This window comes from Kitasatospora sp. NPDC030952, from assembly GCF_055571335.1.
In genome coordinates this window covers 309425-353742 of sequence record NZ_JBVIFM010000006.1, presented here as the reverse complement: position 1 = coordinate 353742, position 44318 = coordinate 309425, and the positions used below count along the sequence as shown (strand labels likewise).

38 protein-coding genes (1 of these 38 cut by a window edge) are annotated in these 44318 nt (G+C 74.1%); 22 read left to right on the top strand and 16 right to left on the bottom strand.

Features of this window, described 5'->3' with window-relative positions:
• Nucleotides 1-379: 379 nt before the first annotated feature.
• From ACZ47G_RS15140 to ACZ47G_RS15100, 9 genes are all read right to left on the bottom strand, one after another.
• Entirely contained in the window at nucleotides 380-919 is a 540-nt protein-coding gene (locus ACZ47G_RS15140) for a cysteine hydrolase family protein (RefSeq protein ID WP_465742633.1), read from the bottom strand.
• A gap of 117 nt (nucleotides 920-1036) precedes the next feature.
• Nucleotides 1037-2065 carry a ketoacyl-ACP synthase III family protein gene (locus tag ACZ47G_RS15135; RefSeq protein ID WP_465742631.1) on the bottom strand — a complete coding sequence of 343 codons (1029 nt, stop codon included), beginning with the start codon at nucleotides 2063-2065 and terminating at the stop codon, nucleotides 1037-1039.
• A gap of 31 nt (nucleotides 2066-2096) precedes the next feature.
• The gene (locus ACZ47G_RS15130) at nucleotides 2097-3722 is read right to left on the bottom strand and encodes an FAD-dependent monooxygenase (protein ID WP_465742629.1); all 1626 of its coding nucleotides are present in this window, start codon (nucleotides 3720-3722) and stop codon (nucleotides 2097-2099) included.
• Between the two features lie 199 nt (nucleotides 3723-3921).
• Entirely contained in the window at nucleotides 3922-4926 is a 1005-nt protein-coding gene (locus ACZ47G_RS15125) for a 3-oxoacyl-ACP synthase III family protein (RefSeq protein WP_465742627.1), read from the bottom strand.
• Nucleotides 4927-5143: 217 nt separating this feature from the next.
• On the bottom strand, nucleotides 5144-5611 hold the full coding sequence (locus ACZ47G_RS15120; RefSeq protein WP_380461929.1) for a MarR family winged helix-turn-helix transcriptional regulator: 468 nt from the start codon (nucleotides 5609-5611) through the stop codon (nucleotides 5144-5146).
• A gap of 74 nt (nucleotides 5612-5685) precedes the next feature.
• The gene (locus ACZ47G_RS15115) at nucleotides 5686-6165 is read right to left on the bottom strand and encodes a MarR family winged helix-turn-helix transcriptional regulator (protein ID WP_465742624.1); all 480 of its coding nucleotides are present in this window, start codon (nucleotides 6163-6165) and stop codon (nucleotides 5686-5688) included.
• 102 nt (nucleotides 6166-6267) lie between these two features.
• Complete coding sequence (locus ACZ47G_RS15110) at nucleotides 6268-7242, bottom strand: aldo/keto reductase (protein WP_465742622.1); 975 nt, start codon at nucleotides 7240-7242, stop codon at nucleotides 6268-6270.
• Between the two features lie 157 nt (nucleotides 7243-7399).
• On the bottom strand, nucleotides 7400-8350 hold the full coding sequence (locus tag ACZ47G_RS15105; protein ID WP_465742620.1) for an aldo/keto reductase: 951 nt from the start codon (nucleotides 8348-8350) through the stop codon (nucleotides 7400-7402).
• A 183-nt stretch (nucleotides 8351-8533) separates the two neighbouring features.
• On the bottom strand, nucleotides 8534-10099 hold the full coding sequence (locus tag ACZ47G_RS15100; protein WP_465742618.1) for an MFS transporter: 1566 nt from the start codon (nucleotides 10097-10099) through the stop codon (nucleotides 8534-8536).
• Between the two features lie 313 nt (nucleotides 10100-10412).
• Here ACZ47G_RS15100 and ACZ47G_RS15095 point away from each other — a divergent pair, with 313 nt between their 5' ends.
• From ACZ47G_RS15095 to ACZ47G_RS15075, 5 genes are all read left to right on the top strand, one after another.
• Complete coding sequence (locus ACZ47G_RS15095; RefSeq protein WP_465742616.1) at nucleotides 10413-11243, top strand: AfsA-related hotdog domain-containing protein; 831 nt, start codon at nucleotides 10413-10415, stop codon at nucleotides 11241-11243.
• A 47-nt stretch (nucleotides 11244-11290) separates the two neighbouring features.
• A complete protein-coding gene (locus ACZ47G_RS15090) occupies nucleotides 11291-11980 on the top strand; it encodes an HAD family hydrolase (protein WP_465742614.1) in 690 nt (229 codons plus the stop codon).
• A 240-nt stretch (nucleotides 11981-12220) separates the two neighbouring features.
• Complete coding sequence (locus tag ACZ47G_RS15085; RefSeq protein WP_465742612.1) at nucleotides 12221-13204, top strand: quinone oxidoreductase family protein; 984 nt, start codon at nucleotides 12221-12223, stop codon at nucleotides 13202-13204.
• A 254-nt stretch (nucleotides 13205-13458) separates the two neighbouring features.
• Nucleotides 13459-14805: a diacylglycerol/lipid kinase family protein gene (locus ACZ47G_RS15080; protein ID WP_465742610.1), complete on the top strand. Its 1347-nt coding sequence runs from the start codon at nucleotides 13459-13461 to the stop codon at nucleotides 14803-14805.
• Complete coding sequence (locus ACZ47G_RS15075) at nucleotides 14802-15347, top strand: phosphatase PAP2 family protein (RefSeq protein WP_465742608.1); 546 nt, start codon at nucleotides 14802-14804, stop codon at nucleotides 15345-15347. Before ACZ47G_RS15080 ends, ACZ47G_RS15075 begins: the two co-directional genes overlap by 4 nt.
• A gap of 171 nt (nucleotides 15348-15518) precedes the next feature.
• Here ACZ47G_RS15075 and ACZ47G_RS15070 read toward each other — a convergent pair whose 3' ends face one another.
• Nucleotides 15519-16388: a sigma factor gene (locus tag ACZ47G_RS15070; RefSeq protein WP_465742606.1), complete on the bottom strand. Its 870-nt coding sequence runs from the start codon at nucleotides 16386-16388 to the stop codon at nucleotides 15519-15521.
• Nucleotides 16389-16667: 279 nt separating this feature from the next.
• Here ACZ47G_RS15070 and ACZ47G_RS15065 point away from each other — a divergent pair, with 279 nt between their 5' ends.
• The 5 genes from ACZ47G_RS15065 to ACZ47G_RS15045 all read left to right on the top strand — a co-directional run bounded on the left by ACZ47G_RS15065 (nucleotide 16668) and on the right by ACZ47G_RS15045 (nucleotide 21486).
• A complete protein-coding gene (locus tag ACZ47G_RS15065; protein WP_465742604.1) occupies nucleotides 16668-17330 on the top strand; it encodes a hypothetical protein in 663 nt (220 codons plus the stop codon).
• A 313-nt stretch (nucleotides 17331-17643) separates the two neighbouring features.
• Nucleotides 17644-17940 carry a hypothetical protein gene (locus ACZ47G_RS15060; RefSeq protein WP_465742602.1) on the top strand — a complete coding sequence of 99 codons (297 nt, stop codon included), beginning with the start codon at nucleotides 17644-17646 and terminating at the stop codon, nucleotides 17938-17940.
• A 90-nt stretch (nucleotides 17941-18030) separates the two neighbouring features.
• Nucleotides 18031-19347, top strand: a complete 1317-nt coding sequence (locus tag ACZ47G_RS15055) for a sensor histidine kinase (RefSeq protein ID WP_465742600.1) — start codon at nucleotides 18031-18033, stop codon at nucleotides 19345-19347.
• Entirely contained in the window at nucleotides 19311-19967 is a 657-nt protein-coding gene (locus ACZ47G_RS15050) for a response regulator (protein WP_380461950.1), read from the top strand. The genes ACZ47G_RS15055 and ACZ47G_RS15050 overlap by 37 nt, the downstream gene beginning before the upstream one ends.
• 217 nt (nucleotides 19968-20184) lie before the next feature.
• Entirely contained in the window at nucleotides 20185-21486 is a 1302-nt protein-coding gene (locus ACZ47G_RS15045) for a YhgE/Pip domain-containing protein (RefSeq protein ID WP_465742597.1), read from the top strand.
• Nucleotides 21487-21511: 25 nt separating this feature from the next.
• Here ACZ47G_RS15045 and fdhD read toward each other — a convergent pair whose 3' ends face one another.
• From fdhD to ACZ47G_RS15030, 3 genes are all read right to left on the bottom strand, one after another.
• Nucleotides 21512-22369 carry a formate dehydrogenase accessory sulfurtransferase FdhD gene (gene fdhD, locus ACZ47G_RS15040; protein ID WP_465742595.1) on the bottom strand — a complete coding sequence of 286 codons (858 nt, stop codon included), beginning with the start codon at nucleotides 22367-22369 and terminating at the stop codon, nucleotides 21512-21514.
• 160 nt (nucleotides 22370-22529) lie between these two features.
• Entirely contained in the window at nucleotides 22530-22997 is a 468-nt protein-coding gene (locus tag ACZ47G_RS15035) for a GreA/GreB family elongation factor (RefSeq protein WP_465742593.1), read from the bottom strand.
• 95 nt (nucleotides 22998-23092) lie between these two features.
• The gene (locus ACZ47G_RS15030; protein WP_465742591.1) at nucleotides 23093-25246 is read right to left on the bottom strand and encodes a UvrD-helicase domain-containing protein; all 2154 of its coding nucleotides are present in this window, start codon (nucleotides 25244-25246) and stop codon (nucleotides 23093-23095) included.
• 213 nt (nucleotides 25247-25459) lie between these two features.
• On the opposite strand from ACZ47G_RS15030, the gene ACZ47G_RS15025 reads away from it, so the two are divergent.
• Both ACZ47G_RS15025 and ACZ47G_RS15020 read left to right on the top strand, forming a co-directional pair.
• Nucleotides 25460-26902: a glyceraldehyde-3-phosphate dehydrogenase gene (locus ACZ47G_RS15025; protein ID WP_380461960.1), complete on the top strand. Its 1443-nt coding sequence runs from the start codon at nucleotides 25460-25462 to the stop codon at nucleotides 26900-26902.
• A gap of 723 nt (nucleotides 26903-27625) precedes the next feature.
• Nucleotides 27626-28153 carry a hypothetical protein gene (locus ACZ47G_RS15020; RefSeq protein WP_465742589.1) on the top strand — a complete coding sequence of 176 codons (528 nt, stop codon included), beginning with the start codon at nucleotides 27626-27628 and terminating at the stop codon, nucleotides 28151-28153.
• Nucleotides 28154-28170: 17 nt separating this feature from the next.
• On the opposite strand, the gene ACZ47G_RS15015 is transcribed toward ACZ47G_RS15020, so the two are convergent.
• A complete protein-coding gene (locus ACZ47G_RS15015; protein WP_465742587.1) occupies nucleotides 28171-28509 on the bottom strand; it encodes a hypothetical protein in 339 nt (112 codons plus the stop codon).
• Between the two features lie 219 nt (nucleotides 28510-28728).
• On the opposite strand from ACZ47G_RS15015, the gene ACZ47G_RS15010 reads away from it, so the two are divergent.
• From ACZ47G_RS15010 to ACZ47G_RS15000, 3 genes are read left to right on the top strand one after another with little or no spacing between them, the layout of a single operon-like run.
• Nucleotides 28729-29766: a hypothetical protein gene (locus ACZ47G_RS15010; RefSeq protein WP_465742585.1), complete on the top strand. Its 1038-nt coding sequence runs from the start codon at nucleotides 28729-28731 to the stop codon at nucleotides 29764-29766.
• A gap of 46 nt (nucleotides 29767-29812) precedes the next feature.
• Nucleotides 29813-31684: an HSP90 family protein gene (locus ACZ47G_RS15005; RefSeq protein WP_465742583.1), complete on the top strand. Its 1872-nt coding sequence runs from the start codon at nucleotides 29813-29815 to the stop codon at nucleotides 31682-31684.
• Nucleotides 31684-34608 (top strand): hypothetical protein, encoded by a 2925-nt coding sequence (locus tag ACZ47G_RS15000; protein ID WP_465742581.1) that lies wholly within the window; start codon nucleotides 31684-31686, stop codon nucleotides 34606-34608. The genes ACZ47G_RS15005 and ACZ47G_RS15000 overlap by 1 nt, the downstream gene beginning before the upstream one ends.
• Before the next feature lie 54 nt (nucleotides 34609-34662).
• Here the strand turns inward: ACZ47G_RS15000 and ACZ47G_RS14995 are convergent, their stop codons facing one another.
• Nucleotides 34663-35976: a carbohydrate-binding protein gene (locus tag ACZ47G_RS14995; protein WP_465742579.1), complete on the bottom strand. Its 1314-nt coding sequence runs from the start codon at nucleotides 35974-35976 to the stop codon at nucleotides 34663-34665.
• A 186-nt stretch (nucleotides 35977-36162) separates the two neighbouring features.
• Nucleotides 36163-37068 (bottom strand): LysR family transcriptional regulator, encoded by a 906-nt coding sequence (locus tag ACZ47G_RS14990; protein ID WP_465742577.1) that lies wholly within the window; start codon nucleotides 37066-37068, stop codon nucleotides 36163-36165.
• A 93-nt stretch (nucleotides 37069-37161) separates the two neighbouring features.
• Between ACZ47G_RS14990 and ACZ47G_RS14985 the strand changes: the two genes are divergently transcribed.
• The 7 genes from ACZ47G_RS14985 to ACZ47G_RS14955 form a co-directional block, all read left to right on the top strand.
• Nucleotides 37162-38142 carry a DMT family transporter gene (locus ACZ47G_RS14985; protein ID WP_465742575.1) on the top strand — a complete coding sequence of 327 codons (981 nt, stop codon included), beginning with the start codon at nucleotides 37162-37164 and terminating at the stop codon, nucleotides 38140-38142.
• Nucleotides 38143-38152: 10 nt separating this feature from the next.
• A complete protein-coding gene (locus tag ACZ47G_RS14980; protein ID WP_465742573.1) occupies nucleotides 38153-39061 on the top strand; it encodes a GNAT family N-acetyltransferase in 909 nt (302 codons plus the stop codon).
• A 28-nt stretch (nucleotides 39062-39089) separates the two neighbouring features.
• Nucleotides 39090-39878, top strand: a complete 789-nt coding sequence (locus ACZ47G_RS14975) for an aminotransferase class IV (protein ID WP_465742571.1) — start codon at nucleotides 39090-39092, stop codon at nucleotides 39876-39878.
• Nucleotides 39879-40261: 383 nt separating this feature from the next.
• Nucleotides 40262-40735: a hypothetical protein gene (locus ACZ47G_RS14970; RefSeq protein WP_465742569.1), complete on the top strand. Its 474-nt coding sequence runs from the start codon at nucleotides 40262-40264 to the stop codon at nucleotides 40733-40735.
• Nucleotides 40732-42309, top strand: a complete 1578-nt coding sequence (locus ACZ47G_RS14965) for a multicopper oxidase family protein (protein ID WP_465742567.1) — start codon at nucleotides 40732-40734, stop codon at nucleotides 42307-42309. Before ACZ47G_RS14970 ends, ACZ47G_RS14965 begins: the two co-directional genes overlap by 4 nt.
• Nucleotides 42310-42455: 146 nt before the next feature.
• On the top strand, nucleotides 42456-43814 hold the full coding sequence (locus ACZ47G_RS14960; RefSeq protein WP_465742565.1) for a DUF2252 domain-containing protein: 1359 nt from the start codon (nucleotides 42456-42458) through the stop codon (nucleotides 43812-43814).
• A 153-nt stretch (nucleotides 43815-43967) separates the two neighbouring features.
• A protein-coding gene (locus ACZ47G_RS14955; protein WP_465742563.1) for a GNAT family N-acetyltransferase crosses the window boundary here: on the top strand, nucleotides 43968-44318 show its 5' portion. 192 nt of this gene lie beyond the right edge of the window; the window shows 351 of its 543 coding nt (coding positions 1-351); its start codon is at nucleotides 43968-43970; the stop codon falls past the right edge of the window.

Here is a 44318-nt window from a genome sequence, read left to right as displayed (position 1 = left end):
CGCGCCCGCCACCCCGCGCCCGCCACCCCGCCCCCGCCGGCGCGGGGCCCTCCAGGCGCCGAAGTCCAGTAGGCGTTCGACACGACTGGCGCCCCCGCCCGGGAACCTCGGGTGGGGGCGGTTCTGTTGGCCGAGGTGAGGAGGCCACAGTGGCGGCCTCCTGGGATGCGGGGCTCCTCCCGGCAGGCGGCCGGGCACCGGCGCCCCGCAGCCGCGAGGTCGAATCCCGCGCCGCCGACGCTCACCGCCCGACCGCCCTGGCCACCCCGCGCTCGCCATCCGGCCGCCGGCCCGGCAGCGGTTCGGGAAGCCCAACGCCCCCGCCTGGGGGTTCCGGGCGGGGGCGGTGCGGGGGCGGTTCGGTGCGGCCGCGGTGGTGTCAGGCGGCGGGGGTGAGGAGGGGGGTGGTGTGGGTGAGGGTGACGCCGAGGCGGTGGAAGGCGTCGAGGGCGGCGGTGTGGCCCTGGGGGGAGAGGGCGGCGACGGCGTCCTCGACGACGGTGGTGGGGTAGCCGAGGGAGACGGCGGTGCGGACCGTTTCGCCGACGCCGTACTCGGTGGCGATGCCGGCGATGACGAGGTCGGTGGCGCCGAGGCGGTTGAGGCGGTCGGCGAGGTCGGTGCCGGCGAAGGCGTCGATGCCGTACTTGGTGATGACCTCGTTGCCGGGGCGGGCGGCGACCTCGGGGGCGAAGCGGTTGAACGCGGAGTCGGGGCCGCCGTCGCTGCCGTCCATGCGGGCGTAGCGGACCAGGACGACGGGCAGGCCGGCGGCCTCGAAGGCGGTCTTCAGCCGGGCGGCGGAGCGGACCACGGCGGCGCCGGGCAGCGGGGCGACCGGGCGGCTGACGATCCACTGCTGGAGGTCCACCAGCACCAGGACGGTGCCGGGGGTGAGGGCGGCGGGGGTGTGGGACATCGGGTTCCTCGGGTGGGTCGGTCGGTGGCTGGTCGCTCGGTGAACGGCCGGTCGGCGAACGGTCGCTCGGTGGCTGGTCGCTCGGTGAACGTTCGCCGGGTGGGCGGTGTTCGCCGGTCAGTCGGCGGCGACGAGCAGGGCGGTCCAGGTGAAGCCGGCGCCGGCGCTCAGCAGGACGGCGATGCGGCCGGGTTCGAGCAGGCCGCGGGCGTGCAGGTGGGCGAGGCCGGCGGTGGCGTCGCCGGCGCCCAGGTGGCCGGTGCGGGCGCCGAGGTCGAGGACTTCGACGCCGCTCAGCCCGAGTCGTTCGACGGCCGGGAGGTAGGCGGTCTCCAGGACGGTGCGGCCGAGCCGGGGCAGCAGCAGGTGGCTGAGCCGGGGGTCGTCGGGGGTGAGGCCGGCGTCGGCGAGGGCGCCGTGGACGGCCCGGGCCACGCCGTCGCCGGCGGTGGCGGCGAAGTGCGGTCCGCGGCCGTCGCCGAGGAAGGCCTTCTTGGTGCGCCGGATGTCGACGGTCTCGCCGTTGGCGCGGGGTGCGGCGGAGAAGGCGTCGTGGCCGCGGTGCATGAGTTCGAGGTCGGGGGCGGCGGCGGTGTGCGCGGCGAGCAGCCGGTACGGGCCGTGCGCGCGGTCCAGGACGAGCGCGGTGGCGCCGTCCCCGTAGGAGACGCCGTAGTCGCCCTGCCAGCGGTCGAAGCCGGGGGCGGCGAAGCGGTCGCCGGTGGTGACCAGGGCGCGTTCGAGCCGGGGGTCGGCGCTCAGCCGGACGGCGGCCAGTTCGATGGCGGCGGCCCCGCCGTTGCACATCTGCTGGACGCCGACCGGCACCGCCCGTACGGCGCCCGCGTGTTGGGCGACGTAGTGGGCGGGGGACCAGAAGTCGTGCCCCTGGTGGTAGATCCAGGCGTGGGCGACCAGGCCGATGCTCTCGGCCGGGCAGCCGGCCTCGCCGATCGCCTTGGCGGCGGCGCGGACGGCCATCTCGGGGCCCGACAGCGTCTCGCTGACGGGCAGTTCGAGGTAGCCGTCCTTGGCGGCGTTGTCGGCGGTGACCCGGCCCTCGGCGACCGCCGCGTCCGTCGGGTCCGTGGTCGGGGGGAGCCAGTCGACCACGGCGGCTATCCGGGGCGGTGGGTCGAAGCGCATCGGGCGGTCCTTAGCGGGGAGCGGGGAGGGGTCAGCGGGCGGGGTGGTGGAGGGCCTCGTCCAGCAGGGCGGGGATCCGGTGCGTCTCGTGCAGCGGGATCCGGGTGTGGACGTGCTGGTCGGGGCGGACCAGGACGACGGACCCGCGGGTGGTCCGCGGCCGGGCGGGAGCCGGCGCGCCGGGGGAGGGCGGCAGGTCGTCGTGGAGGGTGCCGGCGGTGTCGAGGATCCGGACGTCCAGCAGGCCGGGGTGGCGCTTCTCGGCCTCCTCCAGGGCCCGGGCGACCCGCGGCGGCAGGGCGGTGCCGGGCAGTTCGACGAGCAGGGTGTGCCGCAGGTCGGAGAGGGCCTCGCGCAGCGGCAGCCGCTGCCCGAGCCGGCGGTCCCAGACCGCCCGGTCGGGGGTGAGCGCCCCGGGGACGAAGCGGTGGCCCCAGAGCTTCCAGCTGCGCAGCCTGGTCTCCCGGGGCTCGCCGTAGACGGTGCGCAGGCCGGCCAGCCAGGGGATGTAGTCGAGGTCGAAGAGGCCCAGCCGGGAGGCGATCCCGGCGGCCCGGTCGCGGGCGGTGACCTGGGCGGGCTTGCGCAGCAGCCAGGCGCGGGTCTGCAGGTCGGCCTGGCGGACGACGGCGCGGGCGACCTCGGCCCGCTCGGTGTGGTAGCTGTCGAGCAGCGGCGCGCCGGCCTCGCCGCGCCAGACCAGGGCGAGCTTCCAGGCGAGGTTCTGGGCGTCGGTGACGCCGGTGTTGAGGCCCTGGCCGCCGGCCGGGCTGTGGATGTGGGCGGCGTCGCCGACCAGGAACACCCGGCCCTCGCGGTAGCGCTCGACGTGCCGGGCGTGCACCGCGAAGGTGCTGGTCCAGGCCGGGTCGCGGAGGGTGAGGCCGCCGGGGCCGCGCTCGTCGACGGCCTGCTGCATCAGCTCCAGGGTGGCGTCCTCGGGGGTGAGGCCGGGCGGGAGCGAGGTGAAGACCCGGGAGCGGCCACCGGGCAGTCCGATGATCACCAGTACGCCGCGCGAGGAGCAGAAGTAGTGGGCGGCGTCGTGCTTGAGCGGGCCGTCCACGTAGGCGTCGACCAGCATGAAGGTGTTGGGGTAGGTGAGGCCGTCGAAGCTGAGGCCGAGCAGCTCCCGGACGGTGCTGCCGGCGCCGTCGCAGCCGAGCACGTACGCGTACTCGTCGCTGCGCTCGGTGCCGTCGGCGTCGCGCAGCACGGCGACCACGTGGTCCGGGTGCTGTTCCAGGGCGATGAGCGCGGTGCCGCGCTCGACCCGGCCGCCGAGCCGGGTGATGGCCTCGCCGAGGAGGTCCTCGATCTCGGGCTGGGGGAGGATCACCGGCTGGGCGCGACCGGTCAGGTCGAGCGTGGCGATCGGGCGGCCCTCGGAGTAGTAGTGGAAGGCGTCGACGGGCAGGCTGCGGGCGGCCGTCGCGGCCGGGTCGGCGAGCCGGCGCAGCACCTCCAGGGTGCGCGGCCACACCAGCAGGGCCTTGCTGAGCGGGGAGGGCGCGGGGGCGCGGTCGACGAGCTCGATGTCGACGCCGCGGCGCAGCAGTTCGGCCGCGGAGGTGAGCCCGACCGGGCCGGCGCCGACGATCAGTACGGGCCGTCTGCCGGTGGGGCGGGGGGCGGTGGGGTCGGCGCTGCTGGTCACGTCTCTTCTCTCGTGCTCGTACGGGGCGTGGGCGTGGGCCGGGCCGGGCCGGGCCGCACGCCGGCGGGCGGGCGGCGCCGCGGCTCGGGCGTGGATGGCTGAAACTCGCGGTAGCTCAGTGGTGGCTCAGTGGTGGCTCGATCGCGAGACGGCTCGATCGCGATGCGGCTCGGGCGCGGTGGCTGGAACGGGCCGTGGCTCAGGCGCGGTGCCAGCGCAGCAGGCTGCTGCCGATCGACATGCCGCCGCCGAAGCCGGAGAGCAGCACCAGTTCGCCGTCGCGCAGTTCGCCGGAGCGGTTGGCGGCGTCGAGGGTGATCGGGATGGACGCGGCGCCGGTGTTGCCGTACTCGGCGACGGTCAGGTGGGTGCGGGCGCGCTCCAGGCCGAGCGAGGGCAGGATGTCGGCCAGCATCCGGCCGTTGGCCTGGTGCGGCACGAAGTGGTCGACCTCGGCGCCGGTGCGGTCGGCCTGGCGGAGCAGTTCCTTGATGGAGAGCGGCAGTTGGTCGGTGACGAAGTCGCGGACGGCCCGGCCGTCCATCGCGAACCAGTGGGCGCCCTCGGCGAGGCTCTCGGCGGAGGCGGGGCGGCGGCTGCCGCCGGCCGGCACCCGGATGGTGCGGTGGAGGCGGCCGTGGGTCTCCAGCCGGGAGGTGTGGATGCCGTAGCCGTCCGGGACGGGGCCGAGCACCACGGCGCCGGCGCCGTCGCCGAACAGGACGGCGGTGCGGCGGTCGGCGGGGTCGATGATCCGGGAGTAGACGTCGGCGCCGATCACCAGGGCGTGGCCGCCGTCGGCGATCAGACGGTGGGCGGTGTGCAGGGCGAAGGCGAAGCCGCTGCAGACCGAGTTGAGGTCGAAGGCGGCGGCCTGCTCGGCGCCGATGAGGTCCTGCACGATGGCGGCGGTGGCGGGCTGCGGGTGGTCGGGCGTGGAGGTGGCCACCACGATGTGGTCGAGCTGGCCGGGGCGGATCCCGGCGTTGCCCAGGGCGGCCCGGGCGGCGTGGGCGGCGAGGTCGGAGGTGGCCTCGCCGGGGGCGACGTAGCGCCGTTCGGTGATGCCGGTCTTGCGGTGGATCCACTCGGCGGTCACGCCGGCCCGGGAGCCGATCAGGGTGTTGTCGACGGCGTTCGCGGGCAGGTAGGACCCGGTGCCGAGGATGCCGGTGGACGACGCGTGCTCCTGCGCTGTCTGCATGATCGATACAGTATCAGAGGCCTGACTTAGGTCAATGCCTTAGCTAGTATCGCGATGTTAATGAATAGGTGATTTCTATACTGTGTCCGAAGCATGAGACGAGGGGTCGGGCGAGCCGGGCCCGGACATGGGAAAGGCCGCCCCCTCGACGCCCCGGGTGGTGATCGGGCGTCCAGGGGGCGGCCTTCCGCCCGGTGCTGTGTCGGTGCCGTACGGCTCAGTCGGTCTTGCGCAGTGCCGCCGCCGAGCGCTCCAGCAGCTGACGCAGCTGCGCCTGCTCGTTGTCGTCGAAGGCGTCGGTGAGCCGCTTCTCCACCCCGCGGGCCAGCGTGTCGGCCTTCTTCGACAGCGCGCGGCCGGAGCGGGTGAGCTTGGCCACCAGCACCTTCTGGTGCACGCTCGATGTCTCACGGGTGATGAGGCCCTTGTTCTCCAGGTTGGTCAGGATCGTCGTCATGGTCTGCGGCGTGACCATGCACTCCCGGGCCAGCTGGGCCCCGGACATCCCGGAGGACTGCTGGAGCACGAGCAGGGTGACGTACTGCGGGACCGTCAGGTCGACGGTGCGCAGCGCGCGGGTCTTCTCGCCGATCAGCGCCTGCTCGGCCCGCTTGATGGCATGGCCCAGACGGTCGTGGAAGTCGAGTGGCGCCGAGTTCGGCTGGTTGGAACTGTTTTCGGTCACAGTGATCGCATCCCTGGCTGCCCCCCGCTGCGGATTATTCGGACTTTAAGGTACATCAGTGGGCTGATCAGTCGCTACGTACGAAACTGATTCGCGCCGACCGGGTCGGCGTCCGGGGCGGTCACCGCCGCCACGGCGCGCCGCAGCAGCGAGCGGAACACCACCACTTCCTCCGCCAGGAACGAGCTGACCAGCCGCTGTTCGGCGGTGTGTTCGGCCGCCTCTCCCCGGACGGCCAGCGTCCGCCCCTCCTCGGTCAGTCGCGCGGTGAACACGTGCGAGTGGACCGAGGAGACCTGCCGGCGGACCAGTCCGCGCGCCTCCAGGGAGGCGAGCCGGGTGGCCATGGTCTGAGGGGTGACCAGGCAGTGCCGGGCCAGCTGCGCCCCGGAGGCGTCCGGGTGTTCGGCGAGGACCCGCAGGGTGAGGTACTGCGGCACGGTGAGGCCGACCGTGCGCAGCGCCCGGCCGCGCGCGGCCATCATGGTCTGCTCGCACTGCTTGAGGAGGTGCCCCAGCCTTCGGGAGGGCACGTCCTGGTCGGTGGGAGCCACGGGGCCTCCTCGGTGGTGGGAACCTGAACTGCTACTCAGGACTTTAATACTTCGTAGAGCCCTGAGTTACAACTCCGAAAACGAACTCGTCTGCGGGGAAGGTCAGTAGCGGGTTCCGACCGGGGCCGGGAGGGAGTCCAATTCAGCCAGATCGGCGCTGTTCAGCTGCACCTCGGCGGCCGCCGCGTTCTGCTCGATGTGGATCCGGCGGGTGCTGCCCGGGATCGGCACCACGTGCTCGCCCTGGGCCAGTGTCCAGGCCAGCGCGACCTGGGCGGGGGTGGCCCCGTGCCGCGCGGCGATCGCCCGGATGCCGTCCGCGATCCGCAGGTTCTGCTGCCGCGCCTCCTCCTGGAAGCGCGGCAGCCGGGCCCGGAAGTCGTCCTGGTCAGGGGCGTTCTCACCGTCGAAGCGGCCGGCCAGGAAGCCTCGGCCGAGCGGGGAGAACGGCACGAAGGCGGCGCCGTGGGCGGCGCACCAGGGCAGCACCTCGGCCAGCGGGTCGCGGCTCCACACCGACAGCTCGGACTGCACAGCGCCGACCGGGGCGATCGCGTGCGCCTCGTCCAGCTGCGCGGCGGAGACCTCGGAGAGCCCCAACTGCACGATCTTGCCCGCCTGCTGGAGTTCGGCCAGGGCGCCCCAGCTCTCCGCCAGCGGGATCCGCGGGTCGACCCGGTGCAGGTAGTAGAGGTCGATCCGGTCGGTGCCCAGCCGTCGCAGCGAGCCCTCCACCGCGGCGCGCAGGTGCTCCGGCCGGCCGTCGGCGGCCACCTGCACCGAGCCGAGGTGGGAGTCCGGGCCGGCCTTCAGGCCGCCCTTGGTGGCGACCACCACACGCTCGCGCAGGCCGCCGCCGCGGAGCGCCTCGCCGAGCAACTCCTCGTTGGTGAAAGGGCCGTAGAGGTCGGCGGTGTCGAGCAGGGTGATGCCGTGGTCGACGGCGTGCCGGATGGCGCCGATCGACTCCTCGGCGCTCTGCAGCTGGGAGGTGTACACCCAGTTCATCCCCATGCAGCCCAGGCCGATCGGGCCGACGGCGGGGCCGGCGGTGCCCAGGGTGCGCTGCTGTGCCATGGAAGGTCTCTCCTCGTGATGGGTGCGGTGTGGTGCCGTGTGGGGCGGTGTGGTGCGGTGTGGTGCGTGCGTTCGGTGGAGCCGTGGAGCCGTGGAGTCGTGGAGCTTGGAGCCGTGGAGTCGTGGAGCTCTGCGGTGGCCGAATGATGACGAAGCGTCAGTACCGCGAGCCGACCGGCGCCGGGGCGGAGTCCAGCTCGGTGAGGTCGGCGTCGGACAGCCGCAGGTCGGCCGCGCCGGCGTTCTCGGCGAGGTGGCCGGGGCGCTTGGTGCCGGGGATCGGGACGACCTGCTCGCCCTGGGCGAGGGTCCAGGCCAGCGCGACCTGCCCCGGGGTGGCGCCGTGCCGGTCGGCGACCCGCCGCAGCGTCTCGACGATGGCGAGGTTCGCGGCGAAGGCCTCCCGGGCGAAGCGCGGGTTGGCGGTGCGGTAGTCGTCCGGGGCGAAGGCGTCCGGGCTGGTGTAGCCGCCGGTGAGGAAGCCGCGGCCGAGCGGGGAGTACGGGACGAAGGCGGCGCCGTGGGCCGAGCACCAGGGCAGCACGTCGGCGAGCGCCTCCCGGCTCCACAGCGACAGTTCGGTCTGCACTGCGGCGACCGGGTGGATGGTCTGAGCGGTCTCCAGCTCCTCGACGCCGACCTCGGACAGGCCGATGCCGCGGACCAGGCCGGCCTCGACCAGCTCGGCCATCGCGCCCCAGGACTCGGCCAGCGGGACGTCCGGGTCCACCCGGTGCAGGTAGTACAGGTCGACGTGGTCGGTGCCGAGGCGCTTGAGCGAGGCGCGGATCGAGGCGTGGATGTGCTCGGGGCGGCCGTTGCGGTACATCGGCCGGTCCGGTTCCATGACCAGCCCGACCTTGGTGGCCAGCACGGCGCGCTCGCGGCGGTCGGCCAGCGCGCGGCCGAGCAACGCCTCGTTGGTGAACGGGCCGTAGACGTCGGCGGTGTCGATCAGGGTGATGCCCTGGTCGAGGGCGCGATGGACCACCTCGACGGAGGCGGCCTCGTCGTAGCCGCCGGTGGTGTAGAAGGCGGTCATCCCCATGCAGCCGAGGCCGATGGCCCCGACGGCGAGGCCGGTGGGGCCGAGTTGGCGGATGTGCATGATCTCTTCCTTCGGGGATGCGGGGATGCGGGGATGCGGGGAGCGGTCGGAGGGTTCGGAGGGTTCGGAGGGTTCGGAGGGGGCTGAAGGCGGAGCGGTCCGGGCGGGGCGGCGGGTTCACCGCGCCCCTCCCGGACCGGTCGCTCGGGTCTGGCTGGTCGGGTCTGGCCGGCTGCGTCGGGGTCAGCGCCCGGCGCCGACCGGCTCGGGGGCCTGCTCGGCCTCCGGGGCGGTCACCGCGGCCGACGCGGCGGCCTTGCGGTCGCGGAGCATCACGGCGATCAGCGGGGCGCTGAGCGCGGCGACGCCGGCCAGGATCCACAGCACGGTGCGCAGCGCGTCGGTGTAGCCGTCGGCGAGGAAGGTGTGGAAGGCCTCGCGGCCGGCCGCGGCGACGCCGGACTCCGGGTCGGCGAGGTTGCCCTGGGCGACCTTGGCGGCCAGGCCGTCCGGGTTGCCGGTGAAGCCGCTGCCGTAGGAGTCGAGGTTCTTGGAGACGTTGGAGCTGACCAGGCTGACCAGCACCGAGCCCATGCCGGCGATGGCGATGGCCTCACTGGCCAGCCGCATGGTGTTGAACATGCCCGCGGCCATACCGGCGCGCTCCGGCGGGACGGAACCGATCGCGGCGCCGTCCAGCAGGCCGAAGGAGATGCCGACGCCGGTGCCGATGATCAGGAACGGGCCGATCAGACCGGCCACGCCGATGCCGGGGTGGATGGTGGTGAGCCAGGCGGCGCCGCCGGCGACCAGCAGCAGGCTGACGGCCAGCAGGGTGCGGACGGAGATCTTCTGGGCGAGGCGCCCGGCGATGATCGGGAAGACCAGCACGGGGGCGGTGAGCAGCAGCATCACGGCGCCGGCCTCGGAGCTGCTGAAGCGGTTGGCGCCCATGAAGTAGGAGGGCAGGAAGACCAGCAGGCAGACGAAGCCGAAGGCGAGCGCGACGGGGACGAAGCAGATCGCGACGAAGCGGCCCTGGGTGAACAGGGTCATGTCGAACATCGGGCGCTCCTGGCGCAGTTCGACCAGGACGAAGAGCGCGAGCAGCAGCACGGAGCCGGCCAGCAGGCCGAGCACGACGGGGCTGGTCCAGCCCTGCTGGGGGCCCTCGACCATGGCGAGGGTGACCAGCGCGAGGCTGGTGGTGAAGGTGACGGTGCCGCCCCAGTCGACGCCGCGGGCGCCGGGGTCACGGGACTCGGCGATGCGCGGCAGGGCCAGCAGGAGCGCCAGGTCGATCGCCGCGTGCAGCAGGAAGACCGAGCGCCAGCCGAAGGAGGAGACCAGCAGGCCGGAGGTGGAGGGGCCGAGCGCGAGTCCGACGCCGAAGGAGGATCCGAGGACGCCGAAGGCCTTGGCCTGGGCGGGGCCGGAGAAGGTGGTGGCGAGCACGGCGCTGCCGGCGGTGAGCACCGCGGCGGCGGCCGCACCGGCCAGCAGGCGGGCGCCGTCCAGCAGGTAGATGTTGCTGCTCAGGCCGCTGACCAGGGAGCAGAGGCCGAAGAGGGTGATGCCGATGCCCAGCATTCTGCGGCGGCCGACCAGGTCGGCGATGGCGCCGCAGGCGAGCATGAAGCTGGCGAAGGTCAGGTTGTAGCCGTTGACCACCCACTGGAGCGGTCCGAGGCCGGCGCCCAGGTCGGTGGCGATCTTCGGCAGGGCCACCGAGGCGCCGGTGAGCGAGGCGGGGAGCAGCCCGCCGGCGATGCACACCGCGGCGAGCGTGGTGCGTGGGTAGCTCTTCATGGGTCGATGACTCCGATGTCGAAGGTGTCGATGAGTTCGATTGGCAGCAAGAACCCTGTTCGGTATCAGGGTTCTTACTCATGGCAGAGGACGCTATAGGTTCGCCGAGTCGGGCGTCAAGGCGGTCGGTCGTCCAGGATCGGGATTCTTGAGTAAGTCTTGATCTGAAACAGGGTCGTAAGCTGTCTACGAATGCTGATACTGTCCTGCCGTCTGGCCTCCCGTCAGGAAGGCGGGGGCGGACGGTTATCCGGGCTTTGTTGCCTGGTCAGAGACGCGCGGCACGCGCACTTCATGTGATGGGGGCATTGACATGACGCATCGGACCGAGGTTCTGTACCTGGTCGGCGACCGCTTCGGGGCGCTTGCTGCGAACGAGGGCGTGGCCACCGCCGGAGGGTTCGTCAAGGAGCTGCAGGCGGGGCGCTACAGTGACCCCGAGCTCCGCCTGACGCTCATCAACGGCCAGGGCATGAGCTCCTACGAGTGGGACTGGGTGGCCCGTGAGATCACCCGTTACGGCGCGGGCGACCGGATCTCGGTGCCCGAGCTGATGCCGAGCCTGGCCTTCCGGGACGAGGCGCACAAGCACCGCCAGCAGAACGTCCTGATCGCCGGTCTGCGCCAGATCGACGCCCTCCGCTACCAGGCGGACCTGAGACTGGACAACGACAACGAACTGCTCCTGGACCACACCACGGGCCAGCACATCCAGGGCATGATCATCATCGAGGCGGCGCGCCAGATGTTCCTGGCCGTCACCGAGCGGTTCTACGCCTCGGCCTGGCCGGAACGGCAGTACTACTACGTGATCAAGAGCTTCGACACGGACTTCGAGAACTTCCTGTTCCCGCTGGACGCCACCGTCGACTACGAGATCCTCAGCGCGAGCATCGACAACCCCGAGCGGCTCTCCTTCGGCGTCGAGATCGCCGTCAACCAGGGCGGCGCCCGCGCCTCGCTCTCCCGGGTCGAGTTCACCGCCTTCGAGAGCGACCTCATCTCGCAGAAGGAGGGCAAGCGCGCGGCCCGCACCGTCGAGCAGGTCCGGCTCGCCCGTACCGAGCAGCAGCGCGACGGCGAGCAGGAGCGTGACGGCTCGCAGGAGCACGAGGGCGAGCTGGCCGGCGCCGGCTCGCGCTGACCGTACCGACCGCACCCGGACGCCATGACGAACACCAGGAGCACCCAGTGACCCTCCCGATCGGCCCCGCGGCCTTCTTCGACGTCGACGAGACCTTGATCACCGTCAAGAGCATGTTCGACTTCCTGGCCTTCCGGTACCAGGTCGAGGGCAGGCCGGAGTCCGACTACGCGCGGGACCACGGCGCGCTGCGCCGGCTGGCGGAGCAGGGCGTGCCGCGCGAGGAGGTCAACCGGGCGTACTACCGGCTGTTCGCCGGCGTCCGGGAGGCCGAACTCGCCGACCAGGGCGAGGAGTGGTTCCGGCGGCGCACCACGGCGGGGGCGTTCTTCCACGCCCCCGCCCTGGCCGCCTTCCGGCACCACACCGAGCAGGGCCACCACACCGTCCTGGTCTCCGGGTCCTTCCCCGGCTGCCTGGACCCGATCGCCCGGCACGTCGCCGCCGACACGATCCTGTGCAGCCGCCCGCTGGTGGCCGACGGGGTCCTCACCGGCGAACTGGAACAGCCGATGATCGGCGCGGCCAAGGCCGCCGCCGCCCGCGAACTGCTCCACCGCAACGGCTACGACCCGGCGCGGTGCCACGCCTACGGCGACCACTCCTCCGACCTCGACCTGCTCCGGCTCGTCGGCCACCCGACGGTGGTGGGCGAGGACCCGGTGCTCACCGAGCACGCCGACCGCGAGGGCTGGAGCCGGCTGCCCGGCCTCGGCCGGGTCGCGGCCCGGCACTGACCGACCACCCCTCCCCCGCGCCCGCCCGGGTCCCCCCGGCCCGGGCGGGCGCCCCCGAACGACCGCGTGGTCCGTCCATCCGGCGGTCCAACGGCAGCCGTTCACGCAGCAGTTCAAGTAGCAGTTCAAGTAGCAGTTCAAGCAGCAGTTCACGCCGCACTTCGTGCAGCAGTCCAAGAAGTAGTTCAGCAGCAGCAGTTCACGCAGCAGCTCGACAGCACAGCAGCCAGGAGGCTTTCCATGCGCGCCATTCGTTTCGACAGCTACGGCGGCCCCGAGGTCCTGACCCTCGTCGACGTGGAGATCCCCGAGCCCGGAGCGGGCGAGGTGTCGATCGACGTCGAGTACGCGGGCGTCAACTTCGCCGAGGTGATGTTCCGCCGCGGCCAGTTCCAGCCCGGCACCCCGCACGTCCCCGGCCTGGAGGTCACCGGCACCGTCCGCGCCGTCGGCGAGGGTGTGACCAACCTGCGCCCCGGCCAGCGGGTCTCCGCGATCACCCTGGCCGGCGGCGGCTACGCCGAGGTCGCGGTGGCCCGCGAGCGGCTGACCGTCGCCCTCGACGGCGAGCTGGACGCCATCCCCGCGCCGGTCGCCGCCGCCTTCCCCTGCAACCTGCCGGTCTCCTGGGCGATCCTGCACGATGTGGCCCGGGTCCGCGAGGGCGAGAGCGTCCTGGTGCTGGCCGGCGCCGGCGGCGTGGGCAGCGGCGCCGCCCAGATCGCCCGCAACCTGGGCGCCGGTGCCGTCTACGGTGCGGTGAGCACCGCCGACAAGGCCGCGTTCGCCAAGGAGAAGTTCGGCTACGACGAGGTGCTCACCTACGACGAGCTGGAGCAGCGCATCCCCGAGCTGACCGGCGGCCGCGGCGTCGACATCCTGCTGGACTCCATCGGCGGCCCGGTCCGCGCCAAGGCGCTGGACCTGCTGGCCCCGCTCGGCCGTCACGTGGTCTTCGGCAACGCCTCGCAGCAGGACCACACCTACGAGGCCAACCAGATGTGGTACACCGCCAAGACGGTGGCCGGCTACAACATCGGCGGCCTCGCCGACCAGCAGCCCGACCTGGTCCACGGCCACCTGGTGGAGGCCGCCCGCCAGCTCGCCACCGGGGCCGTCCGGATCGAGACCACCGAACTCGCCCTGGAGGACGCGGTGAAGGCCCACGAGATCCTCGAAGGCCGCGACTCCACCGGCAAGTTCGTGCTGCGCGTCAAGGCCTGACGCCTCCCCGGCCGGCCTCTCGGGGCCGTCTCTCGGGGCCGCCTCCGCCACCGGCGGAGGCGGCCCTTCGCCGTACCGACGGCTCCCCGCCCGCGCCGGCCGGTACTCCGTTCGCCGTGCCCCCGACGGCCACTCCGGGTTACGGTGACCGGACGAAGCGAACCGGCGTGAACCAGCGTGAACCCCGGTAAACCGAATCCGATGAACCGAACCGGAGCGGCCGAATGGACGAGGGCGGGTCGATGGTACGAGTGATGGACGGGCGCAGGCCGCGCCGACTGGCACGGACCGCCCTGCTGTTCGCGGTGGCGGCCGTCGTGGTGCTCGCGTTCGCCGGCCCGCACGGGCTGCTGGTGCTGCTCGCCGAACTCGTCGGGCTGGCGGTGGCCGCCGTCGGCGTCTGGTGGGCGATCACCCGCCGGGCCCTCCCGCGCGTGCTCGGGGTGGTCCTGGCCCTCGGCGCACCGGTCGCCGTCCTGGTGCTCGCCTACAGCGCCGAGGTGCTGCTGCTCACGGTGGTCGCCCTGGCCCTGTGGCTCGCCGCGCTCGCCTGCGCCCGCGCCGCGCTGCGCGCCGCCCGGCCACCGCGGCCGATGCCGGTGCGGGAGACCCCGCCGCCGCGGCAGCCCGTCCTGATCATGAACCCGAAGTCCGGTGGCGGGAAGGTCGAACGCTTCGACCTGGTCCGGCGGGCCGAGGAACTGGGCGCCAGGGTGGTGCTGCTCGACCCCGCCGCGCCGCAGGACGTCGCCGAACTCGCCCGCCGGGCGATCGCCGAGGGCGCCGACCTGCTCGGCGTGGCCGGCGGCGACGGCACCCAGGCCCTGGTCGCGGCCGTCGCCGCCGAACACGGCCTGCCGTTCCTGGTCGTCTCGGCCGGCACCCGCAACCACTTCGCGATGGACCTCGGCCTCGACCGCACCGACCCCGCCACCTGCCTCGACGCGCTGCGCGACGGCGTCGAACTCACCGTCGACCTGGGCCGGGTCGGCGACCGAACCTTCGTCAACACCGTCTCCTTCGGCGCCTACGCGGAGATCGTGCAGAACCCCCAGTACCGCGACGCCAAGACCGCCACCGCCCTGGACACCCTGCCCGACCTGCTGCTCGGCGACGCCGGCCGCAACCTCACCGCCCGGGCCGACGACCACCGCATCGACGCCCCGCAGGCCCTGCTCATCAGCAACAACCCGTACGCCGCCCCCGACCCGGCCGACCTCGGCCGCCGGCCCCGGCTGGACGCGGGTGTCCTCGGCGTGCTCGGCATCCGCGTGGACGGCGCCGCCCGGGCCGCCGAACTCGCCCTGCTCGGCGAGCGGGCCGACGGACTGACCCTGCTGGCGGCCCGCCGGGTCACCGTCGACGCCGACACCCCGGAGATCCCGGTCGCCGTCGACGGCGAGGCCCTGACCCTGCCCACCCCGGTCGTCTGCACCCTGGACCACCGGGCCCTGCGGGTCCGCGTCCCGCGCGAGCGCCCCGGCGCCGACCCGGACCAGCAGGCCCGCTCCCGCCGGCTGGACTGGCGCGACGTCACGCGCCTGGCCCTCTCCCGGGCGGACTCCGCGGCGCCCTCCACCGGCACCGGTGGCCGCCGGTGACCGCCCCCGTCCTGCGGGACCTCGCCGCGCTCGACGGCGCCGTCTACGCCGCCGTCGCCGCCACCCCCACCCCCACCCTCGACACCGCCCTGCGCACGCTCTCCCGAGCCGCCGACCACTCGAAGATCAACCTCTCCATCGCGGCGGCCCTCGCCCTCGCCCCCGGTCGGTACCGCCGCGCCGGAGCGGTCGGCGCGGCCGCCGTCGCCCTCGCCTCCTTCAGCGCCAACATCCTCGGCAAGCAGCTCGTCCGCCGCCCCCGCCCGGACCGCGAGGCCGCGCGGGTCGTCGTGGGGCGCCAGGTGCCGATGCCGGTCTCGGCCTCCTTCCCCTCCGGGCACACCGCCTCGGCCTTCGCCCTGGCCACCACCGTCGGCACCCTCCTGCCCGCCACCGCCGCCCCGCTCGGACTCCTCGCCTGCGCCGTCGGCTACTCCCGGGTGCACACCGGCGTCCACTACCCGGGCGACGTCCTGGCCGGCGCCCTGCTGGGCAGCGGCTGCGCGGGAGTCGTGCTCGCGGCGGCCCGGCGGAGTGCCTAGGGCCGAGCCGTCCCGCCCCCCCCGGGGAGGGCGAACGAATGCCATACCACCGCTTGGGAGTTGACGGACCACGGGTCAGCGCGCCGTGCCTCGGCGTGATGGCCTTCGGCACCAGCGTGGACGAGCGGACCGCCATCGCGATCCGCACGGCCTGGACACCGCGGACAGCCCCTAAGGCGCGAGCCCCGCGACGTCGATCGCGGCCAACCGGTCCGGGTCCAGCAGGACGTACGCCCGGCTGATCCGGCCCGCCCGGACGGCCAGGCCCAGCAGCGCGACCGGCCCGCCGTCCCGGGTGAGCAGGGCGCCCGGGGCGCCGTTGACCAGCACCGGGGTGAACGCCGACCCGCCCTGGCGGAGCGTCACGGCGCGCTCCGCCACCCGCCGGGCGCCGCGGAGCACCGCCGTGGCGGCGGGGAGCGGGCGCCCGCCGTCCGCGCGCAGCTCCGCCTCCGGCTCCAGGACGGCCGTCAGCGCCGTCGGGTCGCCGTCCCGCAGCGCCGTACCGAAGGCCTCGACCAGCCGGCGGCGGACGGCCGGGCTGCCGTCGGCATCCGCCTCCCGGGCCTCCTGCGTCCGGCGGCGGGCCTGCTCGGCGAGCTTGCGGGTGTCCGCGGTGGTCCGGTCGAGGGCGGTCGCGATCTGGTCGACGTGCAGACCGAACACGTCGTGCAGCACCAGCGCGACCCGCTCGGCGGGGGCCAGCTCCTCCAGCGCGACCAGCAGCGCGAGTCCGACCGACCCGCCCGGCGCCGCCGCACCCGCCCGCCCCACCACCACGTCCGGCAACCGCGCCCCACCCCGCCCCTCCGGCCCCGCGCCGCGCGACTCCAGCCGGCTCAGACAGACCCGGGCGGTCACCGTGGTCAGCCACGCCGCGAGGTCCGCCACCTCCTCCGGATTGATCCGCCCGAGCCTGACCCACACCTCCCGCACGGCCTCCCCGGCCTCCGCGTGCGAGCCCAGCAGCGGATACGCGAGGGCCCTCATCCGCGGCCGGAGGTGCTCGAACTGGCCTGGCTGCCGGTCCTGGTCGGGCACGGTCACACTCCTCGGTCCGCAGCGGGCGTCCCCGGTGACGCCCGGCCGTGGCTGGACCTTACTCGGAGGGGCGGGTTGATCACAGCGGGTGGCACAGCCGGAATCGCGGACCGGCCTGCCGCCCCGGCGATCGCGCGCGGCCCGCGGCAGGCCAGGCGCCGGTTCACCGTACGGGCCGGCCGAGCAAGCTCAGCAGAGCCTCAAACTGCTCGACCACCGGTTCGTCGGCGTTCTACCCTCCGGCGAGACGGGACACGGAACTCTCGGGGGGAGACAACGATGAGCCGTTCGACGGGCGTTCCGGCGAAGCTCCGCGCCGTACTCGCGGCCCTGCTGCTCGGCACCTGCGCGTGCAGTGGATCCACGGAAGGGGCGGCGCCGGCTTCCAGCCCTCCCACAGCGGTCGGCGCGTCCACGGCCGGAGCCGACCCTGAGCCGACGCTTCCGGGGACCGTCCGGCAGTCGATCCTGCAGGTGGCCAAGGAGAAGGGCAATGCTCCGGTCGGTGAGAACTTCACGGTTCTCCGATACGACAGCGGCTACGGGCCGGAGCTGATCTGGCAGGCGGAGAACACCGGTGACCTCTGTACAGCTTCGGAACAGGCGCCAGCAGGTCCGTGTTTGCCGTTCAGTGAGATGGCCGGTCGGCGAGCTGCTGGGGTCGGCGCCGTTATGGACGCCGGGCTCTATCACGATCAGTGGTCGGTGATGCTGATGTCCAGCGGTGAAACGGTCGACCACCTCTCCTGCCAGAGTCGCGACTTCCAGGTCCGACTGGGGTACTCGACCACGGCCGGGGGCATACCGCTCCATGTCTACACCGCCGCCGTTCCGAGGAACCTCCAGGGCGAGTACCGGGTGGTCGTCCAGCGGGACGGCCACCAAGCCGAGGAACGTCTCGACCTCAACCTGGAGAAGGTCAGTTCGCCCGTGCAGTGCTGAGCGGCCGAGCGTGATCCGGCGGTGCCCCGCCTCCCCAGCAGGGAGGCGGGGCACCGCGCTTTCGTCTTCAGGCGGGGGTGGGGCCAGGCCCACCCCGGGGCGGGGTGCAGCTGGATTCTGCCGCCGGCCCGCCGTCCCTAGATTCGATCGCGAGCCGCCCGGAGTGGGTGGCCGTGGGGCGGAAGCGGGGAGGGCGTCGTGCAGGACGCGGGGGAGGCGCCGGCGTTGCGGGTGGCCGGGCTGCGGAAGCGGTTCGGGGCGCGGGTGGCCGTGGACGGGGACGGCGGCCGCCGGGCTGCTGGTGACGGCCGGGGTGCTGAGCGCGGCCCCGCAGGGCGGGGTGGCGCTGGCGATGGCGCTGCGCGCACCGGCGAACCGGAGCTGGTTCCTGGCGCTGTACCTGCCGCAGGCGTGGCGGGTGCCGGTGGCGTCCGGTTTCATCGTGCTGGGCACGGTCTGCTTCGTCGGGGTGTACCGGCTGATCCGCGCCAAGCACGCGGCGGAGCAGGCCGCCGGGCAGGCCGCCGGGCACGCGGTGGGGCACCCTGGGCGCCCAGGGCACGCAAGGCACGCAGAGCACCCCGCGCGCGACGCCGCAACGGGCAGCTGAGGGAGGCCCGTTGTGAAGCCCCCGAGTCCGACCCCCCGACCCGACTGCCATCATGATCGTCGTCCCGCACCCGAGCCGACCGGAGACCCCGTGAGCACCCCGCAGTCCCGAGGCGCCGAGGCGCTGCGCACCGCCGCCCGGGCGCTCGGGCGCCTGGCCGTCTTCACGCTGCTCGTCCCGGTCGGCGCGGTGCTGGCCGTGCTCTACCTGGTCTCGTTCCTGCTCTGGGGCTGCCTCGGGATGGTCCCGCTGTTCCCGGCGGTGACCCGGGTGGTCCGCTCGCTGGCCGGGGCCGCCCGGTGGGCCGCCGGCCACTGGTCGCAGGTGCCCGTACCGGTGCCGTACGTGCCGCGCCCGGCGCTGGAGCGCACCCTGCACGGGTGGTTCTGGACCGGCCACGAGTACCACAAGAACCGCTGGTTCGCGGGCTACGCGCTCAAGTTCCGCTGGCTCTGGAACGACCCGGCGACCTGGCGGGACGCCGGCTGGGTGCTCGTCGATCCGCTGGTCGGCGGGGGCCTCGCGGCCGGGCCGGTGCTGCTGTCCGGCTACGGCCTGTACGGGCTGGCGCAGCCCGTGCTGCCCGAACCCGGCCTCGGCTACGGCCTGTTGCCGCTGCCCGGGCTGTTCGGCCCGCTCATCGGCCTGCCGCTGGTGGCGGCCGGTCTCGCCCTCGCCGGGCCCACGCTGCACCTGCACGGCCGGTGGACCCGCTCCCTGCTCGGCCCGACCGAGAAGTCCCGGCTGGCCCAGCGGGTGGAGCAGCTCACCGAGATCCGGCTGGACGCCACCGAGGCCCAGGCCGCCGAACTGCGCCGGATCGAACGGGACCTGCACGACGGCGCCCAGGCCCGGCTGGTCGCGGTCAGCCTGCGGCTCGGCGCGGTGGTGCCGCTGATCGACCGCGACCCGGAGAAGGCCAAGCAGGTGGTGACGGAGGCGCAGGAGAACGTCACCCAGGCCCTCCAGGAGCTGCGCGACCTGGTGCGCGGCATCCACCCGCCGGTGCTCGCCGAACGCGGCCTGGTCGAGGGCATCCGGGCGTTGGCGCTGGACGTGCCGCTGCGGGTGGAGGTCCGGGCCGAACTGCCGGGCCGGGCCGAGGCGCCGGTGGAGTCGGCGGTGTACTTCGTGGTCAGCGAGGCGCTCACCAACGCGGTGAAGCACGGCGACGCCCGGCACGCCACGGTGGAACTCAGCCACGCCGCCGGGCTGCTGCGTGCCGAGGTGGCCGACGACGGCCGGGGCGGCGCGGACCCGGCCGGGGGCAGTGGCCTGCGGGGCATCCAGCGCAGGCTGGCGGTGTTCGACGGTACGCTCACGCTGACCAGCCCCCCGGGGGGCCCGACCAGGCTGATCATGGAGCTGCCGTGCGTGTTGTCCTCGCCGAGGACCTCGTCCTGCTGAGGGACGGACTGGAACTCCTGCTGAGCGCCCACGGGCACGACATCGTCGCCGCCGTGGAGAGCGGTCCGGAACTGGCCGCCGCCCTCGCCGAACACCGGCCGGACATCGCGGTGGTGGACGTCCGGCTGCCGCCGACGTACTCCGACGAGGGGCTGCAGGTCGCGCTGGCCGCCCGCCGGGAGCAGCCCGGCCTGCCGGTGCTGGTGCTCTCCCAGCACGTCGAGCAGCTCTACGCCCGGGAGCTGATCGCCGACGGCGCGGGCGGCGTCGGCTACCTGCTCAAGGACCGGGTCTCCAAGGCCGACCAGTTCGTGGACGCCGTGCACACCGTCGCGGCCGGCGGCACCGTCATGGACCCCCAGGTCATTACCCGGCTGCTCGCCCGCAACGCCTACGACGAGCCGCTCGCCATGCTCACCCCGCGCGAGCGGGACGTCCTCGCGATGATGGCCGAGGGCCGCTCCAACGCGGCGATCGCCCAGCGGCTGCACTTCAGCGAGGGCGCGGTCAGCAAGCACACCTCCAGCATCTTCGCCAAGCTGGCCCTGGGCGCCTCGGACGACGACAACCGCCGGGTCCTGGCGGTGCTGGCCTACCTGGACGGGACGCGCCCCGCGTAGGAAGTCGGACCGGCCGACTTCCCGTACGAAGCCGGGCCCGGGCGGCCGGGCGGGCGTCCGTACGATCGCGGACCAGGACTCGGCGGCGGTCCCCCCTTCGCGCGGGCGTGGCCGCCGACCGGGTGACACGGGTTTGACCGTCGCGCGACCACGGAACGACTTCCCGCCGTACCGGCAGCGGCGCGGCCCCGGCCCGTGCCCGAACCCGAGGGGTGGCATGGCGACCGCAGGTTCCCAGGAGGCTCCCCGACAGGCGAGGGCGCTCACCCTCGCCCGGCGGCCCAAGCTCTGGCTCTTCCCCGGCGTGCTGTGCTCCCTGGTGGCCGTGCTGCTCTCGCTGCTCTACCTGGGCGGCATCGTCAACCCGATGGGGCACCTGCACCGGCTGCCGATCGCCCTGGTCAACGCCGACCAGGCCCCGCCGCCGGCGGGGCAGCCGGTCAACCTCGGCACCCAGCTGACCCGCGCGGTGATCGCCGGCACCCCCGGCGACACCGTCCACTGGCGGCAGGCCGACGAGGCCGGCGCCCGTGACCTGCTCGCCTCCGGCAAGGTCTACGGCGTGCTGCTGGTCCCCGCCGACTTCACCGCGAGCGTCACCCGGCTCGCCACCGGCGGAGCCACCGGGCGGCCCACCCTCACCGTCCTCACCAACCCCGGACTGGGCAGCCTCGGCTCCTCGATCGCCGCCCAGATCGCCCAGAACGCCGCCCACCAGGCCTCGGTCGCGGCCGGGAAGCAGCTGCTGGCCGCCGTACCGGCCGCCGGCACCAAGGGCCCGGACACCGGCGCCACCGCCCGGCTGCTGCTCGCCGACCCGTTCGCCGTCACCACCCAGGTCGGCCACCCGATCGGCAGCCACAGCGGACTCGGCCTGAGCGCCTTCTACTACGCCCTGCTCGCCGTCCTGACCGGCTTCATCGGCGGCAACATCATCCACAACGGCGTCGACGGCGCGCTCGGCTACAGCGACAGCGAGATCGGCCCCTGGCACACCCGGCGCCCGACCGTCCCGATCAGCCGCACCCAGACCCTGCTGCTCAAGATGGTGATGACCGCCGGGATCATGCTGGTCACCACCTCCCTGGTGCTGCTCTGCACGGCCGGCGTGCTCGGCATGGACGCCCCGCACCCGGCGCTGCTGTGGGTGTTCGCCTACTGCGCCAGCCTGGCCGTCGGCCTCGGGGTGCAGGCGATCAACGCCGCGTTCGGCGGGATCGGGCAGCTGGTGTCCATGTTCGTGTTCATCGCGCTGGCCCTGCCGTCCTCCGGGGCGACCGTCCCGCTGCAGGCGGTGCCCGGCTTCTACCGCTTCCTCGGTGTCTTCGAGCCGATGCGGCAGCTCAGCGACGGCATCCGGGCGATCCTCTTCTTCGACGCGCGCTCGGACGCCGGACTGGCCCGCGGCTGGACCATGATCGCCGTCGGGGTGGTGCTCGCCCTGGCCTTCGGCTTCGGGATGACCCGCTACTACGACCGCAAGGGCCTGCACCGCTGGACGCCCCAGCCCTCCGACTAGGTCCTGTCCGGCCGGTGCGGAACAGCTACTCGGCTTCCTGAGGGGTGCCGGCTTCCTGAGTGGTGTCGATCCGATCCGTGCGGGTGTAGACGTTCATCGAGTCGCCGCGCAGGAAGCCGACCAGGGTCAGTCCGGTCTCCTCGGCCAGGTCCACCGCCAGCGAGGAGGGCGCGGAGACGGCGGCGAGCACCGGGATGCCGGCCATCACGGCCTTCTGGACCAGCTCGAAGGAGGCCCGGCCGCTGACCATCAGCACCGTGCCGCGGGCCGGCAGCAGGCCCTCGCGCAGTGCGTGGCCCACCACCTTGTCCACCGCGTTGTGCCGGCCGACGTCCTCGCGCAGGCAGAGCAGCCGCCCCTCGGCGTCGAACAGCCCCGCAGCGTGCAGGCCGCCGGTGCTGTCGAAGACCTTCTGGGCGGCGCGCAGCCGCTCGGGCAGCGCGGCCAGCAGCGCGGGGGTGACCCGCAGGCCGTCCCCGGCTACGCTCCACGGCGCGGTGGTGCGCACCGCGTCCAGGCTGGCCTTGCCGCAGAGGCCGCAGGAGGAGGTGGTGTAGAAGTTGCGCTCCAGCGAGGCGTCCGGGGCCGGCACCCCGGCGGCCAGCACCACGTCCACCACGTTGTAGGTGTTGCCGCCGTCGGCCGTCGCCCCCGCGCAGTAGCGGATCCCGGCCAGTTGGTCGGCGGCGTGCAGCACGCCCTCGCTGACCAGGAAGCCGGCCGCGAGGTCGAAGTCGCTGCCCGGGGTGCGCATCGTCACGGTCAGCGGACGGCCGCCGACCCGGATCTCCATCGGCTCCTCGGCGGCCAGGGTGTCGGGTCGGTGCGAGGGCACGCCCCCGCGCAGTCGTAGCACCCTGCGCGGTACGGTCACTCGGCCCATCGTCGTCGGCTCCTGCCTGTCGCACCGGTCTGTACGGATGCATCCTCGCGCGTCGCCGCCGGTTCGGGGCAGGCGGGGTTCGGCAGCTCGGGCAGGTTCGGCAGGTCCGGCAGGTCCGGTGGGCCCGGCAGGTTCGGCAGGTTCGGTGGGTCGGCGTCGGCTACCCGCCGTCCCCCACCGCCAGCACCACCGCGCTCGCCGCGCCGCCCGGCGTCTCGTAGTTCACCGTCTCCCCGGCGTGCCGGCCCAGCAGCGCCTTCCCGAGCGGGCTGTCGTACGTCACCAGGGTCAGCTCCCGCTCCTCGGCCAGCTCGGAGATCTCGACGGTCTCCTCCTCGCCGTCCGAGAACCGCACCGTGACCGTCGACCCCACCCCGATCACGTCCGTGGACGGCGCCCCGGCCACCTCGGCCTCCCGCAGCCGCCCCTCCAGCTCGGCGATCCGCCGGTCCAGCCGGGTCACCTCGGACGCCCGCTGCAACTCGTCCGCCGCATCCGCCCGGTCACCCACCGGCTCCTGCCCGCTCAGCGTCGCGGCCACCTCCCCCCGCTCCACCCGCAGCTGCGCCAGCTCCTCCCGCACGGCATGCAGCCCCTCGGCACTGATCGGTTCCGGCCCACCGCTCATCGCAAGCTCCCGGGTCTCTGAGGGAACGCTCAAACACCGGTCGCCTCTCATTACCCCACCCCGCCGAACCCCCGGCAAATCCTCGGCGGGAATCCTCAGACCCGCCCCGGCAGGGCCGCCGGGACGACGGGTTCGAGGAAGGGGCTGGGGGTGCCGTGCCAGGACACCGCGAGCGCCTCCCGGGCCCGGGTGCAGGCCACGAACAGCAGGTTGAGCTCGCCGCTGAGGTCCTCGCGGTGCTGTTGCGGATCGGTGGACTCCGGGGTTAGCGCGGCGCGCATGGGCACCAGGCCGTCGCTGACGCCGACCACGGCGACGCAGCGGAACTCCAGTCCCTTCATCCGGTGCATGGTGCCGATCCGCACCCCGGGGGAGGGCGCGTCGCCCAGCACGTGGGCCGAAGTCCCGGCCTGCTCCAGGGCTTTGGCGATCTCGCGGCCGAACTGGGCGGTCCGGGCGGCGACTCCGATGTCGTCCGGGCCGATCCCCGAGGCGGTCCACTCCGCGACCCGGGCGACCACCGCCCGGATCTCCTCGGCCTTGTCGGCGTGGCCGCGCGCCTCGGGGTGGGCGCCGTGCAGGGTCGAGTGGTAGCCGACCAGGGAGTCCTCGCCGCCGTCCAGGTCGTCCGGGCGTTCGCCGGTGAGCAGGGACGCGGACCAGCTGAGGATCTCCTGGGTGGTGCGGTAGTTGATCCGCAGCCGGGCGGAGCGTCCGACCACCTGGATCCCGAGCGAGCGCAGCGAGACCTGGTGCCCGTAGATCCGCTGGTGGGGGTCGCCGGCCAGGAAGAGGTCGTCCGGTCCGGGCGCGACCAGCGCGCGCAGGAAGCGCCACTGCGCCGGGTGCAGGTCCTGCGCCTCGTCGACGACCACGTGCCGGAACGGGCGGTCGTCCCGTTCGTCGAGCGCCCGCGCGGCCCGCGCGCAGACCTGGAGGAAGGTGATCTCCCCGGCCTGCCGCAGGTCCTGCTCGAACGCGGCCACCGCGCGCCAGAGTTGGGCCCGCTGCAGGGGGCCCAACGCCGTACCCCGGCCGGCGCGGGGGGTCTTCAGGTACTGCTCGGGGCCCTCGATCGCCTGGGCCAGGACGACCTGGCGCCACTCCTGGTCCAGGAAGACGTCGCTGAAGTCGACCCCGAGCCGCCGCCCGACCCGGCCCCAACGGGCCAGCACCGCACGCTGGTTGGAGACGACCCGGAGCGGAGCGCCGCGGCGGGTGCGGCGCAGCACCTCGTTCGCCAGCGCGTCGACGGTGACCACCCGGACCTTCCCCCGGATCCGCCGGTCGGTGACCAGGAGGGTCAGGCAGCGTTCCAGCTCCGCGGCGAGGTCCGTGCTGAAGGTGGTGAGCAGCACCGAGCCGTCCGGGGCGTCCGGCGGCAGTCGGCGGGCCAGGTGGTAGGCCCGGTGCAGGGCCACCACGGTCTTGCCCGTCCCGGGGCCGCCGGTGACCCGGGCCGGCCCGTTGTACGAGCCCCGGTAGGCGACCCGGTACTGCGCCGGGTGCAGGAAGATCCGCCAGGCGTCGAACGGCCGCTCCAGGATCTCCTGCAACTCCTCCGGCCCGTCCACCAGGGCGACCCGGCCGCGCGCGTGGGCCATCGCCGAGACCAGTCCGTCCCCGGGCCGGGCCGTGCTCACCGGGGCCGCCGCCCGCGCGTACGCCTGGACGATCTCGCGGTCGATCTCGGCCGGTTCCATCCCGCTGGCGAGCCCGATCAACACGTCGAACTGCTGCTCCGGGAGCACCCGGTGGAGCGCCTCCAGGTGCGCCTCGTCGGGCAGCAGCCGGATGATCGGCAGGATCTCCTCGTCGATGCCCAGGCTGCGCAGCACCTTGTCCGAGCGGTCGGCGAAGAGCCGCTCGGGCTCGTCCGAGCCCAGGGCGCGCAGCGACGCGGAGGCGCGTTCCAGGGCGACGTCGTTGCGGATCTCGACGCCCTGGGTGGCGGCGTTCACGGAGGCCCGGTGCTTGACGGCCCAGTCGTTGGCCTTGTCGTGGGGGAGGACCTTCAGCAGCAGGTAGCCGTCGCCGCGGTCGGCCTTGAGGACGACGCCGCGCCAGAAGTCGGTGATCCGTATGGTCCGGATCCGCGCGTCCCGCTGGTTGGTGAGCTTCTCCAGGTGGGTGCCGGCGTGGGTCGCCCCGGTGAACTTCTCGAAGGTCTCGAAGACCCGCCGCTGCACCGACTTCTCCAGCGCCGCGAACTCCATCAGGAAGTCCCGGTGCATCCCCAGCGTCGCCACGCGGGCCCCCTCACGCCTCGGTCCGGTGGCCTCACTGTACTGGCCCCGATGATCACCCGCCCCAGGGTGGCGGTGATCACCTTTGGGGAGGGGTGGTGGGGGAAAGCGCAGGTCGGAGTGGTGGGCCGGAGCGGTGGGGGAGGGACCGGCCGTTGGGGCGCGGGCGGGCGAAGCTACCATGTGGGCAACACCCTCAGCTCGAAAGATGGACTTGTGACTGTCAACGACGACGTGTTCACGGACTGGAAGAACCGCGAGGAGATCGCGGAGTCGATGATCCCGATCATCGGGCGGCTGCACCGGGAGAAGGACGTCACCGTCCTGCTCCACAGCCGTTCCCTGGTGAACAAGTCGGTGGTCAGCATCCTCAAGACGCACCGCTTCGCCCGGCAGATAGCCGGCGAGGAGCTCTCGGTCACCGAGACCATGCCGTTCCTGCAGGCGCTCACCACCCTGGACCTCGGCCCCTCGCAGATCGACCTCGGGATGCTCGCCTCGACCTACCGGGCGGACGACCACGGCCTGTCGGTCGCGGAGTTCACCGCTCAGGCCGTCGCCGGTGCCACCGGTGCGAACAAGCTGGAGCGCCGGTCCGCGCAGGACGTCGTGCTGTACGGGTTCGGCCGCATCGGTCGGCTGGTCGCCCGGCTGCTGATCGAGAAGGCCTCGGGCAACGGCCTGCGGCTCAAGGCGATCGTGGTGCGCAACGGTGGTGGCGACGACCTGGTGAAGCGGGCCTCGCTGCTGCGCCGGGACTCGATCCACGGCCAGTTCCAGGGCACCATCACCGTCGACGAGGCGAACAACAAGATCGTCGTCAACGGCAACGAGATCACGGTGATCTACTCCAACGACCCGAGCGAGGTCGACTACACGGAGTACGGGATCAAGGACGCGATCCTGATCGACAACACCGGCAGGTGGCGTGACCGCGAGGGCCTGTCCAAGCACCTGCGCCCCGGCATCGCCAAGGTCGTGCTGACCGCCCCGGGCAAGGGCGACGTGCCGAACATCGTGCACGGCGTCAACCACGACATGATCAAGCCGGACGAGCAGATCATCTCCTGCGCCTCCTGCACCACCAACGCCATCGTCCCGCCGCTGAAGGCGATGGAGGACGAGTACGGCGTGGTGCGCGGCCACGTGGAGACCGTCCACTCGTTCACCAACGACCAGAACCTGCTGGACAACTACCACAAGGCCGACCGTCGCGGCCGCTCGGCGCCGCTGAACATGGTGATCACCGAGACCGGTGCCGCCTCGGCCGTCGCCAAGGCCCTGCCGGACCTCAAGGCGAAGATCACCGGCAGCTCGATCCGCGTGCCGGTGCCGGACGTGTCCATCGCGATCCTCAACCTGCAGCTCAAGCGGGAGACCGACCGCGAGGAGGTCCTCGACTACCTGCGGAACATCTCGCTGACCTCGCCGCTGAAGCGGCAGATCGACTTCATCGACTCGCCCGACGCGGTGTCCAGCGACTTCATCGGGTCGCGGCACGCCTCGATCGTGGACGCGGGGGCGACCAAGGTCGACGGGGACAACGCGATTCTCTACCTGTGGTACGACAACGAGTTCGGGTACTCGTGCCAGGTCGTTCGGGTCGTGCAGTACATCTCGGGGGTTGAGTTCCCGACGTTCCCGGTGCCGGCGGTCTGAATCGGTGGTTCGGCGGGGCGGTGACCTTTGGGTCGCCGCCCCGTCGGTGTTTTCCGCTGCGCGGGGCTGGTGTTGTGGGGGTGGGCTTTCGGGAGGGTGGGTGGCCGGGGGCGGTTCCGGGGGTGGGCGCTCCGGGGGCTGGGTGATTTTCCGACTGCCGACTCTGTGGGTGGGGGGTTGAGAGCGTTGGCAGTCTGAAAATCACCCGTCACGCCCCTCTCCGCACCCACCCCCTCCACCGCCCCCTTCCGCAGCGCGTCCCTCTCGCCTGGGTCGGGTGGGAGGGGAGGGGGAGGGGGAGGGGGAGGTGGGTGGGTGCTGGGGGTGGGTGGGGGTGGGGGTGGGGGTGTTGCGGGCGCGCGGGCTTTGCCCTGCGCGCCTGTTTGGTTGGGGGAGGGGGTGGGGCGGTTCGTATGCGGGGTGCTCGCTATCTTGAGGGGTCACGGACAGGCGTAAGGGAGTGGGCGCATGGGGATGGGTGGTCGGCGGGGCACCGTCGTGGTGGCGGTCGGGGTGCTGGCGGGTGTGTTGGTGGGGTGTTCTTCCGGTGGGGCGGAGGGTGCCAAGGGGGGTGCGGGGGTGGCTGGTTCGGCCACGAGTGCGGTTGCGGGTACGGGTACGGCTTCGGCGCCGGCTGTGGTGGGGTCCGCTTCTCCGGGTGGGGTGGTTGCGAGCTCCGCGCCTGCTGCCGGGGTTACGGGCAGTGCGGCGGCGCCTGTGGCGGTGCCCAGCGCGGATCTGGAGACGGCGCTGCTGGACGACAAGGTGGTCGGGCAGGTGTTGCCGGACGCCAAGGCGATGGCTGGGTGGCAGGAGGAGAAGCGCAGGGTCGACACCGCCGATCACTCGGTCACCTGTACGGCGGCGGCGCCGTGTACGGGGAAGGCGCTCAGTGGGTCGGTGCGGTTCTCTTCGGGGGATCTGGTGACGCGGTTCCTGGTGGAGACGCTGCCGAGTCGGGACGCCGCGAAGAGCCGGGCGAAGGAGACCTACGCGTCGTACCCGGTCGGGCCGTTCAGGAAGGTGGAGGCGCCGGCGCTGGGCAGTGAGAGCCAGGCCTTCGTGGGGCCGCTGGCGGACGGTGACGGGGTGAGCATCGTGGTGCGGTCGGGCACGGTGGTGGCGAGTGTGACCACGGAGGGTGGTCCGGTGGACCTGCCGGCGGCGCGGCGGTTCGCGGTGATGTTGGTCAACCGGATCGAACAGGCGCAGTCGGGGAAGGTGCCGGACGCCGGGCTCGGGGCGGCCTGACGGTCTCTGCGGCGGTCCTACGGGACGGCCGGCAGTTCGTGCAGGCCGAGGGCCAGCAGGGTGTCCAGTGCGCAGTGCGGCACCCGCCAGCCGGGCAGCAGGCCGGCCTGGCCGGTCAGCGTGGTGCAGGCGGCGGTGAGGGCGGCCTCGGCGGTGAGGAGGCCGTCGGCGAGGACGAAGGCCACGCCGTCCACGGCGGTCGGCCCGACCAGGATCCGGGCGTGTTCGATCCGCGCCGGGGCGGGCAGGCCGCGTGCCAGGGCGTCCCGGACGGCCTCCGGGGAGGGCGGGTGCGGGGTTGCCGGGGGGCCGTCGGGGTGCTGCGGGGCGCGCAGGTGGAAGCGAATGGCGTGCACGGGAGACAGCCTGACCGATCGTCGGTCCGGGCGGTCGCCTGCGCGGTGTCAGAAATCTGTCAGGCAGCAAGATGTCACCCGTTCCCGGGTGGCGGCCCATCGGCCGGGGACGGCGCTGGGCTGGGGAAACGGATGTCGGCCGGGCGTGATATGTACTCCTCTGGGGTGGCCACTGTGCGGCCATGCGATTGATGCCGATGATGTTCGAGGGGGCCACACATGCCGCTGTTCCGACGCCGCTCGGGCGGGGAGGGCGGGCAGGACCGGGCCGGCCGGCGCGGGTTCGGGTTCGGGTTCGGCAGACGGGCCGCCGAGGCGCCCGCCGCCCCGGGGGCCGAGCCGAGGATCGATCCGTCCTTCGGTGACGAGTCCGTCCGGCTGGTGCTCGGGCAGGCCGCCGCCGGGGACTGGCCGGCGCTGCGGCCGGCGCTGGCGGCCGCGGACGGCACCGAGCTGACCTTCCTCGCCGCGGCGGTCGCCGACACCGCCGGCGCCGAGGAGTGGACGGCCCGCGCGGTCGCGGACGCCCCCGACGATGCGCTGCCGCTGCTGCTCTCCGGCGCCCGGCACGTCACCTGGGCCTGGGAGGCGCGTACCGGCGCCCAGGCCAAGCACGTCACCGAGGAGCAGTGGAAGCTGTTCCACCAGCGGCTGGACGTCGCCGAGGAGCAGCTGCTGGAGGTCGCCGAGCGGGAGCCGTCCTGGCTCGCCCCCTGGTACTTCCTGCAGATCAGCGCGCGCGGCGCCTCGCTCGGCCCGGACGTCGCCACCGCCCGGTTCGAGGCCGCGGTGCGCCGCGTGCCCGGGCACGGCGGCTCGCACCGCCAGCGGCTGCAGCAGCTGTGCGCCAAGTGGGGCGGCTCGCACGAGGCCATGCACGAGTTCGCCCGCTCCTCGATGCTGGCCGCCCCCGAGGGCAGCCCGCTCGGCGAGCTGGTGGTGCTCGCCCACCTGGAGCGCTGGCTGGACCTCCCGGACGGCGAGGACCGCGCCTACCTGACCAGCCCCGCGGTGGTGGCCGAGCTGCAGGAGGCGGCGTTCCGCTCCGTCCTGCACCCGGACTTCGTGCCGGTCCGCGGCTGGCAGGGGACCTTCAACACCTTCGCGATGGCCTTCTCGCTGGCCGGCCAGCCGAAGACCGCCCGGCTGCTGTTCGACGCGCTGGACGGCCTGGTCACCGAGTCGCCCTGGCACTACCTGGCCGGCGATCCGGTCAAGGCCTTCCGCGCCCACCGCGACCGCTGCGCCGGGTACTGACGCCCGCTTCGAACGACACCCACTTCCGCGACCGAAAGAGCCTCCGGTGTCCCCATCCGACAACCCGACGAGTGCACACACCTTCCAGGTGGACCTGCGCGGTCTGGTGGACCTGCTCTCCCACCACCTCTACTCCAGCCCGCGGGTCTACCTGCGCGAGCTGCTGCAGAACGCGGTGGACGCCATCTCCGCCCGCCGCGCCCTCGACCCCGAGGCGCCGGCCGCCATCACCGTCCGGGCCGACGACGAGCTGTCCGTCACCGACACCGGCATCGGCCTGACCGAGCAGGACGTCCACACCTTCCTCGCCACCATCGGCCGCAGCTCCAAGCGCGACGCCGACGGCCGGCTGGACGGGGACGGCCTGGCCAGGGCCCGCGGTGACTTCATCGGCCAGTTCGGCATCGGGCTGCTGGCCTGCTTCGTGGTCGCCGACGAGATCACGGTGGTCACCCGGCACGCGGGCAGCCCGGACGCGCCGGTGATCGAGTGGCGCGGCCTGTCGGACGGCAGCTACACCATCCGCACCCTGCCCGCCTCGGCCAAGCCCGAGCCCGGCACCACCGTCACCCTCGCCCCGCGCGCCGACGCCGCCGAGTGGACCCGCTCCGCCCGGGTGCTCACCCTCGCCCGGGACTTCGGCAGCCTGCTGCGCCACGACGTCACCGTGATCGACGCGGGCGGCACCGCGCACCAGGTCAACCGCACCCCGCCGTGGGCCGAGCGGCACGGCTCCCCGCTCGCCCGGCGCGACGCGCTCGCCGAGTACTGCCGGTCCACCTTCGACTTCGTCCCGCTCGACACCATCGAGCTGGACCTCCCGCTGGTCGGCCTGCGCGGCGTCGCGTACGTCCTGCCCGACGCCGCCCCGCCCTCGCGCCGGCACGGCCACCGGGTGCACCTCAAGGGCATGCTGCTCTCCGACCAGGCCGACGAACTGCTGCCGGACTGGGCGTTCTTCGTCCGCTGCGTGGTGGACACCGACGGGCTGCGCCCCACCGCCTCGCGCGAGGGCCTGTACGCCGACGAGACGCTGGCCGCCGTCCGCGACGCGCTCGGCGCCCGGATCCGCGACTGGCTCACCGGCCTGTCCGCGAGCGACCCGGCGCTGCTGCACCGCTTCCTCTCCGTGCACCACCTGGCCGTCAAGGAACTCGCCCGCTACGACGACGAGTTGCTGCGGATGATGCTGCCCTGGCTGCCGTTCGAGACCACCGACGGCAACGTCACCCTGGACGAGTTCGCCCGCAGCCACCCGGTGGTGCTGGTGACCCGTACGGTCGAGGAGTTCCGGCAGGTCGCCCCGATCGCCGGCGCGGCCGGGCTCGGCGTCGTCAACGGCGGCTACACCTACGACCGGGACCTGGTGCACCGGCTGCCCGAGATCCGCCCCGGCGTCTCGGTGGCCGACCTCGACCCGGGCACCGTCACCGCGCACCTGGACACCGTCGACCCGGCGGCCGAGCTGGCGGCCGGCACCTTCCTGGCGATCGCCCGTGAGGTGGTCGGCCGGTTCGACTGCGACGTCGCCCTGCGCAGCTTCCACCCGACCAACGCGCCCGCCCTGCTGCTCGACAACCGGGAGGCCCGGCACGAGCGCACCCGGGCCCAACTCGCCGACGAGGCCGACGGGTTGTGGGCGGACATCCTGGGCTCACTGCGCGCCGAGGTGCCCCGCGCCCAGCTGGTGCTGAACCACCTCAACCCGCTGGTGCGCCGGGCCGCCACCGTCACCGACCGGGACCTCGCCGTCACCGCCGTCGAGGCGCTGTACGGGCAGGCCGTGCTGATGACCCGCCGCCCGCTCAAGGCCAGCGAATCCGCGCTGCTGAACCGTTCGTTCATCAGCCTGCTCGACCACGCCATGCTCGGCCACGAGGCGGCCGGCCCGGATCACCACGGCCCGAAGGAGGCGTGATGCTGGACACCCCCGACGCGGTGATGGCCGCGCTGCGCGAGAACGACGCCCGCCCCTACGGCCGCACCCGCACCGTCACGGCCGAGGAACTCGTCGACGCCGCCGAGCAGTTCGAGGACACCGCGCTCCGCGCGATGGCCCTGCTCGAACTCATGGAGGCCTACGAGTACGACGGCGAGCGCAGCAAGAGCCCGGTGGTCTTCGCCCGGGTGCTCAAGCTCTGGGACCAGGACCCGGACGGCTTCGGCGACTGGTCCCGGCACCAGGTGTACTGGCGCTTCAAGTGGGTGGCCACCGCGCTCCTGGACACCCCGGACGTCCCGCTGCCCGCCATCCGGCGCTGGCACACCGAACTGCGCGACCGCTACCGCACGGCCGGCTACGACCTCCAGCCGTACTACGCCCAGCGCTACCACCTGGCCGCGCAGACCGGCGTCGACGTCCAGGACGCCTACGAGCTGTGGGCCGCCCGCCCGCGCACCGAGCTGAGCGACTGCCACGCCTGCGAGACCCGCTCCCGGGCCGAGTACTTCCTGGCCGCTGGGGACGACGCCCGCGCGCTGGAGGTCCTCGCCCCGGTGCTGGACGGCCGCTCCGGCTGCGAGCAGGAGCCCTACCTCAGCCAGGCCACCGCCCTGCTGCCGCTGCTGCGCCGGGGCCGCACCGACGAGGCCCGCTCCGCGCACCTGACCGGCTACCGCTACGCCCGCGGCAAGGCCGCGATGCTGGCGGCGATCGGCCGGCACATCGAGTTCTGCGCGCTGTCCGGCAACGAGCCGCGCGGCCTGGAACTGCTCGCCGAGAACCGCGAGCTGTTCACGGTGACCGGCGAGCCCGCCGCCCGGCTGGAGTTCCTGACCGGCGTCGAGGTGCTGGTCGCCGCGCTGGCCGCGGCCGGCCACGGCGAACTCGCGGTCAGCGGCCCGGCCGGCACCGCCTGGACGGTCGACACCCTGCTCGCCCACCTGCGCGCCGAGGCCGACGCCCTGGCCGCCCGCTTCGACGCCCGCAACGGCACCGACGCGGTCGGCGCCGCCCGCCGCGCCCGGCTGGCCGCCGCACCGCTGCTGGCCGAGCCGCTGGCCCTGGGCGTACGGGCCGCCGCCGCGCCCGAGCTGGCCGCGGCCGGCCCCGCCGTCGCCCCGGCGCCGCGGCGCGCCGTCGAGGCGGAGCCGGAGGACTTCGCCGCCCTGGTGCGGCGGGCCCGCGAACTGGAGCTCCTCGGCCACCCGGACGCCGACCGGCTGTGGCAGCGGATCGCCGAACGCGCCGCCGCCGACGGCTTCGCCTTCCCCGCGGACGCCGGACTCGGCGGCCCCGAACTGCTGAGCGCCGAACTCGCCGAGCAGCGCGCCCACCGGGCCGTCCAGCGCGACGACTACGCCGAGGGCACGGCGGGCCTGCTGGAGGCCGCCGAGCTGTACCAGCGGGCCGGGCTGCCCGGCCCGGCGCTGATGGCCCGCACCCGGGCGCTGATCGTCGAACTCGGCGACGTCGAGGGCGTGGTGTCCGACTGGACGGCGCTGGACGCCGCCCTGGCCCGGGCCGAGGAGCTGCGCGCCGAGGGCGCGATGCCCGACGACGACTACCTGATCGTCCTCCAGGTGCGCGCCTACGCCGCCCACCACGACCTGGTCGAGGCGCTGCCCGAACCCGCCGCCGAGACCGTCGAGCGCTTCGAGGCGGCCGTCGGCGCCTACCGGCGCACCGCCGTCGAGCTCGGCTCCGCCCGTCGGTCCGCGACCTCCCGCCAGTACACCGCCGACGCCGCCGCCCGCCAGGGCCGATTCGTCGAGGCCGCCGCCGAACTGCGCGAGGTGCTGGACCAGTTGGAGGCCGCCGAGTTGCCCTGGCACACCCCGCGGGTGCTCGGCCTGCTCGGTCAGGTGCTGCTGCAGCAGGGCGAGGCCGGCCAGGCCGTCGAGGTCTTCCACCGGGCGCTGGCCGAGGCCGTGCGCTGGGGCGAGGACGGCTACCCGTACGCGCCGACGTACATGATGCTCGGCCACGCGAGCCTGCGGACCGAGGACCTGGGCGGGGCGGTGCGGGCGCTGTCGGAGGCCGCCGCGCGCTACGACCGGCAGGGCGCCGAGGCCGTCGAGGAGGCGGCCCAGGTGCGGCTGCAACTGGCCGACGTGCTGCGCGGCACCGGCCGGGCGGCCGACGCGGTGGCTGTGCTGGAGTCGGTGCTGGACGCCGCGGCCGCCGCCGAACTGGACGTCCGGATGCTCGCCCAGGCCCGGCTGGACCTCGCCCGGGGCCTGGTCGACCTGGAGGAGCACCGGGACGCGGCCGAGGAGTACCTGCGCCTGGCCGAGCTGGTCGCCGACTGGGAGGACCAGCAGACCCACACCATGGTCGCCTGCGAGGCCACCCTGGCCCTCGCCCGGGCGGACCGCTGGGACGCCGCCGAGGCCGCCCTCGGACGGGCCCGGGAGGCGCACGGCAAGGCCCCGCAGGTCGACCAGCTGGCCGCCACCATGCGGGAGTTGGCGCAGCTGATGATGTGCAACCGGGGAGCGGAGCAGTTGGACGCCGCGCTCGCCCTGCTGGCCGAGGCGGACGCCGTCGGCGAAACCGCCGAGCGGCTCGGCCAGGAGTACAGCGGCTGGTACCTGCGCGGCGGTTCGCACTACGAGCGGGGCCGCTGCCTGGCCGTCGCGGACCGGCACGAGGAGGCGCTCGCCGAGGTGGAGCGGGCGATCGCGGTGTACGAGCAGGCGGACGAACCGGCCGGGTCGGCGCAGGTCGAGTCGCTGCGGGCGGAGGCCGTCCGGCTGGCCGCGCTGATCGAGGGCGACCTCGGCCGCCCAGGGGCGGCGGTGACCCGACTGACCGCCGGCATCGCCCGCTGCGAGGCGGCCGGGCTGGCCGAGGCGGCCCGGGTGCTGGCCGGGCTGCGGGAGCGGTTCGCGGACAACTGACGTACGTGCGGCGGGCGTTCACCACGCCCGCCGCACGTCGTTCGGCGGCCCGGGTCAGCAGGGGCCGTCGTCGCCCCAGACGCCCCACTGGCCGCTGGCGCTCGGCACCTCGTTCAGCGTCCACCACTTGGCGTGGTAGTCGTGCCCGTTGTACGAGACCTTGGCGCCCGCGGTGTACGTGGTGCTCGCGCTCCACGCCGGGGCGGTGCACGTCCCCGGGTTGCCGGTCGGGCTGCCGGTGGGCGTGGTCGGCGGCGTGGTCGGCGGCGTGGTGGGCGGGGTCGCCCCGGCGAACTTCACCGTGTACTTGGTGAAGTCCCAGTCGCTCTGCGCCACGCTGGAGCAGGAGCCGGACAGGCCCGGGTCGACGTTGCCCGCGCACTGGCGGTCCCGGTTGACCGACCAGAAGGTGTAGCGGGCCAGGCCGTGCGCGGTGGCGAAGTCCAGCACGCTCTGGAAGTCGGCCTGGTGGAAGTACTCGGCGGCGTCGGTGCGGCCGTTCATCATCGACACGCCCTCGTGGGCGTACGCGGTGGCCTCGTTCCAGCCGAAGGTGGTCTGCAGGATCTGGTTGAACTTCACCAGCGCGTCGGTCTGCGCGGCGGCGCCGTTGAAGCCGCCGTCGAACGGCATGATCGAGTAGTTGTTCGGCGTGAAGCCCTCGGACTTGGCCTCGTTGAGCATCTGGGTGCCGAACCAGCCGGTGCCGGCGTTGGTCCCGGCGGTGGTGATCGAGATGTACAGACCGGGGTTGTTCTGCTGGAGGATGCGGGCCGCGCCGATCTCGTTGTGGATGGCGGCGGTGTTCTCGTACTCCGGCTCCTCCAGGTCGAAGTCGATCGCCTTGAGGCCGTACTTGGTGACCACCTGCTGGTAGCCGGCGGCGGTCGCCTCCGGGGTGCCGCAGACCTGGCCCAGCTTGGTGCCGCCGTACCCGCCGACCGACACCGAGACGTCCCCGCCCTTGCCGCGGATGGTCTGGATGACGCCGGGCATGGTGGTGTCCGAGTCGATCGAGGAGGTGCCGCCCCAGGCGGGCGAACAGCTGTTGCCCTGGGCGAGGATGAAGGCCAGTTGGAAGGCCTTCTGCCCGGTCGCGTCCATCACGGCGGCGGCGTCCGGCGGGCTGTTGTCCTCGGGCATCAGGTACGGCGCGGAGGCGTACCAGTTGCTGCCCAGGCCGGCGCCGGCGGCGGTGGAGGCGGAGGCCGGGCCGGTGCCGGCCAGTGCGGCGAAGCCGCCGGCGACCAGGCCGAGCACACCGGCCACGGCGAGGGCGGTGCGGCGGGGGCGGCGTCCGCGCAGGGCGGCGGACGGTGGGGCGGTGGGCTGTGGGGCGGCGGGCTGTGGGGGAAGAGCGCGCTCCATCGGAGGCCTTTCCAGGAGACGGCGGTGTGGGGTGACGGGCCTGGTCGCGCCGGGTGTGGGGGTGGCGGGACGGCCGAACGGACCGTCGGCGGCGGGTAGTTGCCGAAGGTCATCACTGGTATAGACCTGTTGGGGAATGGTGGTCAACCCCAAAGAGGTCAAGCCGCCCGGGTGAGGGGAGAGGCCCTAGGCCTGGACGGGGGTGCTCAGCCCCACGAGCAGCCCGTCGAGCGTGGGGGACGCGAGCAGTCCGCTGACTGCCGGGGACCAGGGGCGGCCGGTGGGGCCGGTGAGGGTCAGGGTGCGGTGCACCGCCGGGCGGATCGGGACCAGGACGCAGTCGGCCGGCAGCATGGTCAGCGCCAGGGCCGGCATCACCGAGACTCCGACGCCCGCGTGCACCATGCCGATCAGCGTGTTGAGGTCGCGGATGCGGTGCCGGGGGGTGAAGCGGGTGCCGGCCCGGCGGTAGGCCTCGCGGATGTGGCGTTCGCAGCCGCCCTCCGAGAGCAGGAAGTCGTCGTCCTCCAACTCGCCCACGTGGACGGTCTCCTGGCCGGCCAGCGGGTGGTCGCGGCGCAGCAGGGCGTGCATCGAGTCGGCGCCGAGGGCGACCGCCCCGGGCGGCAGCGGGCCGGCGTCGACCAGGACGGCCGCGTCCACCGTGCCGGCCTCCAGCCAGGTGGGCAGCTCGGCGTCCTCGCCCTCGAAGACCCGTACGGTGACCTGCGGGTACGCCTCCTTCCAGGCCCGCAGCAGCCCGGGCAGCAGGGCCTGGCAGACGGTGGTCGGCGCGGCCAGCCGGACGGTGCCGGTGGGGCCGCCGGAGTGCCGGGTGGCGATGGTGCGCACCGCGGCCGCGGAGGCGACGGCGGTACGGGCGTGCGGCAGCACCTGCTCGCCGAGCGGGGTGGGGCGGCACGGGGCGCCGCGCCGCAGCACGGGGGCGCCGAGCGAGCGCTCCAGCGCGGCGACGGCGTGCGAGACGGCGGACTGGCTGATGCCCAGTTCGTCGGCGGCGGCGCCGAAGCCGCCGGTGTCGGCGACCGCGACCAGGGCCCTGAGCTGGGCCAGGTTGACGTCCTGGGCCATGAGACTTCCTCATCCTCGCCGTACCGCCACTTGTTGGACTCATGTTCCGCCGCGGGGCCACCCTCTGTCCAGCAACACCGGACGGAGAGGGAGGTGGTCGGAGTGCGGCGCTGGTGGCCGGGCTTCGTGGCACTGTCGGTGATCTGGGGCGCCAGCTTCGCCCTGATCAAGGTGGCGGTCGACGCGGGGGTGCCGCCGGTCTGGGTGGCGCTCTGGCGCAGCCTGCTGGGTGCCACCACGCTGTGGGCCGTCCTGCTGCTGCGCGGCGGACGGGCCCCGCGCGACCGGGCGCTGTGGGGGCACTCGGCGGCGGTCGCGGTGCTGCTCAACACCGTGCCGTTCACCCTGTTCTCGTTCGGCGAGACCAGGGTGAGTTCGGTGCTGGCCGGGGTGATGAACGCGACCACCCCGCTGTTCACCCTGCTGTTCGCGGTGCTGATCGTCCCCGAGGAGCGCCGCCCGGGCGCCCGCCGGCTCGCCGGCCTCGCGCTCGGCTTCGTCGGGGTGCTCACCGTGCTCGGGGTGTGGCGCGGCCTGGGCGCGGGCGAGCTGACCGGCTCCCTCGCCTGCCTGGCCGCCGCCTGCTGCTACGGCGCGGGCTTCGCCTATCTGCGCCGCTTCCTGTCCGGCCGACCGGAGACCGTCACCACCCTCTCCGCGCTCCAGATCACCTGCGCCACCGCCGAGTTGGCCCTGATCGCGCCGGCCGCCGGCGGAGCCCCGCACTGGCCGGGCGGGGCGGCCGCGGCCGCCCTGGTGGTGCTCGGCGCCCTCGGCACCGGCCTGGCCTACCTGCTCAACCTCGGGCTGGTCCGCGCGGCCGGCACCGCCGTCGCCTCGGCCGTCACCTACGTCATGCCGCTGTGGTCCACCGCCCTGGGCGCCGCCCTGCTCGCCGAACCCGTCGGCTGGAACGCCCTGGCCGGCGGCGTCCTGGTGATCGCCGCCGTCGTCCTGAGCCGGCCACCCGGGGCCCGGCCCGCGGCCGTCCCGGAGGACGGCCGGTCCGGCGGCGCGAGCCGGCCTGACGTTCGGTACCCGGCGGATTACGGGTCGTGCCCGGAGGGCCGCTAGGGTGGCCCCCGTGGTGAGGTCGTGGGATGCGGCGGTCGAGCGGGCGCAGGACCGGTTGGCGGCGGGGGTGCGGTTGCGGGCGGCCGCCGAGGGGGAGGAACGGCGGTTCGCCCTCTGGGACTTGGCGTCCCTGGTGGAGGGCGTGCTGGGCGAGGTGGTGGATCCGGACGCGCTGGATCCCGCGGCCGAGCGCGGCTGGCGGGAGCGGCTGGGGGAGAGCGGCCGGGAGTGGCCGGGCGGGGAGCTCTACCGGCGCCGGTACTGGATCCGGGACGAGCGGGACGCCGCCGTCGGGACGGTCGCGGTCGACAACTGGACCAAGGGCCCGAGCCAGCTCGCCGTCTCCTCCCTCTACGTACGGCCCGATGCGCGCGGGCGCGGGCTGGCCGCCGGGGCGCTGGACGAGGTGTACGCGGCGGCCGCCGCCGAGGGCCTGCCGGGCTTCCGGCTGGAGGCGCACTGGGCGTGGCAGTCGGCCGTCCGCTACTACCTGCGCCGCGGGCTCTGGGTGGTGGGCTGGAAGCGCTCGCTGTCCTTCGCCCGGATGCCCCAACTGCCTCTCCATCAGGTGCGGGAGGAGGACGGCCGGCTGCTCCTGCTGGTCGCCGACCGGCAGCGCGGCTGGGTGCCGATACTGGCCGCCGGGCAGGAGGGCCGCTGGCTGCGGCTGGACGAGACGGCGGACTACCGGGGCTGTGACGGCTGGGTGCACGAGTACGCCCGGTCGACGCTGGCGCTGTACCTGGCGCTGGCGGGCCGTCCGCTGGTGCGCGGCCCGCAGTGGTGGGCGGAGGCGTGGCGCTGGGCCGAGGCCGGCGAGCCGGAGGGGCTGGCCTACAAGATCGAGGAGTTCGAGCAGACTGCCCGTGGTACGGGCCGGCCGGTGGCGAGCCCCTACCGCCCGGTAGCGGCACCCTAGCCGCCCCCGCGGCTGGCAGACTCGGGGAATGGCTGAGATCGAGATCGACGGCGCGCCCGCCGACCCGGCGCGGCTCGCCGCCCTGGGGCTGCTGAACTACGGGCACTTCACCACCCTGCGGGTCGAGGCGGGCGGCGTGCGCGGTCTGGCACTGCACCTGGATCGGCTGGCGAGGGACGGCCGGGCGCTGTTCGGCGTCGAACCGGACCGCGCGGTGATCCGGGAGCGCATCCGCGCGGTGCTGCCGGCCGACGGCGCGCCGGTGATCGTCCGGGTCACCGGCTACGACCCCGCGCTGGGCCTGGAGCGCCCGGCCGCCCCGGCCGCCCCCGTCCTGCTGGTGACCACCCGCCCGGCCGGGAGCACCGAGCCGGCCCCGCTGCGGGTGCGGACGGTCGCCCACCGGCGCGAGCTCCCGGAGGTGAAGCACGTCGGCCTGTTCGGGCTGGTCCAGCACCGCCGAGCGGCCCAACTCGCGGGCTACGACGACGTGTTGCTGACCGATGACGACGGCCTGGTGCTGGAGGGCGCGACCTGGAACGTCGGCTTCCTGGCCGGGCGCCGGCTGGTCTGGCCGGAGGGCCCCAGCCTGCCCGGCGTCACCGGGGCGCTGCTGGCCGGCGCGTACGGCGGCCCGCAGTCCCGGGAACCGGTGCACGCCGCCGGGCTGGGGCGCTTCGACGCGGCCTTCGCGGTGAACGCGGGCGTCGGGCTGCGCCCGCTGGCCGCCGTCGACGGCACCGCCTTCGACCCCGGCCACCCGCTGCTGGCCGAACTGCGCGCGGGCTATCTCGGGATCGCCGCCGACCGGGTCTAGGGTCTGTCTTCAAACTCCCGTCGTCCGCCCGGAGGGCGGGCGGGGCGGCGTCGGGGTGCGTGCATCGCAAGGCGGAGGAGGGAGCCACTGCGGAGCATTGGCGACCGACGACAACGCGGCGAGGTGCGTGCACCGGTGTCGCCCCGCAGACGCGAGTTTGAAGACAGACCCTAGGGCCCTGCCCGGCGGCCCCGGCCCGCTGGAGGAACGCTGGAGGAGCGCCGGAGCGGATCGTCCGCACGGGTGACAAACCCCGTGGTAACCGGGCGCAATGGAACGGCGGGATGGTCCGATGTCCCTTCGGCTGACTGGTCATGACGCATGATCAGCTGCGCTCCCGACCCGCCCCGCCCGCCCCGCCCGAAGCAGAGAGTAGCCCCGACATGAGCAGTCCTCCTGCCGCCCCCGCGCCCCGTTGGCCGCTGATCCTCCTGCGCGGCACCGCCACCACCCTGGCGCTGCTGGCCGTGCTCCAGACGATGCTCGCCGGCAGCTTCCTCAACGGCACCTACGACTCCCTCAAGGACCACGAGGGCAACGCGATGACGCTGGCCACCGTGGTGGTGATCCAGCTGGTGGTGGCCGGGTTCGTGCGCCGGCCCGGCGGCGGCCCGCTCTGGCCGCTGTGGACCACCGCCCTGCTCGCCGTCGCCGTGATCGGCCAGATCGGCGCCGGCTACGCGCGGGCGACCGGGGTGCACGTCACCCTGGGCGTGCTGCTGGTCAGCGGCATCCTGTTCGAGCTGGTCGGGGCCTGGCGGCTGCCGCTGCCCGCCCGGGAGGGCCGGCCCGGCGCGGGCCCGGACGGCAGCGGACGGCTGCCGCGCCCCGGCGGGCCGCTGGAGGTGAAGCGGTGAACCGTCGCCGCTTCCTCGGCCTCGGCGCCTCCGTGCTCGGCGCGGGCGCGCTGACCGCCGTCGCCGTGCCCTCGGCCGCCCGCCTGTTCGCCGAGGGCCGCCCCGGGCGGCTGCTCGACAGCGACCTCGACCTGCCCGCCGCCTTCCAGACCCCGCTGCCGGTGCCGGCCGTGCTCCAGCCGGTGCGCACCGACGGCACCAACGACTACTACGAGATCACCCAGCAGGTCGCCGAGCTGGAGATCCTGCCCGGGGTGAAGACCGAGGCCTGGACGTACGGCGGCACCTACCCCGGGCCGACGCTGGTCACCCGCTCCGGCCGGGCCGCCGTGGTGAAGCACCGCAACCAGCTGCCGGTGCCGTCCGTGGTCCACCTGCACGGCGGCCACACCCCGGCCGACAGCGACGGCTACCCGATCGACCTGCTGCTGCCGGTCGGCTCCACCGCCTCCGCCGCCCCCGCCGCCTCCGCGATGGACGGCATGCCGGGGATGCGGCACCAGAGCGGCCACAACGTGGTCGGCGAGCGCACCCACACCTATCCGGGCAAGCAGCGCGCCGCCACCCTCTGGTACCACGACCACCGGATGGGCTTCACCGGCCCCGGGGTCTGGCGCGGTCTGTCCGGGTTCCACCTCGTCCAGGACGACGAGGACGGCGCCCTGCCGCTGCCGCGCGGCGAACGCGACCTGCCGCTGATGCTCGCCGACCGCGCCTTCGCCGCCGACGGCTCCTTCAAGTACCCCTCCGCCGACGCCTCGCCGGCCGTCCCGGGCGTCACCGACGACTACATGAACGGCGTCCTCGGCGACGTCATCCTGGTCAACGGCGCGCCCTGGCCGCGCCTGGACGTCGACCGGGCGCACTACCGGCTGCGGCTGCTCAACGCCTCCAACGCCCGGCTCTACCGGCTGGAACTGGACCCGCAGCCCTCCGGCGGCGACGCCTTCGTCCAGATCGGCTCCGACGGCGGCCTGCTCGCCGCCCCGGTCGGCCACGACGCGATCGAGATCGCCCCCGCCGAACGCTTCGACGTGGTGGTCGACTTCTCCCGCTACCCGCCCGGCACCCAGGTGCGCCTGCTGAACCGCTTCGGCAGCGGCCGCACCGCCGAGGTGATGCGCTTCGACGTCTCCTCCCGGGCGGTGACCGACGACGCCAAGGTGCCCGACAAGCTGTCCGCCGTCGAGGAACTGGACGCCGCCGAGGTCGTCGCCACCCGCGACTTCGCCTTCCGGCGCAGCCGCGGCGACGGCTGGACCATCAACGGCGACCCGTACCAGCCCGGCCGCAGCCTGGCCACCCCCGCCCTCGGCAGCGTCGAGCGCTGGCGCTTCTCCAGCGACGTGCACCACCCCGTGCACGTCCACCTGGACCACTTCCAGGTGGTCGGGCGCAACGGCGGGGACCCCGGACCCTGGGACGCGGGTTGGAAGGACACCGTCGACCTGCGGCCGGCCGAGGCGGTGGAGGTGCTGGTGCGCTTCACCGACTACGCGGGGACGTACATGGTGCACTGCCACAACCTGGAGCACGAGGACATGGCGATGATGGCGGACTTCACGGTGGGGTGAGCCCGCCCGAGGTCTGGTCTCCCGGCCCCGGCTCATCCGATCGGCCGAGTGCCGGAGGGCGCGGTGGTGCGCCCTCCGGCACGCGTGTCCTAGCGTCGTGGGGAGGTGTGCCCGCCCCGGCACCCTCGACGGACGGAGCCGCCGCCATGACCACCCCCGCCGAACGCCGCCGCACCGGGCGGGCCGCCCGCGAGCGGGTCTCCCGCTCCGAGCACGGCCGCTGGATCCCGGCCGCGGACCGGCCCGACCCGCTCGGCGTGCTGGAGGCCCAGGGCGCCGACCGGATCACCCGGCTGCTGCCGATCCGCTACGGCCGGATGGCCGACAGTCCGTTCGGCTACCTGCGCGGCGCCGCCGCCGTGATGGCCGCCGACCTCGCCGCCGTCCCCGACACCGGGCTGACCGTCCAACTCTGCGGCGACGCCCACCTGTTGAACTTCGGGGTGTACGCCTCGCCGGAACGCGCCCTGCTCTTCGACGTCAACGACTTCGACGAGACCCACCCCGGGCCCTTCGAGTGGGACGTCAAGCGGCTGGCCGCCAGCATCGCGGTCGCCGCCCGCGGCAACGGCCAGGACGACGAACGCGCCCGGCGCGCCGCCCGTGCCGCCGTCCACGGCTACGCCACCGCGATGCGCCGACTGGCCGGGCTCGGCGAACTCGACGTCTGGTACAGCCGGATCGACACCGCCGACCTGCTGCCGCTGATCCGCGGGACCGGCCGGCGCAAGGCCGTCCGGGCCGACCTCGACCACGCCCGGCGCCGCACCAGCCTCCAGGCCTTCGGCAAGCTCACCGAGGAACGCGACGGGCGGCGCCGGATCATCGGCTCGCCGCCGCTGATCGAGGAGCTGAAGCGGAACGAACTGCGCGCCACCGGCCAGGTGTTCAGCGACTACCGGGCCACCCTCGCCGAGGACCGGAGAGTCCTGCTGGACCGCTACCGCTTCGTGGACGCGGCGATGAAGGTGGTCGGCGTCGGCAGCGTCGGCACCCGCTGCTACATCGTGCTGCTGGAGGGCCGGGACCTCCGCGAACCGCTGTTCCTCCAGCTCAAGGAGGCCGGCCGGTCGGTGCTGGAGGACCACCTGCCGCCCGGCCGGGTGGACGCCGAGGTCGCCGTCCACCACGGCGGGCGCCGGGTGGTCACCGGACAGCACCTGATGCAGGCCGCCAGCGACATCTTCCTCGGCTGGACCACCGGCCCCGCCGGCCGGCACTTCTACGGCCGCCAACTGCGCGACATGAAGGGCTCGGTGGACGTCGACACGATGACCCCCGGCGGGCTGCGCGGCTACGCCGACCTGTGCGGGCGCGCCCTCGCCCGCGCCCACGCCCGCACCGGCGACCGGCTCGCCATCGCCGGCTACCTGGGCAGCGCCGACACCTTCGCCGAGGCCGTCGCCGACTTCGCCCTGCGGTACGCGGACCGCACGGCGGCCGATCACCGCGAGCTGGTCGAGGCGATCACGTCGGGGCGGGTCACCGCGACCCGGGGCGTGTGAGGGCCGCGGGCCGGGGCGTGTGAGGGTCGCGGGCCGGGGCGTGTGAGGGTCGCGGGCCGGGGCGTGTGAGGGTCGCGGGCCGCGCCGCCCGCCCGTACCCGCCCGCCCGTAATCCCGCTTGTCCGGGCGGGCGGGGTGCCGTTGGGTGGGGGCATGAACGAACTGCGCACCTACCGCCTGCTGATCCGCCGCTGGCGGGACGCCGATCTCGCCCCCTGGGCCGCGATGAACGCCGACCCGGAGGTCCGCGAACACCTCGGCGGCCCGCTCACCCGCGAGCGGAGCGACGCCTCGGTGGCGCGGTACGAGGCGGCCATCGAGCGGCGCGGGTACGGCTGGCTGGCCGTCGAGGTGCGGGAGAGCGGCGAGTTCATCGGCTTCGCGGGCCTGGACGACGTCGAGGAGCAGGCCCCGGTCGCGGGCGTGGAGATCGGCTGGCGGCTGGCCCGGCAGGCCTGGGGCCACGGCTACGCGACCGAGGCCGCCCGCGCCCTCCTCGGGCAC

What these genes read in the sequence shown, in the direction of transcription:
- ACZ47G_RS15035 (WP_465742593.1), bottom strand. Translation starts at nt 22,997, where the DNA reads ATGAGCGGTGGGCCGGAACCGATCAGTGCCGAGGGGCTGCATGCCGTG.
- ACZ47G_RS15010 (WP_465742585.1), top strand. Translation starts at nt 28,729, where the DNA reads ATGCCGCTGTTCCGACGCCGCTCGGGCGGGGAGGGCGGGCAGGACCGG.
- ACZ47G_RS15110 (WP_465742622.1), bottom strand. Translation starts at nt 7,242, where the DNA reads ATGGCACAGCAGCGCACCCTGGGCACCGCCGGCCCCGCCGTCGGCCCG.
- ACZ47G_RS15000 (WP_465742581.1), top strand. Translation starts at nt 31,684, where the DNA reads ATGCTGGACACCCCCGACGCGGTGATGGCCGCGCTGCGCGAGAACGAC.
- ACZ47G_RS15140 (WP_465742633.1), bottom strand. Translation starts at nt 919, where the DNA reads ATGTCCCACACCCCCGCCGCCCTCACCCCCGGCACCGTCCTGGTGCTG.
- ACZ47G_RS15080 (WP_465742610.1), top strand. Translation starts at nt 13,459, where the DNA reads ATGGACGGGCGCAGGCCGCGCCGACTGGCACGGACCGCCCTGCTGTTC.
- ACZ47G_RS15135 (WP_465742631.1), bottom strand. Translation starts at nt 2,065, where the DNA reads ATGCGCTTCGACCCACCGCCCCGGATAGCCGCCGTGGTCGACTGGCTC.
- ACZ47G_RS14990 (WP_465742577.1), bottom strand. Translation starts at nt 37,068, where the DNA reads ATGGCCCAGGACGTCAACCTGGCCCAGCTCAGGGCCCTGGTCGCGGTC.
- ACZ47G_RS15125 (WP_465742627.1), bottom strand. Translation starts at nt 4,926, where the DNA reads ATGCAGACAGCGCAGGAGCACGCGTCGTCCACCGGCATCCTCGGCACC.
- ACZ47G_RS14970 (WP_465742569.1), top strand. Translation starts at nt 40,262, where the DNA reads ATGAGCAGTCCTCCTGCCGCCCCCGCGCCCCGTTGGCCGCTGATCCTC.
- ACZ47G_RS15105 (WP_465742620.1), bottom strand. Translation starts at nt 8,350, where the DNA reads ATGCACATCCGCCAACTCGGCCCCACCGGCCTCGCCGTCGGGGCCATC.
- fdhD (WP_465742595.1), bottom strand. Translation starts at nt 22,369, where the DNA reads ATGGGCCGAGTGACCGTACCGCGCAGGGTGCTACGACTGCGCGGGGGC.
- ACZ47G_RS15085 (WP_465742612.1), top strand. Translation starts at nt 12,221, where the DNA reads ATGCGCGCCATTCGTTTCGACAGCTACGGCGGCCCCGAGGTCCTGACC.
- ACZ47G_RS15045 (WP_465742597.1), top strand. Translation starts at nt 20,185, where the DNA reads ATGGCGACCGCAGGTTCCCAGGAGGCTCCCCGACAGGCGAGGGCGCTC.
- ACZ47G_RS15095 (WP_465742616.1), top strand. Translation starts at nt 10,413, where the DNA reads ATGACGCATCGGACCGAGGTTCTGTACCTGGTCGGCGACCGCTTCGGG.
- ACZ47G_RS14975 (WP_465742571.1), top strand. Translation starts at nt 39,090, where the DNA reads ATGGCTGAGATCGAGATCGACGGCGCGCCCGCCGACCCGGCGCGGCTC.
- ACZ47G_RS15100 (WP_465742618.1), bottom strand. Translation starts at nt 10,099, where the DNA reads ATGAAGAGCTACCCACGCACCACGCTCGCCGCGGTGTGCATCGCCGGC.
- ACZ47G_RS14960 (WP_465742565.1), top strand. Translation starts at nt 42,456, where the DNA reads ATGACCACCCCCGCCGAACGCCGCCGCACCGGGCGGGCCGCCCGCGAG.
- ACZ47G_RS14995 (WP_465742579.1), bottom strand. Translation starts at nt 35,976, where the DNA reads ATGGAGCGCGCTCTTCCCCCACAGCCCGCCGCCCCACAGCCCACCGCC.
- ACZ47G_RS15065 (WP_465742604.1), top strand. Translation starts at nt 16,668, where the DNA reads ATGAGCCGTTCGACGGGCGTTCCGGCGAAGCTCCGCGCCGTACTCGCG.